At 70.7% G+C, this 55,331-nt stretch carries 56 protein-coding genes; 22 read left to right on the top strand and 34 right to left on the bottom strand.

Annotated elements, in window-relative coordinates:
* Window positions 1-46 precede the first annotated feature (46 nt).
* Both G6553_RS03395 and G6553_RS03390 read left to right on the top strand, forming a co-directional pair.
* Window positions 47-277: a hypothetical protein gene (locus tag G6553_RS03395; protein ID WP_166189190.1), complete on the top strand. Its 231-nt coding sequence runs from the start codon at window positions 47-49 to the stop codon at window positions 275-277.
* A 9-nt stretch (window positions 278-286) separates the two neighbouring features.
* Entirely contained in the window at window positions 287-463 is a 177-nt protein-coding gene (locus G6553_RS03390; protein WP_166189188.1) for a hypothetical protein, read from the top strand.
* A gap of 33 nt (window positions 464-496) precedes the next feature.
* Here G6553_RS03390 and G6553_RS03385 read toward each other — a convergent pair whose 3' ends face one another.
* On the bottom strand, window positions 497-1,351 hold the full coding sequence (locus tag G6553_RS03385) for a hypothetical protein (RefSeq protein ID WP_166189187.1): 855 nt from the start codon (window positions 1,349-1,351) through the stop codon (window positions 497-499).
* Between the two features lie 232 nt (window positions 1,352-1,583).
* On the opposite strand from G6553_RS03385, the gene G6553_RS03380 reads away from it, so the two are divergent.
* The 10 genes from G6553_RS03380 to G6553_RS03335 all read left to right on the top strand — a co-directional run bounded on the left by G6553_RS03380 (window position 1,584) and on the right by G6553_RS03335 (window position 8,839).
* Complete coding sequence (locus tag G6553_RS03380; RefSeq protein WP_166189185.1) at window positions 1,584-1,949, top strand: hypothetical protein; 366 nt, start codon at window positions 1,584-1,586, stop codon at window positions 1,947-1,949.
* Entirely contained in the window at window positions 1,939-3,462 is a 1,524-nt protein-coding gene (locus G6553_RS03375) for a hypothetical protein (protein WP_166189183.1), read from the top strand. The genes G6553_RS03380 and G6553_RS03375 overlap by 11 nt, the downstream gene beginning before the upstream one ends.
* Window positions 3,463-3,634: 172 nt before the next feature.
* Window positions 3,635-4,384 (top strand): hypothetical protein, encoded by a 750-nt coding sequence (locus tag G6553_RS03370; RefSeq protein WP_166189182.1) that lies wholly within the window; start codon window positions 3,635-3,637, stop codon window positions 4,382-4,384.
* A 156-nt stretch (window positions 4,385-4,540) separates the two neighbouring features.
* Window positions 4,541-5,083: a hypothetical protein gene (locus tag G6553_RS03365; protein WP_166189180.1), complete on the top strand. Its 543-nt coding sequence runs from the start codon at window positions 4,541-4,543 to the stop codon at window positions 5,081-5,083.
* Between the two features lie 171 nt (window positions 5,084-5,254).
* The gene (locus G6553_RS03360; protein WP_166189178.1) at window positions 5,255-5,887 is read left to right on the top strand and encodes a hypothetical protein; all 633 of its coding nucleotides are present in this window, start codon (window positions 5,255-5,257) and stop codon (window positions 5,885-5,887) included.
* Window positions 5,887-6,708 (top strand): hypothetical protein, encoded by an 822-nt coding sequence (locus tag G6553_RS03355; RefSeq protein ID WP_166189176.1) that lies wholly within the window; start codon window positions 5,887-5,889, stop codon window positions 6,706-6,708. The genes G6553_RS03360 and G6553_RS03355 overlap by 1 nt, the downstream gene beginning before the upstream one ends.
* Before the next feature lie 79 nt (window positions 6,709-6,787).
* Window positions 6,788-7,042, top strand: a complete 255-nt coding sequence (locus G6553_RS03350) for a hypothetical protein (RefSeq protein ID WP_166189174.1) — start codon at window positions 6,788-6,790, stop codon at window positions 7,040-7,042.
* On the top strand, window positions 7,042-7,359 hold the full coding sequence (locus tag G6553_RS03345; protein ID WP_166189172.1) for a hypothetical protein: 318 nt from the start codon (window positions 7,042-7,044) through the stop codon (window positions 7,357-7,359). The genes G6553_RS03350 and G6553_RS03345 overlap by 1 nt, the downstream gene beginning before the upstream one ends.
* Complete coding sequence (locus G6553_RS03340) at window positions 7,356-8,150, top strand: DUF3883 domain-containing protein (protein WP_166189171.1); 795 nt, start codon at window positions 7,356-7,358, stop codon at window positions 8,148-8,150. Before G6553_RS03345 ends, G6553_RS03340 begins: the two co-directional genes overlap by 4 nt.
* Before the next feature lie 5 nt (window positions 8,151-8,155).
* Window positions 8,156-8,839 carry a hypothetical protein gene (locus tag G6553_RS03335; RefSeq protein ID WP_166189169.1) on the top strand — a complete coding sequence of 228 codons (684 nt, stop codon included), beginning with the start codon at window positions 8,156-8,158 and terminating at the stop codon, window positions 8,837-8,839.
* On the opposite strand, the gene G6553_RS03330 is transcribed toward G6553_RS03335, so the two are convergent.
* The 6 genes from G6553_RS03330 to G6553_RS03305 all read right to left on the bottom strand — a co-directional run bounded on the left by G6553_RS03330 (window position 8,812) and on the right by G6553_RS03305 (window position 13,907).
* The gene (locus G6553_RS03330) at window positions 8,812-10,050 is read right to left on the bottom strand and encodes an RNA methyltransferase (protein WP_166189167.1); all 1,239 of its coding nucleotides are present in this window, start codon (window positions 10,048-10,050) and stop codon (window positions 8,812-8,814) included. The genes G6553_RS03335 and G6553_RS03330 overlap by 28 nt on opposite strands.
* 40 nt (window positions 10,051-10,090) lie before the next feature.
* Window positions 10,091-10,879, bottom strand: coding sequence for a GIY-YIG nuclease family protein (locus G6553_RS22000; RefSeq protein WP_207619305.1), 789 nt, complete (start codon window positions 10,877-10,879; stop codon window positions 10,091-10,093).
* 17 nt (window positions 10,880-10,896) lie between these two features.
* Window positions 10,897-11,538, bottom strand: coding sequence for a hypothetical protein (locus G6553_RS03320; RefSeq protein WP_242679942.1), 642 nt, complete (start codon window positions 11,536-11,538; stop codon window positions 10,897-10,899).
* A gap of 62 nt (window positions 11,539-11,600) precedes the next feature.
* Window positions 11,601-12,386 carry a hypothetical protein gene (locus G6553_RS03315; protein WP_166189162.1) on the bottom strand — a complete coding sequence of 262 codons (786 nt, stop codon included), beginning with the start codon at window positions 12,384-12,386 and terminating at the stop codon, window positions 11,601-11,603.
* Between the two features lie 73 nt (window positions 12,387-12,459).
* Entirely contained in the window at window positions 12,460-12,714 is a 255-nt protein-coding gene (locus G6553_RS03310) for a hypothetical protein (RefSeq protein ID WP_166189160.1), read from the bottom strand.
* 236 nt (window positions 12,715-12,950) lie between these two features.
* Window positions 12,951-13,907 (bottom strand): ATP-dependent DNA ligase, encoded by a 957-nt coding sequence (locus tag G6553_RS03305; RefSeq protein ID WP_166189159.1) that lies wholly within the window; start codon window positions 13,905-13,907, stop codon window positions 12,951-12,953.
* 373 nt (window positions 13,908-14,280) lie between these two features.
* Here G6553_RS03305 and G6553_RS03300 point away from each other — a divergent pair, with 373 nt between their 5' ends.
* Window positions 14,281-14,538 (top strand): hypothetical protein, encoded by a 258-nt coding sequence (locus tag G6553_RS03300; protein ID WP_166189157.1) that lies wholly within the window; start codon window positions 14,281-14,283, stop codon window positions 14,536-14,538.
* Window positions 14,539-14,782: 244 nt separating this feature from the next.
* Here G6553_RS03300 and dprA read toward each other — a convergent pair whose 3' ends face one another.
* The 5 genes from dprA to G6553_RS03275 form a co-directional block, all read right to left on the bottom strand.
* Window positions 14,783-15,832 (bottom strand): DNA-processing protein DprA, encoded by a 1,050-nt coding sequence (gene dprA, locus G6553_RS03295; RefSeq protein WP_166189155.1) that lies wholly within the window; start codon window positions 15,830-15,832, stop codon window positions 14,783-14,785.
* A complete protein-coding gene (locus G6553_RS03290) occupies window positions 15,829-15,993 on the bottom strand; it encodes a hypothetical protein (RefSeq protein WP_166189153.1) in 165 nt (54 codons plus the stop codon). Before G6553_RS03290 ends, dprA begins: the two co-directional genes overlap by 4 nt.
* Before the next feature lie 15 nt (window positions 15,994-16,008).
* On the bottom strand, window positions 16,009-17,037 hold the full coding sequence (locus G6553_RS03285) for a DUF4192 domain-containing protein (RefSeq protein ID WP_166189152.1): 1,029 nt from the start codon (window positions 17,035-17,037) through the stop codon (window positions 16,009-16,011).
* Between the two features lie 14 nt (window positions 17,038-17,051).
* Window positions 17,052-17,444 (bottom strand): single-stranded DNA-binding protein, encoded by a 393-nt coding sequence (locus G6553_RS03280; protein WP_068113961.1) that lies wholly within the window; start codon window positions 17,442-17,444, stop codon window positions 17,052-17,054.
* Between the two features lie 239 nt (window positions 17,445-17,683).
* Window positions 17,684-18,139 carry a hypothetical protein gene (locus G6553_RS03275; RefSeq protein ID WP_166189150.1) on the bottom strand — a complete coding sequence of 152 codons (456 nt, stop codon included), beginning with the start codon at window positions 18,137-18,139 and terminating at the stop codon, window positions 17,684-17,686.
* A 309-nt stretch (window positions 18,140-18,448) separates the two neighbouring features.
* Here G6553_RS03275 and G6553_RS03270 point away from each other — a divergent pair, with 309 nt between their 5' ends.
* The 6 genes from G6553_RS03270 (at window position 18,449) to G6553_RS03245 (ending at window position 22,640) form a co-directional block, all read left to right on the top strand.
* A complete protein-coding gene (locus tag G6553_RS03270; protein ID WP_166189148.1) occupies window positions 18,449-20,032 on the top strand; it encodes a ParB N-terminal domain-containing protein in 1,584 nt (527 codons plus the stop codon).
* 114 nt (window positions 20,033-20,146) lie between these two features.
* Window positions 20,147-21,151: a DUF932 domain-containing protein gene (locus G6553_RS03265; RefSeq protein ID WP_166189147.1), complete on the top strand. Its 1,005-nt coding sequence runs from the start codon at window positions 20,147-20,149 to the stop codon at window positions 21,149-21,151.
* A gap of 76 nt (window positions 21,152-21,227) precedes the next feature.
* Window positions 21,228-21,524 (top strand): hypothetical protein, encoded by a 297-nt coding sequence (locus G6553_RS03260; RefSeq protein ID WP_166189145.1) that lies wholly within the window; start codon window positions 21,228-21,230, stop codon window positions 21,522-21,524.
* A 227-nt stretch (window positions 21,525-21,751) separates the two neighbouring features.
* Window positions 21,752-22,054 (top strand): hypothetical protein, encoded by a 303-nt coding sequence (locus G6553_RS03255; RefSeq protein ID WP_166189143.1) that lies wholly within the window; start codon window positions 21,752-21,754, stop codon window positions 22,052-22,054.
* Window positions 22,051-22,293, top strand: coding sequence for a hypothetical protein (locus G6553_RS03250; RefSeq protein ID WP_010832688.1), 243 nt, complete (start codon window positions 22,051-22,053; stop codon window positions 22,291-22,293). Before G6553_RS03255 ends, G6553_RS03250 begins: the two co-directional genes overlap by 4 nt.
* Window positions 22,290-22,640, top strand: coding sequence for a hypothetical protein (locus G6553_RS03245; protein WP_166189141.1), 351 nt, complete (start codon window positions 22,290-22,292; stop codon window positions 22,638-22,640). The genes G6553_RS03250 and G6553_RS03245 overlap by 4 nt, the downstream gene beginning before the upstream one ends.
* Window positions 22,641-22,704: 64 nt before the next feature.
* On the opposite strand, the gene G6553_RS03240 is transcribed toward G6553_RS03245, so the two are convergent.
* On the bottom strand, window positions 22,705-23,232 hold the full coding sequence (locus G6553_RS03240) for a hypothetical protein (RefSeq protein WP_166189139.1): 528 nt from the start codon (window positions 23,230-23,232) through the stop codon (window positions 22,705-22,707).
* Window positions 23,210-23,593 carry a hypothetical protein gene (locus G6553_RS03235; protein ID WP_207619304.1) on the bottom strand — a complete coding sequence of 128 codons (384 nt, stop codon included), beginning with the start codon at window positions 23,591-23,593 and terminating at the stop codon, window positions 23,210-23,212. The genes G6553_RS03240 and G6553_RS03235 overlap by 23 nt, the downstream gene beginning before the upstream one ends.
* Window positions 23,594-23,904: 311 nt before the next feature.
* On the opposite strand from G6553_RS03235, the gene mobF reads away from it, so the two are divergent.
* Window positions 23,905-29,823, top strand: a complete 5,919-nt coding sequence (gene mobF, locus G6553_RS03230; RefSeq protein WP_166189136.1) for a MobF family relaxase — start codon at window positions 23,905-23,907, stop codon at window positions 29,821-29,823.
* A gap of 283 nt (window positions 29,824-30,106) precedes the next feature.
* On the opposite strand, the gene G6553_RS03225 is transcribed toward mobF, so the two are convergent.
* The 15 genes from G6553_RS03225 to G6553_RS03155 form a co-directional block, all read right to left on the bottom strand.
* The gene (locus G6553_RS03225) at window positions 30,107-30,916 is read right to left on the bottom strand and encodes a M48 family metalloprotease (RefSeq protein WP_166189134.1); all 810 of its coding nucleotides are present in this window, start codon (window positions 30,914-30,916) and stop codon (window positions 30,107-30,109) included.
* 152 nt (window positions 30,917-31,068) lie between these two features.
* Window positions 31,069-31,428, bottom strand: a complete 360-nt coding sequence (locus G6553_RS03220) for a hypothetical protein (protein WP_166189132.1) — start codon at window positions 31,426-31,428, stop codon at window positions 31,069-31,071.
* A complete protein-coding gene (locus G6553_RS03215) occupies window positions 31,425-32,126 on the bottom strand; it encodes a hypothetical protein (RefSeq protein ID WP_166189130.1) in 702 nt (233 codons plus the stop codon). The genes G6553_RS03220 and G6553_RS03215 overlap by 4 nt, the downstream gene beginning before the upstream one ends.
* Window positions 32,123-33,601 (bottom strand): TraM recognition domain-containing protein, encoded by a 1,479-nt coding sequence (locus G6553_RS03210; RefSeq protein WP_166189128.1) that lies wholly within the window; start codon window positions 33,599-33,601, stop codon window positions 32,123-32,125. Before G6553_RS03210 ends, G6553_RS03215 begins: the two co-directional genes overlap by 4 nt.
* Window positions 33,598-34,200 (bottom strand): hypothetical protein, encoded by a 603-nt coding sequence (locus G6553_RS03205; RefSeq protein ID WP_166189127.1) that lies wholly within the window; start codon window positions 34,198-34,200, stop codon window positions 33,598-33,600. Before G6553_RS03205 ends, G6553_RS03210 begins: the two co-directional genes overlap by 4 nt.
* A gap of 76 nt (window positions 34,201-34,276) precedes the next feature.
* Window positions 34,277-37,429 (bottom strand): peptidoglycan DD-metalloendopeptidase family protein, encoded by a 3,153-nt coding sequence (locus tag G6553_RS03200; protein WP_166189125.1) that lies wholly within the window; start codon window positions 37,427-37,429, stop codon window positions 34,277-34,279.
* Window positions 37,430-37,457: 28 nt separating this feature from the next.
* The gene (locus G6553_RS03195; RefSeq protein ID WP_166189123.1) at window positions 37,458-38,993 is read right to left on the bottom strand and encodes an ATP-binding protein; all 1,536 of its coding nucleotides are present in this window, start codon (window positions 38,991-38,993) and stop codon (window positions 37,458-37,460) included.
* On the bottom strand, window positions 38,993-40,498 hold the full coding sequence (locus G6553_RS03190; protein WP_166189121.1) for an SCO6880 family protein: 1,506 nt from the start codon (window positions 40,496-40,498) through the stop codon (window positions 38,993-38,995). The genes G6553_RS03195 and G6553_RS03190 overlap by 1 nt, the downstream gene beginning before the upstream one ends.
* A gap of 74 nt (window positions 40,499-40,572) precedes the next feature.
* The gene (locus G6553_RS21995; RefSeq protein WP_166189119.1) at window positions 40,573-42,543 is read right to left on the bottom strand and encodes a type IV secretion system protein; all 1,971 of its coding nucleotides are present in this window, start codon (window positions 42,541-42,543) and stop codon (window positions 40,573-40,575) included.
* On the bottom strand, window positions 42,540-43,316 hold the full coding sequence (locus G6553_RS03180) for a hypothetical protein (RefSeq protein ID WP_166189118.1): 777 nt from the start codon (window positions 43,314-43,316) through the stop codon (window positions 42,540-42,542). The genes G6553_RS21995 and G6553_RS03180 overlap by 4 nt, the downstream gene beginning before the upstream one ends.
* A complete protein-coding gene (locus tag G6553_RS03175) occupies window positions 43,316-44,182 on the bottom strand; it encodes a hypothetical protein (RefSeq protein ID WP_166189116.1) in 867 nt (288 codons plus the stop codon). Before G6553_RS03175 ends, G6553_RS03180 begins: the two co-directional genes overlap by 1 nt.
* Complete coding sequence (locus G6553_RS03170; RefSeq protein WP_041547548.1) at window positions 44,182-44,466, bottom strand: hypothetical protein; 285 nt, start codon at window positions 44,464-44,466, stop codon at window positions 44,182-44,184. Before G6553_RS03170 ends, G6553_RS03175 begins: the two co-directional genes overlap by 1 nt.
* Before the next feature lie 48 nt (window positions 44,467-44,514).
* Window positions 44,515-45,363: a hypothetical protein gene (locus G6553_RS03165; protein ID WP_166189115.1), complete on the bottom strand. Its 849-nt coding sequence runs from the start codon at window positions 45,361-45,363 to the stop codon at window positions 44,515-44,517.
* A complete protein-coding gene (locus tag G6553_RS03160) occupies window positions 45,360-45,581 on the bottom strand; it encodes a hypothetical protein (protein WP_166189113.1) in 222 nt (73 codons plus the stop codon). Before G6553_RS03160 ends, G6553_RS03165 begins: the two co-directional genes overlap by 4 nt.
* A gap of 61 nt (window positions 45,582-45,642) precedes the next feature.
* Window positions 45,643-46,596: a hypothetical protein gene (locus G6553_RS03155; RefSeq protein WP_166189111.1), complete on the bottom strand. Its 954-nt coding sequence runs from the start codon at window positions 46,594-46,596 to the stop codon at window positions 45,643-45,645.
* 369 nt (window positions 46,597-46,965) lie between these two features.
* Here G6553_RS03155 and G6553_RS03150 point away from each other — a divergent pair, with 369 nt between their 5' ends.
* Window positions 46,966-48,075 carry a three-Cys-motif partner protein TcmP gene (locus G6553_RS03150; RefSeq protein ID WP_166189110.1) on the top strand — a complete coding sequence of 370 codons (1,110 nt, stop codon included), beginning with the start codon at window positions 46,966-46,968 and terminating at the stop codon, window positions 48,073-48,075.
* Here G6553_RS03150 and G6553_RS03145 read toward each other — a convergent pair.
* Complete coding sequence (locus G6553_RS03145) at window positions 48,072-48,845, bottom strand: phage Gp37/Gp68 family protein (protein ID WP_207619303.1); 774 nt, start codon at window positions 48,843-48,845, stop codon at window positions 48,072-48,074. The genes G6553_RS03150 and G6553_RS03145 overlap by 4 nt on opposite strands.
* Before the next feature lie 286 nt (window positions 48,846-49,131).
* Between G6553_RS03145 and G6553_RS20620 the strand changes: the two genes are divergently transcribed.
* The gene (locus G6553_RS20620; protein WP_207619302.1) at window positions 49,132-49,971 is read left to right on the top strand and encodes a hypothetical protein; all 840 of its coding nucleotides are present in this window, start codon (window positions 49,132-49,134) and stop codon (window positions 49,969-49,971) included.
* 277 nt (window positions 49,972-50,248) lie between these two features.
* Here G6553_RS20620 and G6553_RS03135 read toward each other — a convergent pair whose 3' ends face one another.
* Genes G6553_RS03135 through G6553_RS03120 form a run of 4 tightly spaced genes read right to left on the bottom strand, consistent with a single transcriptional unit; the run spans window position 50,249 to window position 55,266 of the window.
* The gene (locus G6553_RS03135; RefSeq protein WP_166189108.1) at window positions 50,249-51,154 is read right to left on the bottom strand and encodes a hypothetical protein; all 906 of its coding nucleotides are present in this window, start codon (window positions 51,152-51,154) and stop codon (window positions 50,249-50,251) included.
* Window positions 51,148-51,711 carry a hypothetical protein gene (locus tag G6553_RS03130; RefSeq protein WP_166189106.1) on the bottom strand — a complete coding sequence of 188 codons (564 nt, stop codon included), beginning with the start codon at window positions 51,709-51,711 and terminating at the stop codon, window positions 51,148-51,150. The genes G6553_RS03135 and G6553_RS03130 overlap by 7 nt, the downstream gene beginning before the upstream one ends.
* Window positions 51,708-51,983: a hypothetical protein gene (locus tag G6553_RS03125; protein ID WP_166189104.1), complete on the bottom strand. Its 276-nt coding sequence runs from the start codon at window positions 51,981-51,983 to the stop codon at window positions 51,708-51,710. The genes G6553_RS03130 and G6553_RS03125 overlap by 4 nt, the downstream gene beginning before the upstream one ends.
* Window positions 51,984-52,005: 22 nt before the next feature.
* Entirely contained in the window at window positions 52,006-55,266 is a 3,261-nt protein-coding gene (locus G6553_RS03120; protein WP_166189103.1) for a LysM peptidoglycan-binding domain-containing protein, read from the bottom strand.
* Window positions 55,267-55,331: the final 65 nt, after the last annotated feature.

Genomic DNA, 55,331 nt, shown 5'->3' with positions numbered 1-55,331 from the left:
GAACTGGCACAGCCGGTGCCGGTCCACGGGATCCATGGGAGTTCACATGAGTGACGCCGCTCGCGAGGAAGCCGCGCTCGAGGAAGAGGCCCGTCAGCGCGCAGAGGAGATCAGGGCCACCGAGGAGGCTGCCGCCCAGGCCGTGGCCGCCGACACCGGCCCCACCCCCGACGCCGAGATCGCGCAGGTCCACCGATCCGGCCGCCAGCACGACCACACCGACACGGCCGTCTACCAGCGGCCCCAGCTCGGCCGCCGCCGCGGCCCGCGCCGCTAGGGGGTCGCGATGGCTACCGCACTCGCATCAGCGGACGCCAGCCGCATCGTCGGCCGAACGACGGTCCGCTGGGTCGACTGCTCCCACAAGCTGGGGTCGCTGCCGTGCATGAACCACAAGCCGCACGAGGGCAACGGCCGCGGCTGCGTGCACCACTCAACGTCCGGCTTCCAGGACGACGAGTAGCCCGCGGACCCTGTAGCGCCCAGAGAGAGCTCCTCAGCCGTGCACCAGGTGCAGCCGCGGTCGCGGCTGCTGCTCGACGGCTGTCTCCAGGCGCTCCAGCCGCTCGAGCGTCATTGGATGCCTATGACGCCGGAGCAGACCAGCCAGCACGGAGCCCAGGCCGAGGGAGACCACCAGCTGGTCGGCAGCGGCCTCCGACCAGGCCTCGATCCGCCGGCTGGCCGCCGGCACCAGGTAGGTCAGGGCGATCACCGCGCCGCCCAGGATCCCCGGAGCGGCCCGGCCCTCAGCGACCGACTGCACGATGCAGATCACACCGACGACACCCCGCAGCGTCCACGCCAGCCGCATGAACGGAAGCCAGGCGAAGGCTCGGCCCACGCCACGGAACGTCCCGACCACCAGCCGCCACGGCGTCGTCGCGGCGAGCACAGCGAGCTCCAGCCGTGGCCGGATCGCTCGCCGACGGCCGACAGCATGAGCCATCGCGGCGGCCGCCTCCGCAGTGGTCACTCCTCCGCGGTACATGGCCTCCACCAGCTCGGGAGTGACCACGACCGCGCGATCCGCGATCGCGACAGCCACCGGGGTGCTCGGACCCTGACGCCGGCGCACGAACAGGGCACCGACGTCGATGCCGCGGCCGCCCAGCTCGGCGAGCACCGGCGCCATCACCTGGAGCTCAGCTGCGGTCGCGAGACGGGACAGGGTCAGCGTCGCGATCGCCGGCACCTCGAACTGGCCGAGCGCCAGCGCAGCGAGCAGGCCGGCTGCAACCAGGAACGCCACCAGGCCGAGCGCCGGCGGGAGCAGGGCGCACACCACCACGGTGAGGACAAAGCTCACCAGCAGCGCCGGCGCCAGCGTCACCACCCTCAGCACGGTCATCGAGAACCTCATCATCACGACCCTCCTCCATCTGTCAGCACTAGTGCGAATCTCTTGACTTTGCTCGCGGTGATCGTCCGGCGACCGCCGTACGACATAGGCGAACGAGACCAGTTTGTGCCCAGCCGCCGACACGACCCCGAGTTATCCACAGCCCGCCGCGCAGCGGAGCGAGGACCGACCCGGACGTGGGTTCATGGGCCAGACCGACCTCCGACCGAAAGGAACACCCGTGGACACCCTCAACGCTGACGGCACTTGGGACCGCCTCGGCTCGATCGCCCTCCTGCTGCACCAGGCCGCCACCCAGGTGTGGAGCGACGCCGACCGGTCCGCCGCCGACTCGCCGCTGCACGACCTCGGTCTCGGCGTCTATCTCGCGCACTCCCAGGCCAGCGCCCTGCTGCCCGACGACTACGAGCTGCCCGACGTCGACGAGGACGCGGAGCTCGAGGAGCGCACGCCGCTGCAGCTGCTCACCGAGGCCGAGGAGTTGACCCGTCCCCTGCCGCTGCACCGGCCCGACCTGGTGCACGGGTCCCAGCTGGTCGTGGACCTGTGCGACCTCATCCGGGAAGCCCGCGGCCTTGGCTACTGACCTGCGGCTGGCGTACGCCGACATCGACGAGGAGCTCTTCGACGTCGACCAGATCCCGATGACCTCGCGTGACGTGCGCAGCGTCGGCGAGATGCTCTTCGACGTCGACTACCTCGCACGCCAGCTGCTGATGGACGTCGACGGAGACGCGGCCGGCACGCTGCTGCGCAGCTGGCCGACGATGGTCGCAGCCGCCGAGGACCTGTGGGCATCCCTGCCCGGTCGACGACCTGCCGTCGACGAGCGCGACCGGCCCATCACCAGCCTCTCCGCCCAGGCCGCCACCATCGAGGCCAGCCTCTCCGGCCGCACGGCCTGGCCAGGGCGAGGCCCGACCAGCCCCCGCATCGACCAGATGACCCAGACATTCCTCAACGCCGCCTCGCTGGTCCGCCGCTACGGCGCCGAGATCCGCCACGAGCAGCCCGACGCTCACCGCGACCTCGAGGCAGCACGCACCCGGATCATGCACGGGCTCTACCTCACTGCCCACGCCGTGAACGTCGCGCTCCACGAGCACGGCCGCGACCGCGTCAACGACGCCCGCAGCGCCGGCCGACGGATCCACCTGGCACAGCGCCACTCCCCCTACGCGATCGCGCCCACCGGTGTCTGGATCGACCGGATCTCCGCCTGCGAGAACACCGCCCGCAGCTACCTGACCGACCGGTTCGCCCAAGCCCTCGCCGGCGAAGCGATGCGCCCCGTCGACGACCCCGGCCGGCTGGCGCAAGCACTGGCCAACTGGGACATCCAGACCCACCGCGCGCTGGTCCGGGACCTCGAACCGTCCAACATCCTGCTGATCACGCGCACCCAGGGGCTGATCGCCGGCGCGAGCTTGGTCCTCGTCGACGCGGCCGCGACCGCCGGCGTGCTCGAGCGTTCCGATCGCCTGGTCCCGGCCATCGCCGACGCAGGGCGGTCCTGGAGCAACCTGGCCAGCCGCTGGGGCGACCTCGCTCCCCCAGGAGCCCGCCTCGAGGAGTCGCTGGCCCGCGCGGCCGCGGAGGTCCGCGCCGCGTACCGCCAGGTCACCCACGACAAGACCACCCTGGCCAGCCCCGAGGTCATCGCCGGCCGCCCAGGGCTGCTCCAAGCCGTGCCCGCAACGCTGCGTGCGATCGAGGCCGGGTCTGAGCTCGCGGTGGTCGTCGCCGAGAAGGCTGCCGCACCCGACCTCATCGGGCCGGCCCGAGCCCTGTCGCGCCGGGCGCACAACGATGTTGAGGCCGGCATGGCCACCCCGCCGGCCGAGGGCGACGTCGTCTGGGTCTCCCCCACCGACATCTTCGCCAAGCGCCTCGTGCCACTCCCCCCGCCTGTCGCGGAAACCCTGCGCGCGGCCAGCGACGCCACGATCGACGCCACCAGCTCGGCCTCAGCGGTGGCCACACTGCATCAGCGCGAGGCCATGGCGGCAACTCATGACGGGGACCCTGGGTTGCGCGGCAAGACCGTGCCCGAGGCCGGACGCCCACCAATCGCGACGTCCACCGGGCCGCGGCGGTGACCTGCACAACGCTTGTCAAATGCGGCCGGAGAGAACACTGCCACCCAGCATGCAGAGGGCCACATTGGCGTCAGAAGCTGCAGATGAAGGAAAAGCAACCCGCCAGGCCGAGACCACCAATCTCATCTTGAACACAGGAGCCGGCCGCACCGCGGCAACTACTCTCAGGAACATGGGGCGAATCAAGGGGCACTACGAGTGGGATGACGACGACCTCACCCCAGGCCATAAGAAGGAAGGTGGCCTCCATCAGAACCTCTTCGACGGCGATGGCAACCTCAAAGGAAGCGCCCGCTTCATCCCTGACGACGAAACCGAGTCCGACGAGCTCGTCATCACAGAGACCGTCTACGTTCCGATCGAACAGCGTCGGAAGTCTCGCGAGCAGGAGGAACTCGAGGAGGCAATCGCCGCCATCGTCTCCCACCTGATCGATCGGGGAATAGCGCGAGCGAAGCCCCTCCTCGCGCAGTGGTACCGGGAGACAGCCCGGCCGGCCTTCGACGCCCAACGAGCCAAGATCGTTGCGCGGCGCGCACGCGGAAAGGCGCGCAAGACCGGCGTGGTCGAGGTAGCCAACGTTGAGCCAGGGCAGGAAGTCATCGAGGCGCCGGCCGAGGACCGACCGGACATGTCGCGAGCCGAGGCGCAGGCTCGCTACTTAGCTGCCCTCGCAGCCCGTGCCTACAGCGATGAGCAGATGAGACTGGTGGCGAGCGCCAACATCGGCGACAGAGAAGGCGACGGCATTGCCGAGCTCGAGCAGTCGCTGGCGGAACTCCCGCCAGCTCAAGTAAGAAGCTTGCTCGAGGCCATGGCGACCGATCCGACCATGCTCCGCGAGGACACACTGGCGGAGTTGGCAAGCATCCTCGGGCGACGAGACCCATGGCCCGCCGAGAACGTCCGACGGCTTCATTGAAGGCAGCGCGCAGAACCTCCGGAATCGGTCTCTCGTGTCGGGCGCCTGTGCTTCCCTTGCAGCACCGCCAAAACGGGCGGGCCTGAACAGAGAAGGACCGGCAGGATGGGCTACGCCTATCGCTTGCAACCCGCCCACCGACGGAAGCTTCGTCGGATGCGGGAGCTCGTGGACGCTGCGGACGGATCACTCACGCCTGATGAACTTGCCGCCGCGGAGGAGTACCTCTCCCTCCATGCTTCCTGCGAGGCGTACCTGCAGGCCCAGATGACCCAGACGGCTCCGCCAGAGCGACCTCGCTGCGCACAGGGCTACGGCAAGCGGGGCAAGGTCACCGCACCCGTCCAGACGAAGGTTTGCCCGGTCTGCAAGAAGCAGAAGTCGGTGCTCTCCTTCGACGACGAGCTGGGCAAGTGCATCAAGTGCAAGTACAAGAAGACCAGCAGAGGCACCGGCAAGGGGAAGAGCGGCGGCGAGACGAAGAAGCCCGTGCCCACTCGAACCCGGAAGTGCCCAGTGTGCTTGCAGAGCGTGACCGTCACGCTGAAGGCGGGCGACTGGACAGTGGAAGCCCACACCAAGCAGACGCGCGCGGGCGTGACCGAGTGCAGCGGCGGCGGGCAGGTCACCTACCACGAACGGCGGGACGCCATGGATCGCCTCGTTCCCGGCAGCTTCGAGGGAGGCAAGAGGCGGTAGTCGTCCCAGGCCTCTCGGACGGCGCACACCGGTCCCCATCGCCGCTCCTCGCCGACGGGAGAGATCGGTGCAAATCCATTCGTTGCGTTAGTCAACGCACAGGTAGGATGGATCTACCGATGCCCAGGGACCACCGAGGTTCAGGGCCGGCCCCTACCGAAGGGACAGCACATGCCGCTGCCGACGTTCGCTCCGCCCGCGACACCCACGCCTAAGTCCGACACCCTCACCCGCACCCAGGCCGCCGCCCGGCTCGAGCTCAACCCTGCCGGCGTCGACAAGCTCGTCCGGGCTGGGATCCTGAGCACGCCGACCACAGCCACGGAGGTCGAGCACCTGACCGGCCGTGACCGGCTCCTGGTGACGTCGGGCGCCCTCACCGTGCTGCGCACCGATGCACGGGAAGAGGCCGACCGCACGAAGTACCCCGCCGACCCCCGCCGGTGGATGGGCTTCCACGTCGAGCACAGTGACGACGAGCTCGAGGCCGCCAGCCTCCGGTGGTGGCGCTCCGACCCCGCCAAGGTCGTCGACAACGAGCTGTTCGTCGTGACCGTGGCGACCTTCCCGGTCGCGGCCTACCGGATCCTTGAGCGAGCCGACAGCGTCACCAGGGCCGACGAGGACGTCCCGCGGCACCACTACGCAGGGCAGCTCCTCGCACGCGTTCACCCCGGTATGTCGGTGACCTACCCCCAGAACACCCCGGACCACCTGCGCCGGATGGCCAAGCAGATTATGGACGGCCGCATCGTCGTCTCCAGCGGCGGTCCGATCGGCTACCTCGAGCCGAAGGCGACTTAGTGAGCACCACGACAGCCCACAAGGCAACACCCGACCCTGGCTCAGGTCCCTGCCTGCTGTGCGGAGCGCTCGCCGGTCCGACCCTCGAGCACATCATCCCGCAGACCCTGTGGAAGCGGTTCGGCATCGACCCCAACCGCGAGGACCTCGCTCAGTTCTGGACGACCCTCTGCGATGCGCACAACCAGGCGACGAGCGCCCTGCACATGCGGCCCGACATGATGAGCCTGATCGAGACGGGCGCGCCCGTGACCCGCAAGACGCTGGACCACCTCGGCGACTGGGCGGTCTGGGTCACGCTGCTCTTCGCCCTCGAGCGCGGTTCCGGGGTGCTGGGCGCCGAGGCCAGCAGGGAGCTGCTCCTGCGACGCTTCAGCACAGGCCACGGCGGCACGCCCAAGGGCGTTCGGGTATACGCCGCGCGGGTGGCCGAATACGTCGGGCCCGCTGATCCGCCCAGGGTCCCCTACGCCCTCGCGCTCCACGGGGACTCCCGGGTCTACCTCGACGCCCTCCGTCGACCGAGCGGTTTCAGCATCCAGACCGGGCCGATCAACGCCTCCGAGTCCATCGGCATCGGCAAGGTCGTGCTGCTGGTCGTCGGCCGCACCTACCCGTCGGGACCGGATCACGACGACCGCCTGGACCGGGCCGCAGCTCAGGTCGGGTTGGAGCGCATCCGCCCGCTCGGCGCCGCACTCCCGGCGCTGAACCCGGCCCGGATCAGCATGACCGACGTGAGCAAGGTCTTCACCGTGATCCCGTTCGGCGCCGACATGTCCTTGATGCCTGAGCGGATCCGGGCCCTGCCTTCTCTGTAGCGCCGCCCAAGCACCATGGCCCGGGCTGCCTCGTTCTGTTCTCGCCCGGCCAAGGGGCCCGGCATGCCACGATTCACCCGTGGGACTCTTCAAGCGCAGCGAGGCCGTCCGGGCCAAGAAGATCGGGGCTCATGCCCGATACATCGACGAGGACGTCCAGCGCATCGACCTCAAGGTCACCAGCATCGACGGGGGGACGGCGACGATCGACCTGAGCCTCGACCAGACCCGTCAGCTGGTGATCGACCTGACCAACGCCTACGGGGCCTGCCGGCCGGCGCTCCTCGACCAGAAGCAGGTCGACCGGATCACCTCGTTCTTCGGGATGCGCTGATGGTCCGCTACGAGTACGACGAGGAAGCCAGCGCGGCCGAGCACATGGACGTGGTGTACGAGGTGGACGATAGCCAGGCACCGGTCTCGAGGTGGGTGGACGCCATGCGTCGCCTCAACACGATCAACGACCCGCTCGCCCGCAAGCTCATCGCATTACACCGCAACTGCGGATCCGGCTCGGGAGTCTGCGACGACATCGGCGACGATCCCGACCCGATGGATCGCCGCGCCGGCTGGGGCTGCGAGACGACCGAGATCATCGCCTCGCACTTCGACATCGAGTACCCGCGAGGAACGGCGAGCGATCCCCCGTGAGCTCGCACGACTCCAACGCCCGGCTCGTCGACCTCATCCGTGCCGGCCTGAGCCGCGCCGACCAACTCGGCCGCGCCCGGGTCCCGCTCAAGCTCTACCCGGCCGAGGAGCAGGAAGAGCTCCTCACACTCCTCCACGCCTACCTGTGGGACACCGCGGCGCCCTACGACGACGGCTGGCACCGCTCCCCCGGCAACATCATGACCCTGTGGGCCGAACTGCTCGAGATCGGCATCGAGACGCGCCACCGGCTGATCCCACTCCGCACGGACCTGGTCAAGGTCCTCACCCAGCGCGGCCTGGGCTACCGGACGCACCCACGGTCGGTTCCCGTCCTGGTGCGGGAGTACAGCGGCCCCATCGAAACACCGGTCCACCCCGGCGACCCCCGCGAGACCTCGAGCACGATCGCCGTCGGAGCTTGGGGAGCCGGTTTCGGCGACGCCGCTACGAACCGCACGGTCGAGCTGGCCGCTGAGGCCGCGGTCCAGTATCACTACGAAGCAGCAGGATGGGACGTGACCCGCGTCGCCCACCTCAAGTGCGGATGGGACCTGACCGCAATCCGCAACGACGGCCAGGAGCGTCACATCGAGGTCAAGGGCGTCTCGAGCTCCATGCCCTCGGTCCTCATGACGCGCAACGAACTGCGCACCGCCGAGACCGACACTGCGTGGCTCCTGGCAGTGGTGACCAACGCGCTCACCGACCCAACGCTGGCCGAGTACGACCGCAAGACCGTAGCGGCGGCCGCGGATCCGACCGTCTACCGCGTCAACCTCGCCCCGTGACGCCGATGGAAACGCGAGTCGTTGCCGTCGACGTCGGCTCGGTTCGGAACAACTTCGCCTGGGCCGCTCTCGACCTTCCCGGCCGACGACCGGTCGGCGAGGGTGGCGGCCATCCCGAGGGCGCGGCCCTCGCCGTGCTCGAGGCACTCGCCGGCGGCGTGCAAGTGGCGCTCGGGTTCGAGGCTCCCCTGATGGTTCCGGTCAGTCCGATCGGGCCCGTCGACGGATGGAGGACCCTGGGGCAGGCGCGCCAGGGCGAGACCGTCGACGGTCGCTCCAGGCCCTGGTCGGCCGGCGCCGGCAGCGGCGCTTTGGCCACGGGGCTGGTGCAGATGGCCTGGGTGCTCGAGCGGGTGGGCTCCGGGGTCCCCGGGCTGCGGTGCACCACCCGGCCCGACCCGTGGCTGGCCGGCGACGCAGAACTGTTCGTGTGGGAGGCATTCGTGTCCGGCGCCGGAAAGCCCGTACCGGCGGGGATCACCCAGCACGCAGCTGACGCGGCCGCGGCCGCCGACACCTTCGCCGACCGCCTCGAGGACGGCTCCCTGAGTGCCTCCGACGTCGTCTGCACGCCAGCTTCGTCGTTCAACCTGGCAGCCGCGGCCGCGGCGTACGCCGGTCTGGCGATCGCCAGCAACGAGCTCCGCGACCAGGTTCAGGTCTACCGCACCCGCCCGGCCCTCCTGTAGGTCACCCCGGGCGGCCGCGGCTGGTCCGGAATCTCCACCTCGAACAGCACGATCCGTTGCTCGGATCCGCACGCCCGCGCCAGGGCGCGCCGCTCAGTCTCGGTGGCGACGAACAACGTCAGGCCGCGGAGCCGCTCGAGGACCTCGGCCGAGATCCTGCTGACGACCGGGCTGATCACCCCCTGCGGCATGTCGTGGACGAACAGCGGCACGCCCATCGCCCACTCCGGGGCCGCGTCTCGCACACCGACGTAGCCTCGCGCCTCTCGGCGAACGAGCTCGACCGCCGGCGGCGTGAGTGCCTGCTGGCGGGCGAGCTTTGCCGCGATCGCCGCAAGGTGGCGCTCACGCTCCGCGTCCGCGAGTTCGTCGTACTCACGCCGGCGCTCCCCTGCATCCAGTTGGCCGCGTTCGGCGATGACGTGCGGCCGAGTGGTCCACACGATCGGCGCTGGGAGGGGAAGGAATGTCACGGATCTGCCCGGGACGACCTGGTGCGTTCTGACCATGCCGGCCAGGACGCCGGCGACTAAGACCCCGAGGCCCACGGCGGGCACGACCGGCCCCCACCAGCCGTGGCCAGGGCACGGGCCAGGAGCGCCGCCGTCGTTCTCACAGCGCCGACGCGGGCACCACCGCTCACGGAACACGCTGGTCCCGTCGACGACCTCGGCATCGGTGGCTGCGGCCTGCGATGGCTCGGTGGGCTGGGAGATCTGAATCGCGGGTACTGCTCCGATCCACGGCCGGTCATGATCGGTGACCCAGCACACCGGCACCCCGGAGGCCTCCATCCTCGCGGTGCGCTCGCGCAGCTCGTCGACGGTGATCTGTGCCAGCTGTGCCTCCCATGCCATCCGCCTCGTGCCGTCGGGGCTGGTGGCAAGCACGTCGGCCCGCCAGCCCTCGCCGGCGACCTCGAGTTCGGCGTACCAGCCAGCGTCGCGGATCGCCGAGGCCAGCTGCAGCTTGAGCAGTCGGTGGGCCATGGTCTCGCCGACCAGCGAGCACGTCGGCGCGGCCCGGTCGTGGGCGAAGAACCTCAGCCCCTTTGGCGAGAGCTTGGCGTGGAGCCCATGCCCGCACTCGCGACACGTCAGGGGCGCGCGTGGTCGCGCTCGGTGGATCGCCTCCCAGGGCGTACCTTCGCCGAGCGGGTCAACGGTTGCGTCGAGCACGCCTGCCGCGGCGTGCTGCGCCGTCAGTGGCACGAGGGAACTCTGCCGCACAGGACTGACAGAAGTGGGCGGATCAGTTGCGGTTGAGGCCGTGCCGGCGTGAGTCGAGGGCGTACTTGTAGTGGCTTTCGGCGGCGTCGATCTCGCGGGTGGGGGTTGCCGGGTCGAAGACCCGCAGCACCGACAGGCGGAAGCTGGCCGGGTCCAGGTTGCGGAGCTCCACGTTGCCGCCGTGGCCGTTGGTCGCGTAGGCGGCCCAGCGCTGGAGGATGTTCTCGGCGCCGTCGGCCTTGCCGACGTAGTGGCGGCCGTCGCGGGTGTCGGTGATGAGGTAGACCCCGATCACTGATGAGAGGGCGGTGCGCCATGCGGCGTAGCGGTGCTCTCGGATGACGGCCTGCAGCTGGGGGTAGTCCAGCGTGAGGGCGTCGAAGCCGGGGAACCTCACCGGCTCGGCGTCGGCGATCTCCATCACCGGATACGCGGCCGCGGTGGTCGCGTTGATCCTCCAGGTGCGCGGGGAGCGCCACTGGATCACCAACCGGTTCCGCAGGTCGCTCATCAGTTCCGACGGCTCGAGGTGGAAGGTGCGAAGCAGCCCGTCGTGCGCGGTCTCGCCGTGATTCACCAGGACCGACCACAGCCGTGCGCGGTCCCCACCCTCAGGCCGGAACACGATCCAGACGCGGGGAGGCGCGGCCGGGAAGGTGCGGGTGTTGGCCGACTGGATGCTCGTATAAGCCAAGATCTCGGCGTCGGAGGAGTCGCCGTGGATGCCCACTGTGCCGTCTTCGTGCTCACGCACGTAGGCGTGCCGAATGACCAGCGCCTCGGCCGGGTCGAGGCCAGCGCTGGTGATCACTGAGCCGAACGTGAGCGTCATCGAGGGCCTTCCGTTCTAGGTGCGGCGGCCGGCGCCGCGGCGATGCTGACCAGGATGTCGTGGCCGAGCGAGGGATCGACGGTGACGTGGAGGCCGAGATCGGTGATCCGGCCGTCTTGTGGATGCCAGTCGCGGTCTGCACGAGTGCGGCCCAAGAGCGGGTCGAGGGCGTCGATCGTGGGCTTCCAGAGCGTGAGCCAGTTGCGCTGCGGGCCGACGACGAACGCCAGCTGCAGATGCATGGCGCCGGTCGGGATCGTGGCAGCGTCGACCACCGCGGACCGGACCTGCTCCTTGAAGGCCGTGGTCCCGGCCGACGCGGTCGTGCGCACGGTGTAGATGGCGCTGGGTGCCGCACTCTCAGCCGCGGGAGCGACCAGTACCCGTGAGGTGTCCGCGTGCCGCTTGCTGCACCACACCGTCACCAGGTCCTCGTTGCGGAGTCGGGTGGCCAGTGGGAAGGCATAGTTGTCCAGGTCGGCCATGTCGATGAGGTCGCGCCCGGCTGGCAGCCCAATGTCGAGTCGGAGCGCCCAGGGGCCGACGACCATGGCGGGCGCCAGGAGTTCGGCGGTGTCCTCGAGGTATTCGCGCAACCGGACCTGGTCGGGGTCGGTCGCCTTGTTCCAGCTGGCCAACCGCGGCGCCTTTCGTAGGGTGAGGCCCTCGCCTTCCGGCCGCAAGTACCACCGGGCGACGGTCACGGCCGGTGCACCGCGCCGGTCTGGTCGACCCACCACACGTCGATCTGCGCCGCGGCCAGTGATCCGGCCGTCTCGGCGTGCAGGTCGCGGTAGCGCGGGAAGTCGGGCAGCGCGATGACGCTGCCCCAGGCCGGCTCCTTGCCACGCAGGCGCATCGCCGCGAGCACCGCCTGGGAGTACCAGTGGCCGGCCTGCGTGCTCGGGCTGGTGCGCTTGAGCTCGCCTGCCCGGGCCGGGTCGGCGTAGCCGCGGCTGGGGAACCCCTTGACCTCAACACCGACGGTCTGGCCGTTCCGGGCGGCGATCACGTCGATGCCGTGCTCCTTGGTCGCGGTGTTGGCCACCGACAGGATGCGCCACCCCTCGGCTGCGAGCGCGGTCACCAGGGATGCCTGGACGTTGGCCTCGGTATGCCACTCCCCCGCCAGCTCCGCTGGCTTCCCCTCGACGGGATCCTGCGCGGGTGCCGGAGCAGCTAACGGCGTGGCCGCGCCGCGGACCGCCGGCGGCTCGGTGCGCGGCTCGACATCGCCGGCGACCTCATACCCCAGGGCCGCCAGGTGTCGGCGGGCGGTGTTGGACATGAACTCCGATCGCGGGATGCCGGTGGCGAGCTCGAATGCCTGGATGACCGGGAACCAGGTGCCCTTCACCTTCACGGCGTGCTTGCGGATGGCGTCGGGCGCGACGTCGGCGAGGCGGCTCTCGACGTCCTGGCGGGCCAGCTCGTAGCGGTGGCCGTTCAGGGTGAACCAGATCGACGTGCGGCCCTGAGTCTCCATGGCCAGAAAGTACGGCAACCGGCCGACACGAGGAGACCGGTTTGCCGCACTTCTCTCCACCTTGGGCGCTACCTCACGGGCGGTAGCGCCCCTCGATGATCCGGATCGGGTCGCCCATGCCGGCGTCGGTGTCGATCAGCTCGCGGTCGCGGCACCACTCCGCGACCGTGAGGACCGAGCCGAGCGGCCAGACCAGGCGCTCGGCGAAGACCTCGACCGGCACCTCGTCATCGACGGTCGGGCACAGCTCGTCGTAGACCGCCATGAACCGCGCGACCGTGGTCGACGACATCGGGGTGACCCCGGCCGGCATCTTCATCTTGTCCATCTCAGTGCTCCTTTCGTAAGCACTCCGATGAGCGCTCACCATATGTATCGGCATTTCGGCGCCCCAAACCCCGATCGCGCCTGTGGGAGTACTTCGACTGCCCGGCGACCGGGATGTCTGCCCGTGTGGCGGGTCCGCGGTCGGCCGCCTTCTACACTTCGGCTCGAGCGCATTCGGGAGCAGGTGCGGCCGGAGTGGCGCATTCCTCTCTCCGCGTCGACCGCGAGGGTCGATCCTCAGCTGGAGAGGTCCAGGCGCAGCCGGCAGTAACGGGTCAGATGCCGCCATCGGCCGTGCTCAAACGCGGTGTCCGCCTCAACCTCGACGATCACCGTGGGGGTCACCCGGGTGATCGCAACCGGCTCGCGGCTGAAACGCCCCAGCTGACGGGTGCTGAGTTCAGCCGGCCACGGGTGGTCATCGGTGCCGACGAGGACCGCTGCAAGCTCGGCCGACTCCCTAGAGCTGAGCGGATGGGTCGCGCCGGCCACCCTCAGTGTGCCAGCGGCATCTCGGAGGCCGAGGATCAGCCGAACTGGTTGGTCGACGCGACCGATGACCGCGCCGACCGTGGCCTCGCGGGTGTTGCGGATCCGGAACTTCACCCACACCCGCTGACCAGGCAGGTAGCGCTGCCCGGCTCCCTTGGCGACCAGGCCCTCCACACCGACTTCGGCCGCGGCGTACTCCGTCAGCCAGCGCTGCGCCTCCGCCGGGTCCGCGGTCTGCGGCGTCAGCTGCATCGGCGGCTGCCACGATCCCGCCAACTGCTCGAGCACTGCCCTGCGATCGCGCAGCGGCTTGGTCCGCAGGTCGACGTCGCCTGCAGCCAAGACGTCGAAAGCCAGGAAGGAGGCAGGTGGGAGGTCCGCCCGCGGCCCGCGGCGGCCGCGGTATGCCAGCCGCGGGGCCAGTGCCCCGAAGTCGAGCCGGCCGTCCCGCCACACGACGAGTTCACCGTCGATCACCGTGCCCGGCTCCAGCTGCTCGAGGGCGGCTTGGACGATCTCGGGGAACCCTGCCGCTAGGTCGGCGCCCTTGCGTGACCACACCCGGCACCCGGCGCTCGTGCGCTCGAGGATGGCCCGGTAGCCATCCCACTTCGGTTCGTAGACAGTGCCGCCCAGCAGGCCGCCGACCGCTGGCAGCGTGGCTGCCGGCTTGGCCAGCATCGGCTCCCAGGTGGTCGGCACCCATTCAGCGTACGAAACCAACGCCACCCATCACTTCGAACATGTGTTCTACGCTATGGGCCATGGCGGGCGGCGGCTACGGGCGCGGGGTGGGCATCCCCTTGAAGGACCGCGTGCGCGTCGACCGAGGCGTCCACCAGGAGCCAGCGCCGACGGCGAGCGCAGCCGGGCCCGAGCACCCGGGGCGGCACTGCTGGGTCAGCGTTCCCGTCGACGCGTCACAACCACGCCCAGGCCTGCTCCTGGAGTGGCGGCGCGCCGGCCACCTGTGGGAAGGCCGAGTCGTCTACGTCGCGCAGTTGAGGCCCGGGCGCTGGGCCACGGTCGAGGAGTGGATCCCGGCCGAGCTGCTCACTACCGAGTGAGCGGCGCCGTGTCTGCCAACCCGCCGAAGAACGACGCATGGCGGCCGTACGGCGACGTGCGGTTCGTGCTGATCCGGAATCCGGGCCGGCTCAAGCCGTCCCGGGGGCTGGTCCTGGATTGGAAGCGTGAGGGCCGGCGATGGGAGGCCCTGGTGGTGTGGCATGACGACGCTGCACTTAAACCGGTCGTCAAGATGGACTGGTTGCGGACCGAGGACCTGATTCCGGTGCCGGTCGATCCGAACTGGACCGGCCCTGGCTGCTAGGGCTCAGCTGGCCCAGTTGAGCAGGTCGGGCGCAGCATCCAGCACGCGCTCGACACTTACGGTCCACATCCAGTCAACGCGGACGGCCGCCGCGGCCGGGGGCTCAGCGGTCAGGGTGATCATCGGTGTTCTCCTTGTTCGTTTGGCGTTCCTGGCGGCGACCTCGAGCACGCCTTCGTACTGTCAGCAGCGTAGGTGGGGTTTGGACGGAACCAGGGTTATCCACAGGCTGCTGCAGATCGCCTCAGCGACGGGGGGCGGCGACCGGGGCCACTGGGCCGGGGACGCCGCTCCGCATGGAGCTCACGGGGCCGGGAATGAACGACTCGTCGAGCTCCCCGGAGGCACCAACGCCGCAGGTGGCCGCAGCGTTGGCATGGGCGGTGACGTCGGTGATGACGTCCTGGGCGTTGGTCACCATGCTGGCCTGACCGAGCCGCACGAGCTGGTTGACGCCGGTAGACGCCGCGCTGCTGACGGGGCCGGGGACGCCCATGACGGGTCGGTGCAGGTTGGTGGTCCAGTGGGCGGTGTTGAGTGCGCCGCTGCGCAGTGCGGCCTCGACGACGACCGTTCCCTCAGATAAGCCGGCGACGACCCTGTTCCGGGCCAGGAAGCGGGTTCGGGTGGGTCCGGCTCCCGCGGGTGCCTCGGAGACGACAAGGCCGCGTTCGGCGATCGCCTCGAGCAGCTGGGCGTGTGCTGCCGGGTAGGGCCGGTCGACGCCGCCGGCCAGCACGGCAATGGTCGGGCCGCCGGCGATGAGAGCGCCGCGGTGCGCCGCCTGGTCGACGCCGTAGGCGAGGCCGCTGATGACGGTGTGGCCCATGGTGGCGAGGTCGCGGCTCAGCTCGGTTGCCTGGTCGGCGCCGTAGATGGTGGCGGCTCGCGATCCGACGACCGCGACGGAGTTGCCGGCGAGCTGACGCAGGTCGTGCGCTCCGCGGACCCACAGGCCGACGGGTTCGCCGCCGCGTTCGTGGAGGGCGCCGGCGTTGCGGAGTGCGCCGAGCTGGGTGGGCCATTCGGCGTCGCCGGGGACGATGAAGCGGATGCCGCGGGCGGCGGCCTGCTCAAGCACCTGGGCGGGGTCGACGCGGCCGAGCTCCTGGGCGAGCGCGAAGCCCCAGTGGGACTCGACGTCGCCCGCGGCCTCGAGGTAGCCGAGGACCTTGCCGGCGCCGAGCTCGCTGACCAGGCCGGTGACGCGGAGGTCTCCGGGCTCGATGGTCCTGCTGAGGGTGACGCGGGCGAGCCGGTCAACGTCGTCGACGTCGGTGCGGGTGGTGCTCATGCCTGGCCTCCCCACAGCAGGTCGAGGTCGGGTTCGTGGATGACGTCGAGGCGCTTATCGGGGGCATAGGCCGCGGGCTCGGGCACGACGAGGCGGCGCAGCTGGCGCTCGGTGGCGCTGGGCTGGGCGTCGTCGATCGGGTCGGTGTCGTCGTAGTTCATCGCGGTGTGCCCTTCTCAGCGGCCCGGGGCGGGGCGGTCGGCGGTTGGCTGGGTGCGCGGTAGGTCCCGCTGCTGTTCGGGAGGCTTGGGCACGAAGGACTCGTCGAGCTCGCCGGCGAGGTCGCGCATCTGGGTCTGGTATCGCTCCCACTCGCGGGGGTGGATGCCGTTCTGCAGGGCCGAGGCGACGATGGCGGCCATGGAGTACGGCCGGTCCGCGGGCACCTGGTCGAGGGCGCACCAGGCCTTGGCGCCGTCGCCGTGCAGCCAGCTGGCGAAGCCGAGCATGGAGGCCGGCGCTGCGCGGACCTCGTCGGGGGCGCGGCGGGTCAGGTCGTTCCAGAGGGCCATGTGGGAGGTGTGGTTCTCCCGGCTCATGTCCTCCCACAGCGCGTCGCGGGTGCTGATCGTTTCCAGGGCCACGAGTATCCGCGCACCGTCGATGTCGGAGAGCCGGATGCCGTCGGCGTGGAACTGCTCGAGCCGGTCCAGGGCCCAGTCCCGCTCCGCAGCGGGTGTGCTGGCCGCGGCCGCCGCTCGAGCCGCGGGGAGCAGCTGGGCGATGGGCTCGCGGTCGCCGACCATGGAGGCGGCCAGGGACTCGCGGCTGGCGGCTGGCTGGGCGGCGCCGGTGAGCACGGTCGCGGCCGCGATCCGCTCAGCGGTCGACGGGGTCTGCAGCCCGGTCTGGCCGGTGTTGAACTCGCGCCAGCGCTCGCCGTCGGACCACAGCCTGATGTGGGTGGTGATGCCGACATCCTGGAGACGGTTGGACAGGTGCTGGCTGGCCAGCTCGGCGCTGCGGCGGTCCTCGGTGATGCAGATGATGGCCAGGCGGGCACCGGGCCGGGCGTGGCGGCCGTACGGGCCGCTGAGTGCGTCCCAGACCTCCTCGCGATCGGCGGCGGTCCGGGGCAGGTCAACGCGGGTGATAGGCAGCCCGGGCCGGAAGGGCACCAGGACGATCGACTCCTCGGGCTTGAAGCCGAGGACGTGCGGCACCGCCGCGAGCAGCTCGTCCGGGGACTGAACGACGAGATCCATCGGGGCGAACCTCCTCAGCTGGCCTGGGCCGCGTGCGGGGCGCGGTCGATGCGCGCGGACACGTACTTGAGCGAGATGCCGACCTCGCCGAAGCGGTTGTCGACGACCACGACGTCCTTGGTGCGCTTCTCGCCGGTCTCCTTGTCCGGCCAGCTCTCGGTGCGCTCGAGGCCGTGGACGAAGATCGGGTCACCGGATCCGCAGCTGTCGTGTACGTGGGTGGCGGCCGAGCCGAAGATCTTGACGTTGTGGGCGGTGGGCTCGTCGCTGACCCACTCCCCCTGGTCGTTCTGGACCCGGCGGTTGACCAGGACGCGGCAGGTGACGAACGGCTTGTTGTTCTCCCGGGTGTGGTGCAGCTCCGGTGCCTCGGCCAGGTTGCCGGCGAAGGTGACGGTGGTGGACATGGCTTCCTCCTAGGTGACTGCGAGACGTTGATGGGTCCCGCAGTCACCTACGTGTCATCCAGGCCCGGCAGCGATCACATCGGCCGAAGTCGTTTCCACCGCTCGACGAGCCCGGCTGGCCGTGCAGCGGCCCAGGGCACGCAGAAGCGCCCCGACCGGCTCTCGGGTACCGGACCGGGGCGCTGGGAAGCACGCTAGGACCAGGTGCCGACCCAAAATGCCGGCGTCGTCCTCGCCGGCTACCGGGCAGGCCGGCGCCGCGGCGGTCGGTTGCTGAGCTTCTGCGGTGGCGGCGGCAGCTCGCGGCCCAAGCGCCGGCGGGCCTCCTCGGCCGCGACGATCACTGCCTCCTGGGCGAACACCGAACGGGCGAGCATCCGGCCGAGTTCCTGACGGTCGGCCACGAGCGCGTCTTCGACCGCCTCGATGGTCGAGGCGGGCAGGTCGTGCTTCCTGTTGAAGCTCTTGCGGGTCACGCTGACCAGGGCGGGATGCTCCTCGCCCGCGGCCGCGAGCTCGGCCCGCTGCTGCGGTGAGCGCCGGGCGTGGAGCTCGAGCGCGTGGGCGAGCCAGCCAACGAACGAGCCGGGTGAGTCGGCGTCGGTGTCCAGGTCTGCGAGGTAGGCCGATCGTGCGAGGTCCCACACGCCGGGTTTCCAGTAGATCCCGACCGGGATCGTGGTCTGGCTCGTCACCTGATCACTCCCCTGGTCTCCTCCGCCGGCGTCGAGCTGCAGCGGCTAACACCAACGCCGCTGCATTCCCGGTCGGGGCCCTGCGCAGCCGTTCCCACCCTCGCTCGATTCCTTCCGTTCCAGCCAGCTACGAGGTGCAGCTGCGCCGCGCCGCCGCAGCGGAGTCCGCGCCCGGTGAGGCCGGGTTTCCCCACCCTCGCCGAGTGCCCACCTTTCCACAGGTCCGCCCTGCGGCCCGGTAGGCGTCGGCCCCCGTTGGGAGACTTTGTCCTGTCAGTTCTTTCTATTCTACTCATGGAGGACAGCCGCATGACCGACACCATCCAGACCCCCGCCGCGACCGCCACCGACCAGGCCTCCGAGGCCGTCCAGGCTGAGGAGTTCCTGTACCTCGACCCCGCCGAGATCATCATCGGCACGAACGTCCGAACCGACCTGCGCGCCGACCACAAGGAGTTCCGAAAGTCGATCAAGGAGCGCGGTGTGCTGGAGGCCGTCACGGTCTACCGCAACGAGGACGGCCAGTACGTCCTGCTGCGTGGCCAGCGCCGGACCGTCACCGCCGCCGAGGTCGGCACCCCCACCGGCATGATCCCTGCCCGCGTCGTCCCCCAGCCCGCCGATGCCGACCGGATCGGTGACCAGATGGTCGAGAACATCCACCGCGCCGGGATGCGCGAGGCCGAGATCGTCGCAGGCGTCGAGCAGCTGGCCCTGCTCGGCGTGAGCGCCGCGCAGATCGCCAAGCGCACCAGCATCGACCGCCCGACCGTGAACGCCGCCCTGGTGGTCACCAAGGCCGACCAGAGCCGCAACCGGCTCGACTCCGGTGACCTGACGTTGGAGGAGGCCGCGATCTTCGCCGAGTTCGAGCACGACCCCGAGGCCGTCGAGCGCCTGGAGAACGCCAAGCGGTGGCGTCGCTCGCTCGCGCACGAAGCCCAGCGGCTGCGCGACGAGGCCGCCGAGCGCGAGGCCGACGCCGCCGAGGTCGAGCGGCTGCGCGCCGAGGGTCTGCCGGTGCTGAGCGCCGAGGAGGTCGCGGAGGCCGACGAGGTGCTGCGCATCGAGCGGCTGGTCACCGAAGAGGGCGAGTCGCTGCCCGAGGAGGAGTGGCCGAACGTGCCCGGTGCCCGCGTCCAGGTCGTCAAGGAGTGGGTCTACCCCGAGGACGAGTGCGACGACACCGCCGAGGACGAGGCCAGCGAGCAGGACGACGAGGAGGAGTGCGAGCCCGCCGAGCCCTACCAGCAGTACGTGCCGGTCTGGGTCGTCACCGACCTCGCCGCCTCCGGCCTGCGTCGTCGCGGCGGCGGGTCCAGCAGCACCGCCAGCGCGGACGAGGGCGGCGAGAGCGAAGAGGAGGCCGAGGCGCGCCGCGAGGAGCGCCGCCGCGTGATCGCCAACAACAAGGCCTGGGCGAGCGCGGAGACGGTGCGCCGCGAGTGGCTGGCCACGTTCGTGGCCCGCAAGACCGCCCCGAAGGGTGCCGAGGCCCTGATCTGCGAGGCCGTCGTGACCGGCCACCACTCGCTGAGCAAGGCCATGGACCACCGGCACCCGATGCTCTTCACGCTGCTCGGGATCGACGTCCCGACCGGCTACTACGGCGCGGGGTACGAGGAGTGCCACAAGATCGCGACCAAGGCGAGCACGCCGAAGGCCGCGACCATGACCACCCTCGCCGCGATCGTCGCCGCATGGGAGGCCACGACCGGCAAGCACTCATGGCGCAACCCGACCGCGTGGGACGCCCGCGTGCTCGGCGCGCTCGTGGAGTGGGGCTACCAGCCCAGCGAGGTCGAGCGGATCCTGCTCGGCGAGGAGCCGCAGCCGAGCACCGAGGACGACAGCGAGGACGACGCCGACGAGGCCAGCGACAGCGCCGCCTGATCGGCTCCCCTCCCCCATCTGAGGGCGGTTCCTCCTGTGGAGAACCGCCTCAGTGGAATAGAAACCATAGAATGAACTCAGTTCGTTTGATCCGCTACCCGGGAGGACCCCGACATGTCACACGAGATCGAGACCCACGGCACGCAGGCCGCAGCCGTCTTCGCCCGCAAGGACGCCTGGCACCGCCTGGGCACCACCGTCCGTGACCGCGCGTTCACCGCCGAGGAAGCCATGAGGCTCGGCCACCTGGGCGGCTGGGACGTCCGCAAGTTGCCGCTCACCACCGCCGAGGTCAGCGAGGGCGGCGTCACCCCGATCGAGGTCCCCGGCTTCGCCACGGTGCGCACCAACCCGTGCACCGGAGCGCCCGAGGCGCTCGGCGTCGTCGGCGGCGGCTACACCCCGCTGCAGAACGAGGACCACGCCGAGTTCCTGAACCTGCTGGCCGATGAGTCGGGCGCGATCTTCGACACCGCCGGGTCACTGCGCGGCGGACGGCAGGTGTTCATCACCATGCAGCTGCCGGACTCGCTCACGGTCGGCGGCACCGACCGCGTCGACCTCAACATCGCCGCGCTCAACAGCCACGACGGCTCCAGCGCGTTCCGCATCCTCGTCACCCCGGTCCGCGTCGTGTGCGCGAACACCCAGAGCGCGGCCCTGCGCAACCACGAGTCGTCGTTCTCGATCCGGCACACCCGCAACGCCAAGGCTGCCGTGCAGGCCGCCCGCGACGCGCTCGGGCTGACGTTCACCTACGTCGACGCGCTCCAGGTTGAGGCCGAGCGGCTGATCCAGCAGACCATGACCGACGCCGCGTTCGACGCCCTGATCGACGCCACGTTCGGCAAGGCCGAGGCGAACGCAACCAAGCGAGTCCGCGAGACCGAACGCCGCCGCCGCTCCCGGCTGCACTGGCTGTTCGCCGACGCCGAGACGCAGGCCGGCATCCGCGACACCGCGTGGGCCGGCTACCAGGCCGTGGCGGAGTACGTCGACCACTACGCCCCGGTCCGCACCAAGGGCGACGAGCACACCGCCCGCGCCACGCGGGTGCTCACGAGCGATGACCCCGACCGGATCAAGCGCCGAGCCTGGACCGCGCTCGCCCCGGCCTGACCGTCTCGCCAGTTCCTCCGGTGGCGGGCTGAGACCCCGAGTCCGGCCCGCCACCGGCCCAACCGAAGGAGGAGCCATGACCGACACGACCACCCACGCAAGCGCAGCACCGACGACGCCCGACAGCACGCCGGTGGAGTGGCACGCCGTGGACGCCGACGACCGCTGGCCGGGTCGCTGGACCGCGCACACCGCCAGCGTCCACGCGCACGGGCGCATCTACCTGATCCGGATCACGCCCGGTGACCACGCGACCTACCTCGCGCCGGGGTTCTACGCCGACATCGACGGCGGCTACGGGCAGCGCTGGGGGATGCGCACCGCCACGCTCGACGAGGCCAAGCGCCGCGCAGTCGAGGACGTCCTGCGATGAGCCAGCCGACCGCCGCCGACATCGAGGCCAGCGCCGCCAAGGACCGACACACCCTCAGCGAGACGGCCTGCGACCTGATCGTCATCGAGCACCGGCTGCGCGACGTACGCCGGTGGACCCCCGAGCCCCGCCCGCGCCCAACTGGACGCGGCCCTGTCCAGCGTCGCCACGGCGCTGGACGCCCTGCACGCCGAGCACACCCACCGCACCACCGAACAGGAGCAGTCATGACGAACCACGACGCAGCTTCAACCATGACGGTGATCAGCGAGCGTGACCAGCGCCGCATCCGAGCCGCCATGTCCGCGATGCCCTACGCCGCCACCGAGCGGGTGCCCAAGCCGTGGGTTGCCATGGGCGATGTCGTCGACGCCGACGCCGTCGTGGCCTTCATGGAGGGCCTAGCGGAAGTCCTAGGCGAGGTCGCGGCCGAGAGCGACAAGCACCGGCGCCGCCTGTTCTCCCTCGAGGCCGACGTGGAGGCGTTCCGCCGCCTCCTCGGCACCGCGCCCGCCGAGGCGACCCCGTGAGCGCGCACATCGAGTGGCTAGCCGCTCGGGAGACCAGCGTCCAGGTGTTCACCCCCGGCGAGGACTGGGTGGGTGCCGGTGAGCATCGTCAGCCGGTCCTCACCCTCGCCGGTGACGACGTGGTGGCGATCCAGGGCACGCCCGCCGAGTTGCGGGCGCTGGCCGCCCGGATCACCGCCGTGGCGACCGCCGCATCCGGGCGGCTCGACCTCGCCGCCCGGGAGGACCAACCCGCATGAGCGACGACCCCGCCCTGCGTGCTCTGGCGGCACGCGCCACCCCCGGCCCCTGGACACCGGACGGTGACAAGATCCGCGCCACCGCCGCCGACGCCCTGCTGCCCGACACCATCGTGGTGGCCTACTACACCGGGCACGACCACCGGCTCGGCCTCAAGACCACCGGCCATGCCGCCGATGTCGAGTTCATCGCCGCCGCCCGTGACGCGCTCCCCGACCGCCTCGACCGACTCGACCGCATCCGCGATCTTCACGCCAAGTGGGGCGAGCAGTCGCCGGTTGATGCTGACGGCTACGTCGACCTTTGGGAGACGCTCGGTCGACTCCTCGACGGCGAGCTCGCCTGACCGGCAGCCAGAAGGCCGCCCGAGGCGCTCTCCGCTGCGGGCGGCCTTCTGCGTCGGCACGCTCTCACCAGAGCGTCAGTTGCTCGCCCAGCAGTTCCTGGAGCCGCGCGAGGTCGTCGGCCACCAGCTGCGGGTCCTCACGCGCCAGGTCGCGCAGTTCCCGCGCACGCCGACGCGGTCCGCGCGGGTCGGCCAGCGGGCTGTAGGGCAGCCGTCGCTGCACCGACCACTCCCGGCGATTCTGCGCCGCGCTCGACACCACGACGTGGTCCGGCGAGATCCGCTGACACAGCGGGTTGTGACAGCGGTGCCCGAGCAGCCGCGCCTCCGCGAGCGCCTCCACGCCGTGCATCACCGCGAACGCGAATCGGTGCGCGATGATCACCCGCCCCGGCGCGTACCAGAACCGGCCATGGCCACCACCGTCCGTGCGCTCGCGCTCAGACCGACCGGACACCGCGCCGGTCCACCACAGGCACTCACTGCCCGGAACCGTGGCGACCTTCGCCCGGTACCGTACGAGCACCCCCGGATCGCTGATCGCGGCCGCGACCGCCGTGAGGCCGGCGCTATCCAGCCGACGAACCGGCACCCGCTCCCCCACTCCCAGCGGTCGCAAGCACCGCGCCGTCGCCGCCCTGGTCGCCGTCGTCGGCCTGGGGCTCGCTAGCGAGCCGCCGCAGCCGCGTCGCCTCGCGCACGGTGACGGTCTCGCCGCACCACTCGACGGCCTCGCCCAGCGACAGGCCCTCAGCCTCGGTCAACTCTCGCAGCGCCTCACCGGCGCGCTTCTCGGTCTCGGCCACCGCCGCGTCGCGCTCACCGATCGCGACCATGACCTGCTCGGCCAGGTCGATCACCCGGCGCTCTCGCTCTTCGCGCTCCTTGCGCCGCTTCTCGGCCATCTCCCGCGCCGTACGCCGCGCCTGCTGCTTGATCGTCTGCTGACTCATCCGGTCCTCACTCGTGTCGACATGGACTCTGACAGTCACCTACGACATTTCCCGGACCCCGAGCGATCACCGAACCCCAAAAACCTTCAAACCGCTCCCCCAGCCGATCCAGCGCAGCCCGTCCAGCCACCTGATCCGGACCCGACGCCCCAGCCGTCACCGACGCCCCTCAGCGTCCCCCCGGTTTTCCGCGAACTCCCAAGTGCCACACACCTCTTGCATTCTCGGTCTGCCGAATAGAAAGAACACAGCAAAGATCTGGCCGGAAGTGATCGCACAGGGCGCCCGCGCGCACGTAGGTGACCGTGACGATGAGCCTCCACAAGCTGACGGCGGGGTCGGGTTACGACTACCTGACCCGCCAGGTCGCAGCGATGGACGCCACCGACAAGGGCCACACCGGGCTGGCGAGCTACTACACCGAGAAGGGCGAGACTCCCGGCGCGTGGGTCGGCTCCGGCATGGAAGGACTCGAGGGGCTCGACGCCGGCGACATCGTCACCGCTGACCACATGCAGAGCCTGTTCGGCTCCGGACACCACCCGCTGGCCACCCAGCGGACCAAGGAGCTGGACCTGCGCATCGGCCGCGACGGCGTCGACCGGCCGACCGACGCGGACTACAAGACGGCCCGCCAGCTCGGCACGCCGTACAAGGTCTACGACAACGACATCAGCCCGTTCCGGATCGAGGTCGCCAAGCGCATCGCGGCCCTCAACGAGGCCGCCGGCCTGCCGGGTGACTGGCCGGTCCCCGCGGCCGACCGGGCCAAGGTCCGCACCGAGGTCGGCACCGAGTTCTTCCGTGCTGAGCACGGCCGCGAGCCCGCCGACGCACGCGAACTGGCCGCCGCGATCGCCAAGCACTCCCGACCGAAGACCAACGCGGTGGCCGGCTACGACCTTACCTTCTCGCCGGTCAAGAGCGTCTCGGTGCTGTGGGCGATCGCCGACCCGAAGACCGCCGCGGTGATCGAGCGCGCTCACCAGGCGGCGATCAAGGACGCGCTGGGCTTCATCGAGTCCAAGGCGCTGTTCACCCGCCGGGGCACCAACGGCGTCCGCCAGGTTGACGTCCGCGGCCTGGTCGCCACCGCGTTCACCCACCGCGACTCCCGCGCGGGAGACCCTGACTTGCATACGCACGTCGCCGTGGCGAACAAGGTCCAGACGCTCGACGGCATGTGGCTGGCCATCGATGGCCGGCCGCTGCACAAGGCGGTGGTCTCGGCCTCGGAGACCTACAACACCGCGCTCGAGCGGCACCTGGTCGACGCCCTCGGCCTGCGGTTCGAGGAGCGGCCGAACGAGGACGCCCGCAAGCGGCCGGTGCGCGAGATCGTCGGCGTCGACCCCGAGCTGAACCGCCGGTTCTCTAAGCGCCGCGCCAGCGTCGAGGACCGCCGCAAGGTCCTCGCGGCCGCGTTCCAGGCGACCCACGGCCGCCCGCCCACGCCGGTGGAGACCATCCAGCTGTCCCAGCAGGCGACGCTGGAGACCCGCGAGGCCAAGCACGAGCCGCGCTCGCTGGCCGGGCAGCGCGATGCCTGGCACCGCGAGGCGGTCGAGGTGCTGGGCACCCCGCAGCGGGTCAAGCAGATGGTCCACGGGGCCCTCAACCCGAAGGGCGCCGCCCGCTCGCTGGCCGACTCAGCCTGGTTCGCCAAGACCACCGACCGCATCGTGACGACGATGGAGGGCAGCCGGTCCACCTGGCAGTACTGGCACGTCTACGCCGAGGCCCAGCGTCAGGTCCGGGCCGCCAACGTGCCCACCAAACAGGTCTCCCAGGTCGTCGACCTGCTCGTCAGCGAGGTCCTCGACGACCACTCGGTGAGCATGGCCCGCCCCTGGCTCTCCATCAGCGAGCCGGCCGAGCTGCGCCGCGCCGACGGCTCCTCGGTCTACACCCAGGCCGGCGCCGACCTGTTCACCTCAAGCAAGGTGCTGGCCGCCGAGCAGCGCCTGGTCGACGCCGCCGGCCGCCACGACGGGTACGCCGTCGAGGCTGCGTCGGTCGACCTGGCACTGCTGGAGTCGACCGCCAACGGCATCACTCTCAACGCCGGACAGGCCACCCTGGTCCGGGAGATGGCCACCTCCGGCGCCCGGCTCCAGCTGGCGATCGCGCCCGCCGGATCCGGCAAGACCACCGCGATGCGAGCCCTGGCCAGCGCCTGGGCTGACGGCGGCGGCACCATCATCGGACTGGCCCCCTCCGCCGCGGCCGCGGACGCACTGCGCTCCCAGATCGACACCCAGACCGACACCCTGGCCAAGCTGACCCACTCCCTCGAGCAGGCCCGCGAGACCGGAGCCGCGATGCCGGACTGGGTCGCGGGCATCGACGCCTCCACCCTCGTGGTCATCGACGAGGCCGGGATGGCCGACACCCTCTCGCTGGACGCGGCGGTCTCCTACATCCTCGAGCGCGGCGGCAGCGTCCGCCTGATCGGCGACGACCAGCAGCTCTCCGCGATCGGCGCCGGCGGCGTGCTGCGCGACATCCGCGCCACCCACGGCGCGCTGCAACTGACCGAGCTCGTCCGGTTCAAGGACCCCGCCGAGGGCGCCGCCTCGCTCGCGCTGCGCGAGGGCAAGGCCGAGGCGCTGGGCTTCTACCTCGACCGCGACCGGGTCCACGTCGGCGACCTGGCCACCATGACCGAGGACGTCTTCGCCGCCTGGCAGGCCGACCGGGCCGCCGGGCTGGACTCGATCATGCTCGCCCCCACCCGCGACCTGGTCAGCGAGTTGAACCAGCAGGCCCGCGCCCACCGGCTCGAGGGAATCGACCCGGCCGACGTCGCCGCCAGTGGCCCGGTCCGCCGGCTCGCGGACGGCAACGAGGCCTCGATCGGCGAGCTGATCATCACCCGCGAGAACGACCGTCGCCTGCGTACCTCGGCCACCGACTGGGTGAAGAACGGCGACCGCTGGACCGTGCTGGAGATCCACGACGGCGGCGACCTGACCGTTCGGCACACCCAGCACGGCCGCACCGTGCGCCTGCCCGCCGACTACGTCGCCCGCTCCACCGAGCTCGGCTACGCGTGCACCGTGCACACCGCCCAGGGCGTCACCGCCGACACGATGCACGGCCTGGCCACCGGAGCCGAGTCGCGCCAGCAACTTTACACGATGATGACCCGTGGCGCGCACGCCAACCACGTCTACCTCGAGGTCGTGGGCGATGGGGATCCGCACTCGGTGATCCACCCGACGCTGGTCCGGCCGCTCACGCCGACCGACATTCTCGAGTCGATGCTGGCGCGCGACGACACGCATCGGTCCGCGACCAGCCTGATCCGCGAGCAGGCCGACCCGGCCACCCGGCTGGGCGAGGCCGCCCAGCGCTACCTCGACAGCCTCTACGTCGCCGCCGAGGATCTCCTACGCCACGAGCACGTCGGCCAGGACGCCAACGGTGCCCCGATCAACGTGGTCAACGCCCTGGACAACGCCGTCGAGACCCTCGTCCCCGGGCTCTCCGACGTGGCTGCCTGGCCGACCCTGCGGGCCCACCTTCTGCTGCTTGGCGCAGCCGGCGAGAACCCGGTCGACGCGCTCCGGGCCGCGGCCGGCGACCGTGAGCTGGAGAGCGCGCACGACCGGGCCGCGGTCCTCGACTGGCGCCTGGACGCCTCCGGCCTGCGCAACGCCGGCGCCGGGCCGCTGCCGTGGATGCCCGCGGTCCCGGCCCGCCTGGCCGAGGACCCGCACTGGGGTGCCTACCTCTCCCAGCGCGCGCACCTGGTCGAGCAGCTCGCCGAGCAGGTCCACACCCGGGCCGCCGAGCAGTCCTCGCTGCCGGTTTGGGCGCAGAACGGTCTGCGGCCCGAGGCCGCCACGGTGGCCGATGTCGAGGTCTGGCGGGCAGCCATGCAGGTCCCGGTCGACGACCGGCGACCGACCGGCGCTCCGCAGCTGCAGAAGGCCTCCGCGACCTGGCAGCGGCGCCTCAACCGGGCCGTCACCGGAGACCACACGCCGGCGCTCAAGGAATGGCGCCAGCTGCTCTACTCGCTCGCCCCGCAGGTCCGCGACGACGAGTTCACCCCGCTGCTCGCCGAGCGTCTGGCCGCGATGTCACGCGCCGGCGTCACCGCGCACGAGCTGCTGCGCACCGCCACTGCCCCCGACCACCCGGCCGGCCCGCTGCCCGATGAACACGCCGCGGCGGCCGTGTGGTGGCGCATGGCCCGTCAGCTCACGCCGGCCGTTGCCGCCCAGATCGGCGACGGTTCCCACGGCGAAGCGGTCACCACCGAGTGGACTCCGCGGCTCGCGGACCTGTTCGGTCCCGAGCGCGCCGCGAGCATCCAGGCCAGCACCTGGTGGCCCGCGCTCGTGGCGAACGTGGACCACGGCGTGCAGCGCGGCTGGCAGGTCGAGGCCCTGCTGGGTGCAGGGCGGGCGATGCCGAGCGACGGCTGGGAGGGCGTCGATGAGTGCCAGGCGCTGGTCTGGCGGACCTCGATCGCGTTGGAGACCGTCCCCGACGAGCACGCGCACGAGTACCACTTCGACGAGCCGCCCGCGGACCTGTGGGACGGAATCGAGCCTGACCCGGCGACGCTCGTCGACCACGCCACCGACCTCGACTGGGCCGACTGGCCGCTCGCCGAGGACCCCGGCCCGTACGACGAGCACCTGGTCGACGCGGTCGACGAGCATGTGGTCGACGTCGACGCTGGTGACCCGATCGACGTCGACGAGGACCAGTTCGTCGAGCCCGACCTCACCCTGGCCGCCTACATCCGCGACCTCGGCGGCAGCCGACTGGAGCCCACCGACGCCGACGTGCGGCTCATGTACCAGCGCGCCGATGAGTGGCACTCCTCCCCCGTCTCGCGTGAGCGCATGCTCGAGATCAACGACATGGCGCAGGCGTTCTTCGAGGACCGGTTCACCGACTCCTGGGGCCGCGACTACCTCACCGGACGGTTCGGTGTCGACCTCGCCGGCGACGAGCGGTTCCGCCCCGGGCAGGCGCCGGCCGGCTGGACCAACCTGGTCGACCACCTCCGCGGCCGCGGTGTCAGCGACACCGAGATGGTGGCCACCGGGGTCGCGACCGAGGCCAGCACCGGTCGCCTCATCGACCGATTCCGCGACCGGGTGATGTTCCCGGTGATCCACCAGGGCGAAGTGCTCGGCTTCGTCGGCCGCCGCCGGCCCGACTTCACCGACGCCGACAAGGGCGGCCCGAAGTACCTCAACACCGCCGACACCCCGCTGTTCCACAAGGGCGCGCAGCTGTTCGGTGTCGTCGATGAGCTGCTCGCCGAGGGCGCTGTCCCCGTGATCGTGGAGGGTCCGATAGACGCCGTGGCGGTCACGCTGGCCAGCGCCGGTCTCTACCTCGGCGTGGCGCCGCTCGGCACGTCGCTGACCGATGAGCAGGCCGCCCAGCTGGCTGCCGTCGGCCGCGACCCGATCGTGGCCACCGACGCCGACATGGCCGGCCAGGTCGCGGCGGAACGCGACTTCTGGATGCTCACCCCGCACGGCCTCGACCCCGGCTTCGCGCTGTTCCCCGACGGCCTCGACCCCGCCGACCTGCTGGCCCAGCGCGGGCCCGCAGCGCTCACCGCCGCGGTGGCCAGCGGCCAGCCGGCCTTCCGCTCGCTGGGTGACCAGCTGCTCACCGAGCGGCTGGACAACCTCACCCCGGAGCAGGCACGGGTGGCCACCATGCGGGTCATCTCGGCACGTCCCAGCCGCGCCTGGGAGCCGGGCGTCAACCAGGTCCGTGCCCGCCTGCAGCTCTCCCAGCTGCAGGCGCGACGCGACCTGCGCGACGCGGTCAAGACCTGGGATGCCGATCCGCGGAAGGCGGCGCTGGCCGAGTTGCACAAGAGCAGCGATGTTCGCGCACGGCTCGCGGCCGCGGCCGAGAAAACCCCCGCCGAGCGGTGGGCCCCGCTGGCTCGCGAGCTCGACCCGCGACTGCTCGAGCAGGGCGACTGGCCGGCCACCGCGGCGATGCTGCAGCAGGCACACGAGCAGGGTCACGACGTCCGCGCCGCCACGCGCGGCCTGGTCGCTGAGAAGCCGCTGGGTGACAGCCCGGCCCGGGACCTGCGCTACCGGATCGTGTCCCGCCTCGAGATCCCGATCGACACCGGCGAAGGCACCCCGGCGCCGACCCGGTCGCAGGGAGCGGCCCGCGACCGGCAGGACGTGAACCGTCCACGGCCGCCGCGCCGCGGAACTCCGCGCCGATGAAATCGGGCTGAGTCCCGAGCCGGTCGCTAGCCTTGGCGGCCCAGTCCCCGGCCGATCAAGGTGCCATGCCCGATACGAAGCAGCCCCCGCCTCGGCGTTGTCGCCGGCTTGTGGCAGCGCACCAGCGCGGGACCGACCTGGACCGAGCTGGGCGAGAGCTGGGCGAGAGTTGGGCTAGCCGCCAGCGCTGCTGGCCAGGATCATCCGCCTGATGGCGCGCGAGGGAGTGCTGACCTAACGCGGAGCCGCGGTCCCTGGCCGCGGCCGAGAGAAGCGTCGAAAGCTAGTCAGTCTGCTGGTCGACCAGGTGTCGACGCATCGCTGAGAGCCGGGCCTGGGGGTCCGGGTGGGTCGCGAACCAGCGGCGCTCGAGCTGCGCCCACGCTCGGCCGAGACCACCGGGGGGCAGGGGCTTCGCGACGTTCTCCTCGTAGAACCTCATCAGCTCGGCGGCCGCCCCGAGGTCGCGAATCAGGCCTACTGCGAACAGGTCGGCGGCGATCTCCTCGCGCCGGTCGAAGGCGACGCGGAGACCGAGGAACGCCACGGCGGCGCTCATCGTTGCGAGGAGCGCCGGCCCGGCCAGCTGGGGCGCGGCCAGGAGAGCCGTAACGGTGATCCCGGCGCCGGCCAGCATCAGCGCCAGATAGCCGACCAGCCAGCTGTAGCGAGCCCCGGTCGAGGAGCGCTCGCGTCGGATGACGTGGGCGAGCTCGTGAGCGGCCAGGCTTTGCAGCGCGACGCGGCTGAGGCCGGTGAGCGCGGCCTGTGCGAACACCACGGTGGCGGGGTGCCCGGCCCGGAAACGGGTCCCGGCCAGACCACCATCGCCCACGGGGCGGGCGTCGTCTCCGGCGGGCGCACCGAGGTAGGCGACGACGTCGGTCGCCGGGGGCGGGACGTTCGCCAGAGCGGCGACAGCCGCAATCGCGGCGGCGGCCTGGCTCTGCAGTACGTCGTCGACCGGTCCAGCGTGGCTCCGCGTGCGCCAGCTAGTCGACCAGGCCGAGAGCACCTTCGCGAGCGCCGCGCTCACCAAGAAGGCGCCGCCGAGGTAGGCGATCGCCACGATGAGGAGGAACGCTGAGGCCACGGGATCGGACGCGATCTATGCCAGGGAGTCGGCCGCGACGAAAGCGCTCAAAATCGCTCCCTGACAACCGGACGGGGCAAGAGCGCCCGCCAGGCGGGGTTCAGCGTCTCTCAGCGGCGTTGTGAGGCCCGTTGGAGCCCGTCGCGGCCACTTCATCGCGATGGAGTAGGCGTGAGCTCCACGTCTGGGGTCGACGACGTCGTCGCCGGGATTGCGCGGTCCTCGGCTGCTCGGCCGCGGGCGGCTGTCGCAGGCTCCTCGAGGTCCTCGGTCGCCTCGACCAGCTGACGCTGCTCCTCTGTGCTCGGTACGCCGTAGCGACGCTCGGCCATCGCCTCGACCTGCGCTACCGCGTTCCACACGTACTCGCCGGAGCCGTGGGAGTAGCAGGCGTTGACGTGTTCGCGCGCGTGGCCGAGCTCCTTCTTGCTTGAGCGCGGATGCTCGCCGAGAGCCTTGAGGGCGCGCTGGGCTCGGCGGATGGCCTCGGAGCGTTCGTTGATCTGCATCATTCGCGGGGTCCCTTCTCCGTTCGGGTGCGCGGCTGAGCGCCGCCCATCTCGTCGTCGTGGATCTCGCCCGTGTCGAGGTCGACGAGGCCGAGTCGCGGCGGACCAGCCGGCGGTTGTTCGTGTTCCCGCCGGTTGACAGGCAGAGCGTCGATGTCGTGGGCGAACGTGTTCTCGCGGCGCTGGCGGCTGGTGTCGGCCAGGTGCTCGTTGTGGCGCGGCTTGGCCGGCCAGCTCTTGTGCTCGTCGTCGCAGTGGGCCCGCAGCCGGTTGCGCATGCGGTCGGTGAACGCCGGCAGGGAGTAGCGGTGCCACTCCTCGAGCGCGTCGCTGGTCATCGCCAGGCCGGCCCGCCGGCGCTGGTCGGCCAGGACGGCGATCTCGTGGACCAGGTGCGGGTGCAGGGGCCAGCAGCTGGGGATGAGCCCGGAGACGTCCCAGGTGTACTCGCGGTTGAGCCAGATCACGACGTCCTCGAGCCACTCCCACAGGTCGTGACGCAGCTCGGGGTCCAGGCAGGTCGCCGGCTCCCAGGGCCGCGACAGCAGCGCGTGGTGGCCGAGGGCCTTCTTCTCCTCCTCGGTGCCGTTGATGGCGATGTGGAGCTCGCGGTAGGCGAGCCGGACGTGGTCCCCGGGGACGGGGAACGGGAAGACCATCAGCGTGGGTGCCGCCCGGCGGGTCTGTTGCTCGGTGGTCACAGTTCACTCCTTGCGTGGTCGGTCTCGTCGTCGACGAAGCCGAGACGGCGTGCCTCGACGAGCGCGGCGGTGGCTCGAGCTTCGGGGGTGATGACCATGCGCCGGTCGTTGGTGAGGCGCTCGCGCAGCGCCCGCTGGTCGGCCAGCAGTCGTTCGCCGGCCTTGCCTTCGACGCAGCGGTGCAGCTTGGCGATGATCGGCTTGCCGTTCTCGGCGATCACCAAGGCTTGGCGTTCGGGCAGTTGCCGGACTTCCTCGGGCCGCATGATCGGGATGTCGTCGCCGGAGAAGTTGCGCCCACCGCCACTGGCTCCGCCGGTGGAGTGGGTGACCCGCCCGATGCGGACGGTTCCGAGGAGGTCGGAGATCTCCTGGTTGAAGGCGACGTCCTTGGAGCCGCCGAACATCACCAGGGCGTTGGTGAGGCCGAGCAGTGCTCGGGCCTCGTGCTCGCCGAAGATGCTGGTCAACTGGGGGCGGGTCTGGGCAGCCCAGATGAACGACAGCCCCTGGGCGCGTTCGTTGGCCATCCGGGTGCGCAGCGTGGGCAGCGGTGCGGTCGAGGGCAGCTCGTCGAGCACCGAGACCAAGGGTGGGCACAGCCGGCCGCCCCACGGGGAACTGTTGGCCAGCAGCAGCCCGGTGTCCAAGACGTGCTCGGCCACGGCGGTCATCAGCGGGCTGGCCGAGGCGTAGGGGTCCTCCCTGCCGAGCAGGTAGATGGTGCCGCGTCGCCGGATGACGCCGGCCAGGTCGGTGGCGGGACGTCCGTGGCTGGGTATGCAGCGGCGGCGGATGTCGGCTTGGAAGAACAGAGACACCGCCTGCTGCACCGTGGTGACGGTGTTGCCGGCGGTGCGGTCGTCGCCGTTGAGCGCACCGTGCAGGAGACCGTGCCAGAACGGCTCGGCGTGCGGGTGCCGACGCAGGATCTCCATCGGCTGCGTAGCGGCGGTTGGGTTGGCCACCCACTGCAGGACGTCCTCGAGGGTCTTTCCGGTCAGGGCCGCGGCGTGGAAGTAACCCTGCAGCACCTTCGCCGACTCCGCGGCGTAGAACCGCGCAGCATCGTCGCCGGTGCCGCCGGTGATAGCGCCCTTGACGGTGCCGGCGGTGAACGCCTTGGCGCGCCGCTCGGCCACCTTGGGGTCCACGCAACCGGCGATCGGATCCCAGATCAGCTCGTCGATGACGCCCTCGGCCAGGCCGAAGGGGTCGAGCACCACGCACGGCCGGTCGTCCCGAGAGCGTTCGGTGAGGCTGAGCAGGAGGTCCTCGACCTTCGTCAAGGTCACCAGGGCGGCACCCGGAGCGCCGAGCAGCGCAGGGGTGAGCAGGTCGAGGGTCTTGCCGGATCCCTGCGGTCCGATCACGCCGGCGGTGCGGTCCCACGGCACCCACAGCTCGCCGCCTCGCGGCTCATGCGCGTCACCGATGTGCCAGCCCACGTCCCAGGGGTCGAACCTCAGCTTCATCGCTCTTCCTTCGTTCGGCGGCCGTCCAGGAGCCACGGGCTGAGGCCGTGGCTCAGCTGCGGGCCGGGTTGTTCGGTGAGGTCGCCGGCGGCGCGCTGGACCGGTGCCGGCGTGGCCGCGACGTGCTTGCCGTAGAGGTCCGGGCGGACGATGCCGGCGACCTTGCGGAGCCGGGTGACGCCCAGCAGCTTCTCGGCCTCGGCTGTGGTCGCCATGCCGCGCATGCGGCCCGGGCCCCAGCGCTGGTAGGCCCACGCGCCGAGCCAGATGGTCGCGGTCAGCAGCGCGACTTCGGTCAGGGCGAGGCTGACCCAGACCAGGCCGCGGCCGGCCAGATCGTCGGGGGTCGGGCTGGGCAGCCCGGCGTCGGCGTGGCCGCCGAGCACGCCGGGAAGGCTGGTCCAGAAGGCGGTGCCGATGGGTGAGGGGAACGCGCCGGCGTTGGCGTCGGGCCAGGTCCATCCGGCGCCGGCGAGCAGGTTGGCGACTGATCGGCCGAGCTGGATGCCGATGACGATGACGAACAGGGTCGCCAGGACCACGGCTACCGGGATCTCCCAGGTCCACGGGTAGGGGTCTCGTCGTCGCTCACGCTGCATCGGTCTGGCCACCTCCAGGCGGTCGTGGGTCGTTGGGCTTGCTGGTCACCTATGTGCGCTCAGGGCTCCGGTGCGATCACACGGCGCGACTCGGGCGTGATGCGTGCTCTGCGAGCCAGGTCGAGGGGTCGACGTTGTCGGGGCCGTAGATGGAGCCGTTCTTGAGGTGGACCTCGAAGTGGAGGTGGCAGCCGGAGACGTTGCCCTCCTTGCCGACCTGGCCGATCGGCTCGCCGGCGGCCACGGTCTGGCCGCGGCTGACGTTGACGGTCTGCATGTGGGCGTACCAGGTGGTCAGGCCTCCGGGGCCGGTGGTGACCTTGACCAGCTGCGGCCCAGCCCAGGAACGCTGTGTGGTGTCGATCTCGATGGTGCCGGCGTGGGCGGCGTAGACGGTGGTTCCGCAGGGTGCGGAGAAGTCGGTGCCGGTGTGCCACCTGGACCAGAAGGGACCGGTCTCGTGCCAGTTGTGGTTGTCGGTGCCGATGTACTGCGCGGGCACCGGGTAGACCACCTCGTCGCAGGAGGCGCCCTCGAGGCCGACCGGCTGGACCAAGGCGCCGGGCTTGACGTTGATGTGCACGTGGTCGAGGTGGTTCTCGGTAGTGCTCCCCCGGTCCTCCATCGGCCGCCAGCCCTCGCCTGCGCGGGCGACCGACCAGATCCGCTGGTACCAGATGATGTAGTCGATGCCGAGCTTCTGGGCATTGGCCTTGGCGTAGGCGGCGAGACGGTCGCCCTGCGCACGGCCCGCCGCGTTGAGCGGCACCATGAAGTCGGCCGCGAGCCCGGCCGGGTGGCCGTTGGGGTCGGTGGCGCTCTCGCGGTAGCCGCCGACGGTCTTGATGTCGAACATGGGACCGAGGATGTTGACCAGCTGGGTCAGCTGCGGCTTGACCGGGCCGAGGTTGTACTTGGCCTCCGCGGTGCCGGAGTCGACTGCGCACCCGGCGCTGCTGCCGGCGGTGGTGGCGGTCACCAGCGGGTGGTCAGCGATCTTGCTGGCCTGGGTGCTGGTGTCGACCGCGGCGCTAGCCCAGGTGAGGTTGGCGCCGTAGACGTGGTCGATCGCCGCGTCCTGCTTGGGCTTCTTGCAGGGGTCGGCAGAGCCGCCGAAGGCGTTGCTCAGCTCAGGGGTCAGTGCGCAGTGCGAGGAGTTGTTGCCGTCCTTGCCGTCGTTGAAGTCGCCCAGGATCACCGCAGGGGTGCCGGTGCCGGCGAGCTCGGTCATCGTGGCCAGCTGGCGGCGCAGCGCCTCCTGGCGGTGCCCGGCGGCGTTTCCTTGAGTGTTGGCCGGGTTGTGGATGCTCCAGACCCAGATCACCTGCCCGGTGGTCGTCGAGGTCAGCTGCACCAGGGGCATGCCGACGTCCTTGCCGCCGAAGTACGGGATGTCGACGAGGCGCCCGTCGGTCTGCTCCCACTCGTTGCGGTCCCAGATCACCCGGTTCTGTGCCTTCCCGCTGGCCGGGTAGATCCCCCACTTGGCCGCGTACTGGTTCTCCAGCGCTTGGGCCTGCGGGCCATGCACCTCCTGGAGGCCGGTGATCGTGACGCCGGCGTTCTCAATCGTGCGCATGGCGCCGGGCAGTCGCTTGTCCCAGGTGTCGTACCCGGGCCGCTCCCCCGGCTTGTCGGTGTGGCCGGCGCCGAGCAGGTTGAGGGTGCCGACGGTGATGGGGTTGACGGTCTCGCCCTGGCAGTTGGCGACGTTCGTGGTGGAGCCGTCGTCGGGCAGGTCCGGCAGGTCGCCGCCGAGCAGATCGGTGATGTCGCCTGCGACGTCCTCCCACTGGGCGTAGGCGTCGGGGTAGCCCGAGCGCTGGACGGCCTGCGCGGCCTGGGTGAGCGGCATGTTCTGCCAGCCGGGGATGTCGAGGAGGCCGGGGTTGCCGGTGTGCTGGGCCTGGCCGAAGAACGCGCGGGCCGCGAGGACGGGGTTGGTGATCTCGGCCCGGCTTCCCCAGCCGGCCGAGGGGCGTTGCTGGAACAGGCCGCCGGAGTCGCGGTCACCTCCGGTGAGGTTGACCAGCTTGGACTCCTGGATCGCGGCGGCGATCGCGATCTGCAGCCCGTAGCGGGGAATCTCGAGGTCGCGGGCGACCTGGGCGATGGTGATCGCGTTGCGGGCCTGCTCGGCGGTCATGGTCGGGTAGTTGGACGCGAACCGCAGGCGCATCAGCTGGGCGAGCACGTCGCCGGCCGGCGGCTCGGCGGACGTCCGGGCGGTGGTCGCCGCGGGCACGATCGCGTCGGTCGTGGTGGTGGTGGTGGTCTCGGGCGCGCTCTCCGGGCCGGCGCCGTTCATCGCGATGCGAGCCGAGAGCCAGTGGTGGTCCGACACCATCGTGCCGTCCCAGCCCTGCACGACCCGGGCGCCCTGGTGGTGCGGGAAGAAGATGAAGTCGACTCCGTGGTTGTGCCATCCGTAGCCGGCGGCCTTCATCTTCGCGGCCGCCGTCCAGGGGATGTCGGTGTAGGAGGCCTGGGTGTTCATGTCGCCGCCGATCAGCACCGGACCGTGGGCGGCCAGCGAGTTGCGCAACTGCAGAAGGATGTCCATTCCGGCGCCGTACTGCTGAGGCCGGGTCAGCGGCGGGTTGCCGTGCTGCTTCGGCCAACGGTGCGGGTTGGTCATGTGGTGGGTGGAGACCACCGAGACCACGGAGCCGTCGGCGCGGCGCAGCATCACCCATGTCGCGAAGCGGTCCCACGTGACCGGCCGCCCGTCGTAGAAGGTCTTGTCGTCGTCGACGAGCTGGACCCGGCCGCCGTTGACCTTCGTCCAGGTCGAGCTCTTCCAGAGCACGACGTTGCCCATGGCCTGCTCGGCGCCGGTGCCGGTGCCGGCCGGGGCTGCCACCCGGAAGGCTGAGTAGCCCGGCGTGGCGGCTTCGATCTGCTCCAGGCTCCAGCCGCTGGCCTCGTTGAGGGTGACGAACTCGGGGTTCTGGGACAGGACCTTGGGCATGGAGGCCCGGAACCCGTCGAGGCCGGAGCGGCGCGGGATGTTGGCCTGCGCCATGGTGATCTTGTCGTTGACCGGGCCGCCCACCGGGCCGTCGATGGCTCCGAGGTCACCGAGCTCGGTAGGCACGGTGCCTTGGCTGCTCTGGGTGCGGCACTCGGCGGCCGCGGTGGTCGTCATCACCACCATCAGCGTCACGAGGAACGGCAGCCCCATGAAGATGATCAGGACGGGCAGTCCCGCGAGCAGCAGCTTCTTCATGACAGGTCAGTCCCGAGGTCGCGCGCGCTCAGGCGGCGGACTCGATGGCCTCGTTGGTGTAGTAGAGCTTCTTCTCCAGCGGGTGGAGCACCGTCTGGACCTTGTAGGTGGCGTCGCCGATGCACCACAGGGCGCGGCCCTTGTCCTGCATGGCCCACCCGGAGACGAGGTCCTGGGCGATCGGGCCGAGCCCGAGCATGGAGTCGAGCTCGCGGGCGACACGGGGCTTCTGGGCACCGAGGATCTTGATGTCGGCCAGCTCGAGGAGGTCCTTGGCGATCATCGCGGCCTGGGAGTCGGCGTCGCCGACCGAGAGCAGGTCGGAGGGCTTGTGGAGGTTGCAGAACTGGATGTCGCCGCCCTTGCCGGCCATGCCGCGTGAGAGCCGCAGGTCGGCGTCGAAGCTCGCCACTGCGGCGGTTCCGAGGCGCATCTGCTTCCAGACCTCGTCGCGCACCACGATGCGCAGGTCGCCTGGCTCGGCGATTTCCCGCAGACCACGCCCCCAGGAGTTCATGCACAGCAGCGCGATGCCCACGGCCTCATCGCCCAGGCCGTCGAGCCGGGAGAGGCTGAACGACTGGATCGGGGCCCGCCAGTCGACCTCGATGTTGGTGAAGTCGTCGAAGAGGCCGGCGAGGGTGCCGGTGACCAGCTCGCCGAGCGCGTTGCGCAGCAGCCGGGTCTCGTCGAGGAACTGGCGGGTGTTCGCGTATTCGCAGGCCCGGACGAGCTCCTCGGTGGGGTTACGGAGCAGGTCCCACAGCCGCGGGATGGTCGTCTCCTGCAGGACGCTGTTGCCGGCGGCGTAGCCGGTGAGGATCGCCAGCGCGTTGCGCACGACGTCGCTCTCGTCGGGGCCGAACGGCACCCGGCGCTCGTCGTCGATCTTCATGCTGCCGACCAGGCCTCGGACCAGGACGAGCCACCGCTTGAAGATGATCGTGGCGCGGCGCTGCGCCTCCTCGGCCGAGAGCTTCTCCCACCCGTCGCCGAGCGGCCCCATGGACAGCGGGTTGACCCGGGCCCAGAAGCCGGGGGCGATGACGAAGGGGTCGACACCGAGCGCGCGGCACAGCGACTCGTACTCGTCCTTGACGTCGCCAGTGACCAGGGTGCGGTAGCCGAACGGCATCATCCGGGTGCAGAACGCCTTGGTGGTGCCGGACTTGCCACTTCCCGGCTTGGCGAACTGGAAGATGTTGGGGTTGGTCGCGGGCACGTCGTCGCGCAGCACCCAACCGAACGGGTCGCAGTAGAAGCTGCCGCCGGAGAGCTGGTCGACGCCCATCTGGGCGCCCGTCGGGGGCAGGGCGGGAGCGGAGACGAAGGGCCAGAACACAGGGGCCTGGTCGCTGGTCATCCGCCAGGCCATCGCCGGAGCGGTGGCGGCGGCCCAGCCTCGGCCGCGGCGGGTGGCACCGCGGCGCGGCGCGTAGCGGAAGAGCCGGGGCTCCTTGGCCTCCGGGGCGAGCGTGGGGATCGTGGGCAGGTCGTGCCCGAAGTCGGAGAGCAGGGCAGCCATGTCGCGGCCGCCACGGCGGTTCCGGCGGGTGGTGGTCATCAGGCGTCTCCGCTCCGGGTCAGGCTCGTGCCGAGGGGGATGGTGGACGCGGCGAACCCGACGTCCTGGGCGAGGTCGAGGCGCAGCGGTGCGAACCCGGCGCGTCGGACCGAGGCGTCCAGGCGGCGCCCGAACTCGGTGCTCCGCATCGACTTGGGGACGGTGACCGTGCACACGCCGTAGGGCCGGGTCAGCGAGTTGCCGCGGGCCAGCTTGGCGTCCAGGCCGCGGGCCTTGTGGGCTTCGTCGCGCTGCTTGGCGCGGGTCCTGCGGCCGAGCTTCTCGTTCATCCCCTCGGCCAGGTCGGCGGCCCACTCGGCGTTGCCGGACTGCCGGTCGGCCTTGGTCTGGGAAACGATCGGGTACGCGACGACGAACGATCGCCGCTCACCGAACTCGCTGGGGGTGAGGATCGGTGCCAGGGCACCCATCGCGACGCCGCGGGTCGGCAGCTTGATGGTGGCGCTGACCGAGTTCCAGGCGTCGTGGCTGTAGTGCCGCACCGTGGCGTCGGCACCCGAGGGGCCGGCCATCGCCCACGGGACGTCGGCGTTGACACTCGGGTCCTTCTCCCGGAGCGAGAGGGCCTCGACGATGCCGGCGCGGTCGCCGGGGGCGAATCCGGTCCGGCAGGCCAGCGCGAGCTCGGGGCTGGTGAGCCAGCGCACCGTCGTCATCCCCATCGGGCCGCGCAGCTGGGCCTCGATCTCGGCCATGAGCAGGTAGAGCTCGCGGCAGCGGCCCTCGAAGCCGCCCCCGGACTCTTTGGCCGACCTCGCGATCCGGGTCTCCGGGATCACGATCGTCACGAACTGCTCGGTGCGCACCGATGCCTGGGTCAGGCCGTGGGCCAGGTCGCTATTGACGACCTCCGACAGCTCCGGGGCGTTGGGGCGGCGGTGGCGGTTGACCCACAGGTCGCGCTCGGCGCCGTCCTCGGGGACGGTGCGCACCATGAAGAGGATCTCGTCGACCTTCTCTGTGCGACCGGCGACGTCGAGCAGCCCGGCCAGCGCCTCGCCGTAGCGGGCGCGCTCTTCGGTGTCCTTCATGCCGATGCCGGGGTGCACGATCGAGGCCGTGACCGCCCAGGTCTTCATGGCGTGGTCCTCGATGATCGCTACGCGCTGCAGCTGCGAGCCGTGCGGCGGGCCGTCGTGGATCTGGACGCCCTGGAGGACCCCGGGCAGGTCCGGGGTGTCGAGGTCGTCGCCGCGGCCCTGGGTGGCCTTGGCGCGGAACGAGGTCCAGCCGAACAGGCCGCCGACGGCGTACATCGTCGAGGCGAACACCCAGCCGGTGGCCGAGCGGCCGCGCACCGGGATCACGGTGATGGCCAGCAGGAACACCCAGACCAGGGCGAACAGAAACGCGGAGAACCACGCTCCGCGGCTGATTGCCCAGAACGCCGGCAGGCTGGCCAGCGCCAGGAACATCAGCTGGCCTCCGGAGAGGCCGAAGAACCAGCCGATGCGGTCGCGCTGGTAGTCGGCGTAGGTGGTCATCGTCGGCTTCCCTTCTGGTCAGTGAGATCGGTGGGTGTCGATCGGCGCTCGAGGTGGGGCGGTCGGCGCATCGGTTACACCGCCACCGGTGGGATGCCGCCAGCTGCCGCGCCGGCGCCGCCGGCACCTCCTGCTGCTCCCCCGCCGCCGGCGGCCGGGGTCTTGGGAGCGGCGTCAGCTCCTCCGCCGCCCTGGCCGCCTGAACCGCCGCCGGGTCCGCCGCCGGTGGGCAGCGTCGGCGGGGTGGGCGGCGCAGGAGGCGTGGGCGGGGTCGGCATCGACGAGTCCTCGTCGCTCTGGTCGCCGTTCTGCGACCCGGGGTGGGTCCCGCCCTGGCCGCCGGACTGGCCACCGGACTGCCGTCCACCCAGGCCGCTGAAGTCGGGGCCGTAGGTGCTCTGGCCGACACCGGCCTGGTTGGTCTCGTCCGACATCAGCGAGGTCGCCTTCGCGCCGGCGGAGTTGATCCAGCCCATGCCGGTCGACAGGGCCTGGCCGACCGGGCCGAAGCTGCCCAGGGCGCCCTGGGTCGACTTGCTGAACCGGTCGCCGGTCGAGGCTTCGGCGCTCTGCTCGCCCGAGGTGCGGCCGTTGGCGTCGGTGCTCGACGCAGCCGACGGGCCGCCACCTGCGCCGCCGCCGCTGAGCAGGCCCTGGAGGCCGCCCTGGATGGCCATGCCCTGGCGGAACGACGCGCCGCTGGGGGTGCCGGGGTCGACGAAGGCCAGGAGCTTGAACAGGGACAGCGGGGCGACGACGCTGATCAGGATCGTCATCACGGCCGGCAGCGCGGTGCCGAACGCCTTGGCGGTGTCCTCGGCCAGGTGGGCGGCGACTCCGTTGGCGAACTGCACGCCGATGCCCAGCACCATCACCATCAGCACCGGGGTGAACGCCGCGGCGTGGAACCAGCGCAGCGACTTCCAAAACCAGGAGCGGGTGAACTCCGAGACCAGGCCGGCGGCCGCGAGCGGCCCGGTGGCGGTGAGCACCAGCAGGGACGCCGCGCGTGCCAGGTAGACCAGGACGTGCCCGATGGCGGCCAGCCACAGGAAGATCCCGAGGAAGGCAAGAGCGGTGGCCACGCCGGCGTCGGTGATGTCGTCGATGCCGAGTCCGCCCAGCGGGTCCCAGTCGGGCCAGGTCTGCACCTTGAGCAGCGACTTCATCAGCGCCTTGGTCAGCGCCCCGCAGGCCGCGATGATCATGACGCAGTACCCGAACCAGCAGGCGCACACCAAGACGAACTGGCCGGACCCGATGAAGGCCCGGGCGAGGCTCTTGCCCTCGCGCTTGAAGGCCGCGGCGCCGAGCTGGATCATCGCCAAGATGACCACCAGGGCCAGCGCCAGCCACAGGGTGAAGGCGTAGACGTCCTTGCCCGGGCCGTCGGCGCTCAGGTCCGGAGTCAAGAACAGCTCACTGAACGTGAGCACGATGCGCAGCACGAACAGGCCGGAGTTCCAGATCGCGAGCATGGCCGCGGTCCAGGCGTCGGCCGCGGCCTTGGCGATGACGTCGCCGATGGCCTCGAACGGGTTGGGGATGTCGCCCAGCCCGGGGATGCGGCCGCCGAAGAGGTCACCGACGTTCGGCAGACCGGGGATCCCGGGCAGCCCAGGGACGCCCGGAAGCCCGGGCAGTCCGCCGATGTTGCCGCAGATCGCGTCGAGGATCCCGCAGCCGTCGGGGAGCAGATCTCCCGCGCCGTCGAGCAGGTCGCCGGCACCGTCCTTCACATCGCCGGCGGCGTCCTTGCCGCAATCGATCGGGTCCTTGGCGCAGTCGACGGCGTCGCCGCCGAGGTCGCACAGGGCGTCGGGCCCCGGGCAGCCCATCTTGAGGTTGCGGGCCGGCAAGGTGCCGCTGGTCGCCACCGGGGCGACTAGAGCGAGGTGCGCCGTGCTGGCGGCCGGCTCGCTGGCCGCTGCGGCGGGAGGCTGGAGGGTCGAGGCAGCTCCGAGGAGCGTGGTGAGCGCCAGGAGCGCCAGGGCGGCGATGCCGAGTCGGCTCGCCCGGCGCACGGCGGTGATGACGGTGTTCACTGGGGAGCTCCGTTGATCCGGATCCAGCCGGCCTTCTCGAACTCGGGGGTGCCGGGCGCCACCGCCTGCGGCTGGCCCTCCGAGACCAGGTGCTCGATGTCCGCTTCGCTGCCCTGGACCAGTCGCCAGTCACCGTCGAGCCACCGCATCAGCTGGGTGCCGGCGTAGAGGCTGTCCTTGACCTGGCCGTCGGCGGTGGTGAGGGTGACGTAGCTGAGCAGGTTCACCGCGTAGTAGCCGGTGTCGAGCTGCTCGAGGGTGTAGGCGACCGGGGTGACGGCGTACGACGCGGGGGCGGGCACGTCGCCCTCCTTCGCGACGCCGGCCTGCTGGCGGCGCAGCGCGACCGCGGCGCGGGAGCGCTCCTCGAAGACGGCCTTGTCCTCGGGGTTGGCGTAGAGGCGGGCGACGGTGACGGCCTGGTCGTAGTCGAACCCGAGCTGTGCCTTGGCCAGCTCGACCTGCAGCGCCACGGCGCCCAGGTCGGTGGCCGGGAATCCGGTCGGGTAGCCGTCGACCTGGTCGTCGCCGGTCGGGATCACGACGCCGTCGGCCGGTGCGGTGTCCGGTGCGACCTGCTCGACCGATGCGTTCTCGACCGTCTGGCTCGAGTTGTCCCCGCCGGTGGTGTCGGGGCCGCCGGAGTCGTCGTCGGCCCGGGTGCGAGCACCGAGCCAGACGACGGTGGCCACCATGCAGGCGATCGCCACCAGGATGCCGATGCGCACCAGGGTTGCCCGCAAGTCGTCGTTGCCGGTCCTCAGGTTCTTCATCAGTGGTCCCCTTCGATGTGGTCAGGGTCAGTGGTGTCGTCGGTCGACCAGGTGCGCCAGCCGGCCTCGTGGGCGAGCTGCGTGCCGGGCCAGGTCGCGGGGGCGGGTGCGGGCGGGGCGCCGGGGGCGACCATCCAGCGGCCGCCAACCCACTGCATGCGCTCGCAGTGGGCGAAGGCGATCTGGCCTTCCTGCTTGTAGGAGGCGGTGACCCTCATCAGCACGCAGACGGTGGTCCAGTCGGGCCCGTCGGTGCCCTTCACGAGCGCGGCGGCGGGCTCGAGGGAGACCGAGGAGCTGGGGTCCTTGACCTCGCCCATTCCGGTGCTGGTCAAGAAGGCCTGGACGCTGGCGGTGATCCACCACTCCTCGGCGCGGACCCCGCCGGGCAGGGCCCAGGCGTTGTAGACCTCCGCGGCCGTGGTCAGGCTCATCGACTGCAGCACCGCGAGGTCGATCTGCGCGAGCTGCCCGATCGCGCCCTCGGGGGTGTGCGGGAACCCGGTCATCACGAACGCCGGTCCGTTCACACCGGTGCCAGCCGGGATCTTGATGAGGGGCGCCTTGGCGCTGGTGGTCTCGGCCGGGAAGGCGGCGTTCTCGGGAACGGCCAGCATCGGCTCGGCCGCTACCTGGTCGCGGTGCACGGCACCCTGGGCCACCGTCGAGCGGTCGGTCTCGCCGGTGGCGACGTCGGTGTTGGCGCTGGCTTCCTCGCCGATCCCGGCGACGGCCAGGTAGACCGCGTAGCCGAGGCCACCGAGCAGGAGCGCAGCCACGACGACGGCGGCGACCAGGATTCCGAGCAGGCGGCGCCGGCCCCACTCCGTGGCGCCTTCGGCCTTCTTCGTGGCTGCGCGCCGCATCAGATGCAGCCCTTGCCGAGGATCCCGTTGAGCATGCCGGGCAGGACCAGGTAGGCGATCGCGCAGGCGAACACGACCACCACCGAGATCACCCCGACCTTGGAGGCGTGCGGCAGGGAGAACACGCGGCCGGCGATGATCGCGCCGATGGCGATCACGATGCCGAGGCCGAACAGGACGATGACGCCCCACAGCACGTAGCTGGTGATCTCGTTGGTGGGTCCGACGGCACCCGGCGGCGCCTTTGGGCAGACCTGGGCGGCCATCGGGAGGAGAGCGGTCATGACGTCCATGGGTAGACTTCCTTTCTGGGTTTGCTGACCCGGCGCGGGTCAGGCGCTTTCGCTGGTGTCGGTGGGTAGGTGGGCGGGCTCGAGCAGCTGACGGGCTGCCGAGATGAGGGGGGCCGGGACGGGCCGGGAGTCCAGGCCGTTGACCTCGAGCTCGCGGTCCTCGGGGATCTCCACGCACCGGTCCGCGACCAGGGCGCGGCGTACGGCGGGGCCGCCGGCGTGCTCGAGGCCCCGGGGCCACTTCTTGCGGCGCGGCCCACGCACGGCGAGGGCGATCTGCTCGGGCTGCCAATGGTTGGCCAGCAGCTCGAGGGCGACCGAGGCGCGGCGCATCCCGGGGACGGTGGCGGTGGTGACCAGGACGACCTGGTCGGCGGTGCGGACGGCCTCGGCGAGCCAGCAGTCGGTGGCCAGCAGCTGGCCGGCTTCCCAGCCGACATCGAGGATGGTCAGCTGGGTCTCGTTCTCGGCGTCGATCGGCAGCGGGATCTCGTCGACGCCGGCGAGGACCTCGCTGGCCCGCTCGAGCAGGACGTGGTCGCGCTTGCCCTGACGCCAGTCGGTCGGGTGCAGGCCGAGCTCGGCGGTGCTTGCGGCGGCGAGACCAGAGGCGGTGACCGAGCAGCACTCGATCACCCGGACCGGGCCGGCGGCGGCCAGGCCGGCTGCCAGGGCGATGGTGCTGGCTCCGACCGACCCGGCGCATCCGATCACCGCGATGGTGTGCTCCCCCGCGGCTGGCGACCAGTCGTCCGCGGCGGCGGTGCCGCGGCCGCGGGGTCCCTTGCTGGCGCCGGCGCCGGTGCGGAACTCGCCGGCGTTCACGGCGTCCCAGGCTCGCTTGAGCTCGTCGACGCCGACCGGGCGGCTTGAGGTCTGGGTGCTCACTTGGCCTCCCCGATGCCGCCGCGGCGGAACTCGAGCGCGGCACGGACCTCAGCCGGGGTCAGGCTTGCCAGCTGCGCCTTGGCGGCCTGGACTTCGTGCAGCTGGGCGACGCAGCCGGTGAGCTGCTCGATCGCCTCGGTCTCGCGGCCGGCGATCGCGAACAGCTCGGCGATCTTCTTCGGCGTCCGGCGCTCGCGGTCGTCCTGGGTGTTTGTCATGGGCTTCACCACCTCCAGTCGCCTATGTGTCGTGGGGCGGTGGGAGCGATCACGGTTGCGCTCATTCGTCATGGCCGAACTTCCTCGGGGCGGCCGCGGCGAGGGCGCGCATGCTGCGCGAGCCGTGGCGACGGACGGTTGCCTCGGACACCCCGACCCGCGGCGCGACCCGGCTGGACACCTCGTTGCTCAGCAGACCGCCGTAGCCGCGGGCGAGGTTGCGGGTCTCGACCCGGTCGGCCTCGTCGACCAGGCACAGCAGCAGGTACCGGTCGGCCGGGCTGATCACCTGGTTCTCGCAGGCCCACGCCAGCAGCTCCAGCAGCTCCTCGGTAGCCGAAGGCTCCTCCTGCTCCGGACCGGCGTCGGCGAGGATCTCGGGACGGTGGAACAGGGCGCCGGCAACCCGTTCGGTCGGCATAGCGGCGGCGCTCCACGCTCCTGCGTCGCCGTCGGCCAAGTCGCCGGATGAGAAGGACTCCACGAGGGTGGTGTTCGCCCACGTGCGGTCGGCCCGGGAGACGTAGAAGAAGTCCCCGACCTCGCGGAGGACGCCGACGCGGGTGTTGATCAGGATGTTCGCGGCGACCTTGTGCAGCCGGCGCCACTTGAAAGTCCGGACCTCGATCCACAGCTGGGAGGCCACGAGCTCGTCGATCCGCTCGACGGCCGACCAGGAGCCTGCCGCGACGGGCTGGCTGTCGCGGAAGACCTCGCGGGGAGGGAGGGTGCTCAGCCAGCCGGCGAGCCGGCACGCGCCGGGCAGCAGGCACTTGGCGAGCGCGGCCGCGGCGGCGATGTCGTCGCCGCCATCGGGAGCCGCCAGCATGGCCAGCGCCAGGAGGACCGCGTCAGAGGCTGCGCTGTCCACCGAGGGCAGCCAGGCCCGGAGGTCGTCGAACTCCTCGACGACTCCAAGCCGCGGATCCGCGGCCACCCAAGCTGGCCACTTCTGGCGGGCCTGGTCGAGCAGTTCGCTGTTGTCGTCGAGGCCGAGATGGTCACCCACACTCATCGACTCGCTCCTTTCGTCCGTGGCTGTGCACGGCAGAAAGGTCGCGAGCGGGCGTCCCCGCATCCGTCCCCTCAACCCCCCGATTTGGAGGGGGGACACAGAGGGGGGACGCGCGTTTCCGCAGGTCAGAGGGCGTCCCCCCGAAAGTTGCAGAAACTTCTTGACCAGGGTGACGCGGGGCCTATTTGTGCGCGGTTGTGGAGCTGCAAGCCAGAGCGAGGCGATCGACCTGCCGCGCCAAGAACACTGAACTAGTAGAGATTGGGTTAGCCGATGGCACGCAGCGACGCTCACTCTTCGGCGGCCGGTTCTCGTGCTCCCGACCTGCCAGATGATCTACCTTCTGAGTCAGTTGAGGAGGTGTCGGCGGTGCCGAGACGAGGAGACAGCCTGGAGACCAGGTGGACTCGCTGGCCACACACCAAGGCCAAGCACGACCTGCTGGTTCGCTACCTGGGGGCGTGGTTCCCGATCATGGGCCGGTCGGTGCGCAAGGCGATCGTGCTCGATGCGTTCGCCGGCCCCGGCAGGTACGACCACGGTGAGGAGGGGTCGCCGATCCTGGTGCTCAATGCGCTGCTCGAGCACAAGGACTTCGCCAACTGGTCCAATTGCGAGTTCGTGCTGCTGTTCAACGAGCTCGACCCCGAGCGGTTCGAGTCGCTGGAGGATGTGCTCGGCGAGCTGCGTACGGCCAACGACCCGTGGCCGGCCAACGTCCGCCTGCTCGACCCGCAGAACCAGTCCTTCGACGAGCTCGGCCGCCAGATGCTCGACAGCCTCAAGGGCAACAACATGGCGCCGACGTTCGCGTTCATCGACCCGTTCGGGTACAAGGGGCTGCCGCTGGACCTAGTCGCCGAACTCGTCAGCTTCCCGATGTGCGAGCTGTTCATCTACTTCGACTTCAACTCGGTCAACCGGTTCGCCACGGCGAACGTCGTCGACAAGCACTTCGACCGGCTCTTCGGCACCAACGAGTACCGCAACGCTCCGCCGGCCGGCGACCCGGCACGGCAGCAGTTCCTCCACGACCTCTACGAGCGGCAGCTCAAGCAGGCCGCCAACTTCGCCCACGTCCGCAGCTTCGCGATGGTCAACGACACCGGGCACATCGGGAACTACATGTTCTTCTGCACCCGCAACCGGCGGGCCTTCGACCTGATGAAGGGCGCGATGTGGAAGATCGACCCGTCAGGGGAGTACCGGTTCGAGGACAGCCTCGCCGGCCAGGACGTGCTCTTCGAGGACGAGAACGCCACCGGCCCGCTGCGCGACCACCTGCTCGAGAACTACGCCGGCAAGACCGTCCCGATCCAACAGCTCGTCGACCACGTCATCGACGAGACGCCCTTCCACAGCGGCCAGGTTCGGCGCCAGACCCTCGCGCCCATGCAGCGAGAGGGGCTCATCAGCGCGACGGGGCAGCAGCGGAAGTGCACCTACCCCGAGGGCGTCTCGGTGGTGTTCCCCGCCTAGACGCTGGCCAGCTGCGGCATCGCGTCCCAGGTACGGCCCTCGAGCTCGCGGCCGTTGGCCTTCGGCGTGCGGCCACCCCACTGCTTGAAGAAGAACGCAACACCGGCCTCCATGCACTGGTCGCGGATGTCGAGCACCCAGTCGGGATCCATCGGCCGTGCCCGCGGACCGGACTCCCCACCCACGATGCACCAGTCGATCCCCTCGAGGTCTATCGCCGGCAGCGCGGTTATCAGCGGCTCACACGACAGGAACTTCACAGCGGCCGGCGTCGCACGGAGGTGGTCGATCCGGTCGACGGCGTCGAACGACTCGACCGAGACCCCCATCCACACGTTGTCCGGCCAGGTGAGCTTGTCGGCGACCTTGGCCAGCCGTGAGGCGCGCTTGGTGAGCACCTGGTAGGTGTGCTGCGGCGTCTCCGCCATCACGTCGAAGACGTCGCGGACGAAGCTGATCGGCACCTTCGCGTGGAACAGGTCGCTCATCGAGTTCACGAACACGACCTTCGGCGACCGCCACTTCCGCGGCTGTTCGAGCGAGCCCGGATGGACCGTGACTCCGAAACCGGGCCCGGAGGTGCGCGGGTCGCCGTCGTTCTGGTACTTGGCGACGCCCATCGCCTTGAGGCGCTTGGCAAGGGCCAGTGCGTAACAGTTGTCGCAGCCCGCGGCGACGCGGTCGCAGCCGGTGACTGGGTTCCAGGTGACTTCGGTCCACTCGATCGAACTATTAGTCGCCACGGTTCGCTCCTCAGAAAGGCGGCTCATCGTCACAGTAGTGGGACCCACCGACCATGTCGGGGAGGCCGAGCACTCGGGCCCGGCTCCGCGAAGGCGCTCGGCGACGCCGCGCACTCTGTATGGCCCCCCAGCAGATGCCCGGCTCTTGCGACGTCGTGCGCGCGAGGGGTCACCCGAGGGTGCGCGCTACGTCAGCGGCCTGCCTCCTCTTCCGTGCCAGCCGCGACAGCAGCAGGCGTACGACTAATCGAGCTTCGCAAGTCAGACGGTTTTTCCGTACGGTTCGCGGCCCTGCTGGCCTACCGTCGAGACCATGACCGAGAACGCCACCGATCAATTGCCCGACGACCACCTCGAGGTCCGCGACCTGTCGTACGACTTCACGCGGACGCGCCAGATGTACGACCTGTTCAAGCAGTCTCTTTTCGATCCCGGCTTTGACTCTCCCGGCGACGCGCCGGCGCCGGATCGCCTCGAGCTCTACATGAAGATCCGCGCGCGCGGCGCCGGCTACGTGGCGGACTTCGTCTACACGTCGCGAGACCTCCCGGTCCGGGTCTACGGGATCCTGGTCAACCGCGGCCGCGGCCTGGAGGTTGCGGAACTCGAGCTCTTCAAACTGACCTGGAGATACGAGGATGGTGGCGACGAGGACCGCGCTGCAACCGACCATGATCCCGGCACTGAGCCGGGCCAGCTCGTCACGAGCGATCTCCTTCGCCGCATCCCTCTCGGCAAGATCGTCGCTCGCGCTCAGGCGACTCTCGCCCAGGACGACTGGCGTAGTGAGGGCGTCACCCAGCTCGGCCTCGACGGCCGGCGAGACATCGCGGTAGAGGACCTCCTGCCCGAGGAACTCAGCGCATTGGAGACTGCGACGAGCTCTTCCGCAGGCAAGCGCCGCGGCCGACCGGGCCTACCGGACACGCTGCTCGAGGACGTAGCGCGCGCGTACCTCCAGGAAGCCGCCGACGGGCCTGGGCTAACGGGTCGGCTCGCCACGAAGTTCGGGCGCCCCGAGCCGACCGTGCGGGACTGGATCGGCACCGCACGACGGCGCGGCTTCCTGTCGCCGGGACAGCCAGGTCGGCGCGGCGCTGGCCCGGGTCCCCGCCTCGTCGACCGCCAGGAAGGCGGCACCCAAGTCACATGACTGGGCCCGCTGTCACCCCAACCCGTGATCCCTAAGGTCTAGGTTCGCGCGTTGTCTTATTCATCTGCGCAGGCGAGCCACCCCATGCTCTACTTCTCGCGAGCCCCAGGTGACCCGAGACGCCTGGGGCTCTTTCACGTCCAGCAGCGGCAGCACGAGCATTCTCACTTCAGCGGGGCCCGGTGCCTGCGGCCGCGCATGGGCAGCGAACGACACAGGTCCCCGTCCTGCTGTGAGGACGGAGACCTGTGTCGGTGATCGGTCGGCTAGTACAGGATCACTGGGTCAGCACCTGGGCCTCCCCGATGCGGATCGGGAGCGGCTCGGTGGCCAGGTCGAACTCGATGGTTCCGGACTGCCCGCCACCGGTCCACTCGACCACCCAGTGACTGGCCGCGGTGACCTGGTACGCACCCTCGGGCTGGTTGGTCGACATCTTCGCGTAGCGGTGCCCGCAGGTCGGGGAGTCCTGCTTGCCGTAGTGATCGGCGTACGGCGTCCCCTTGCCGGTGCAGGTCACCTTGGTTCCGTCGCCCATGTTCCACACGATGCTGGAGACGCTGGCGGTGGCGCTGACCGAGACCGGCCCTTCGCTGGCGGACGCGGTGATCGGTCCGAACGTGTCATCGGTCGGGCTGTCGACCCACATCCACACCGGCAGGCCAACGAGACCAACCCGGTTGGCGCCCGACTCGGGGACGATGCCAATCGTGATCGGGTCCAGGTCCATCGATGCAATGGCCCGTTGAGCCAGCACCTCTGGATCGATGGTCACTGTGCCGTTCTCGATCCACATCAGTTCCCACGAGGACCCGGGCGGGGGAAAATAGCAGACGTGCCAGGCGCCGTCCTCCTCGGTCTGCCCGGGCGGCGGCTCGGTCTCGTCTGCGGGGAACGCCTCTCCGACGTAGCACCCGTGAGCGCTGCTCCAAGTCGATCCTTCTGGGCCAGTGCAGGGAATCTCGTTGCCTTGGTACGAGCACGTTGACGAGCCTCCATCACCAGGATCGTTGTCCTCGTCGCCATCATCGCCGGGGTCCTCACACACGAGCACTACCTCACCGGTGTCCGGATTGGTCTCATAGTGGCAGTTTTGGTCGCCATCAGCGGCGGCCGGCGACGAGCCCCCAATCGTGACCAGCCATGCGGCGGCCACGATCGCGGCGAGCGCCCGGGCTAGCACGACTTGTCCCAAAGCACGTTTGAGCTGTTGACGAGCCAGCGGCCCTTCTGCTTGATCAACTCGTACTCGATCGGCACCGGGTTTCGCAGGGGGTTGCCCTCGGGGTCCTTAGGTTCGGGAACCGGCTTGCCGTCCTTCGTGCGCTCGACTCCGCTGCGGTCCTCGCAGTCGGTGATAAGCACTTGCGAGCCGCGGTCGCGCGGCTCGTCGAGCAAGTGAACGTACTCCCCCGTGACCTTGCTGCCGGAGCGCTCGATTCCAGAGACGTTCTGCTGAAGGTTCAGGAACTCCTGTCCAGTTGCGACCTTGTTGAGGCGCTTGAAGTCGATGGTCGCGGCACGGAGTGCGTCGTCACGAACTTCGAGGTAGGTGGTCAGTTGCGCGGCAGCCTTCTCCTCAGGAGTCATCGGGGTCGGCGAAGCGCTGGTCGGCGTTTCGGTCGGGGTGGCGGTTGGAGTGTCCTCGGCCTCGGGGTCGGTGCCGTCGTCCGAGCAGCCCGTGAGGGTCAGGGCGAGGGCAAGGGCCACTCCCCCGAGTGCGGAGTGGTGCTTCCTCATGCGGTGTCTCCTCCTGTGTTGGGCGGCGCCATGACTGATCGCTGGCTGACGTCGGTGGCAATGTGCTCGAGGTGTTCTTCGGCGGCGTCGACGAGCTCGGCCAGCGAGCCGTTGTCGGCGGGTTCGATCCCGAACCTCTTGTCGGCGTTGTAGAGCGTGCGGATGGTGTCGCGCACGAACACGGCCCGCGCGACGCGGCGGGCGTCGAGGTCGGGGCGGTCGCCGCCGGCCGCGACGTAGCGGCCGGTGAGCTCCTGGTCGAACGTGGTCATGCGCTGGTGCTCCCTTCCCGAGTCAGCTCGCGAGCCAGCCGTGGTTACTGATGATGGTCTTGGTGCGTTCCGACAGTTCCAGCGGGGCGTCGCCGTCGTCGGACCGGTTGCAGATCTCCTCGCGGAGGATTCGGTCGGCCTCGAGCTGGTCGCCCTCGGCCTTCATGACGTGCGCCAGGCACAGGCGGGTGCTCTCGCCGTCAGGGTCGGCCCGGTTGGCGACGTAGGCGGCGGAGCGGGCCTTGACCAGGTCGCCTGCGGCGAGAGCCTCGGTGACGACGATGAGGGCGACGTCGGCGATCCAGCCAGAAGCCATGAGGTCGACGCGGTCGGGCTCGTTGACGAGCCAAGACCATCCCTCTTCACGCAGCTGGCTGAACGGCTTCGCCTCGCCGACCAGCTCGAGCGCGGTGCAGAGGTCGGCGACGCCTTCCGCGCCGCCCCGGGCCTGCCCGCGCTTGCGCAGTCGGAGGAAGAGGTGGAGGTCGACCAGGAGGCCGTCATCGACCTGGTAGACGTTGACGCCGCGGAGCTTGGTGGCAGGGGCCTTGTCGGCGTGGGGCAGGTGGGGCTCTCCAGTGGTCGGGTTGGTGCCCAGCCATTCGCGGACGGTGTTGGTGTAGTCGCGCACCTTGCCGGGGGTGATCCCGAATGCTTCGCCGATCTCCTCGCGGGTGGCTCCGTGTTTGCGGTGCAGGGCCAGGTACGCGAGGAGCTCGGTGAAGTAGGGCTTGCGCTTGGCCAGGGCCTTGCCGTGGGTGCGCGCGGTGACCGGACCGAGCAGGCTGAGCCGTGGACGGTCGCAGTCGGTCGAGAACCAGTCGGCGATGTCCTGGTCGAGAGTGGGGTCGCTCTGCTCGACCTCGGCTCGGACGTGCTCGGGCACCTTCGGCGCCAGCGTCTCGAGGTCCTCCTGCACGATCGCGCTCTGACGGATGTAGTCCTCGTCGTCGCCCTCCAGGAGGGAGGACAGCGGCTCGTCGACGGTGTCCGCGGGGGTGTTGCGCGGCAGGGTGTACTCGCGGCGCAGTGCCCCGGACTGGTCGGTGTAGGCCTCCCAGCCGTCGGTGACGGTCTCGTCGACCGGCACGGGGACGTCCTCGGCGACCTCGCTCTGTGCGTAGACCAGGGCGCAGCCGCGGGCTTCGTCGCTGGTGAGGCCGACGGCGATGAGGTTGAGGCCGGCGTGCTCGAGGACGACGCGGCCGGTGTTCGTCATGTGCAGGACGGCGCCCGGTGTGTGGGGGCGTTCGCCGGCGACGACGATGGAGGTGGCGGACTGCCCGACGTGGTTGGTGACCAGCTGCAGCAGCTGCTCAAGGTCCTCGGGGTCTCCGGCCGCCGCGTCGAGCAACAGCATCCGGGCGGGCCAGGTGTCGTCGTCGACGCTGCCGGTGCGCGCCGTGGACACGTCGGTGTCGTGTCGCTTCGCCCGGTCGACCGTGGTGACGGCGGCCGCGAGGGCTTCCGCGGTCGCGGGTGACCCGGCTGCTCCGGTCGGGTAGTAGCTGATCCGCTCGTCCATGGCGACGGCTTCCTCAGCCACGCCGATGCAGTCGACCTGGACGCGGCGCGACCACGGGTTGACGGCGAGCTGCGCGGCGAGGTGGCGGGCGAAGTCCCGGCCGTAGGTCGGGTCGCCGCTAATGGTGAGTGTGGACAGCTCCTCGCAGTTGAGCAGCCACGTCTCCCCTGTGTCGCTCATGCCGATGGTGGCCAGGAGCGGGTAGGGCGGCTCGACGTTGCCGGTGTCGGGGCCGAGCTCGTCGACGGCGGTGTCCGTGCTGACGTGCCAGTGGGTCTGGTCCGGGCTGCCCACCCAGGGCGCCGGGACTGCGGCCGGTGCGCTCAGGTGCAGGGTCAACTTGCCGTGCCCGAGCTCCACGGCAGCGAGCGGCGGCATCGTGGTGCCCTGCGCGCCGACGGCGGCCGCGAGGCGGCGCAGCGCCTCGTCCGCGAACTCCACGGTCGCCGCGGCCGCGGCACCGGTGGCGTTCAGGGTCATCTCGACCGGCGCGAGCTCCGGAGGCGGCGCGGCGATCGCGCGGCCGGGCGTCCGGTTCCGGTAGCCGGCGCGGCGGCGGGACCGCAGGGCCGTGAGCAGCGCCCCGGACAGCAGGACGCCCCCGCCGGTCAGACCGGCGAGGACCCACGGCGCGTCGAGGATCGAGTCGTCAGCGTCGTCGACCTGGTCGACGTCGGCGGCCGGCGCCGCCGGCTCCTCGGCTTGGGGCGGCGCGTCGGGCACGGCCGTCTCGGGTACCTCGGGCACCTCAGGCTCGTGGGCGACCGGCGGCTCCTCCTCGGCCGGCGGGTCGACGGGCCGCTGGTCCTCGGGGCTGGCGGGCGTCTCGGGCTCGACGTCGCGCGGCTGCTGGTGCCGGGTGTCGTCGTGACTACCCCCCTGCTCGGCGCCGGGGATGTTGAGCTTCCAGCCGACGTCGATGACGTCGGGGTCGGTCAGCTGGGCCCCGCCGGGCTGGGTGATGCCGGTGGAGGCCTGGTAGATCTCGGGCCAGCGGTCGGCGTCGCCGAGCTGCTCTTGGGCGATCTCGCTGAGGGTGTCGGTGGGCTGCACCGTGTAGTCGTGCGCCGGTGCCCCGCCGTTGAGCGCGGGCAGCTTTAGTACCCAACCGGGCTCGAGGAAGCTCGGCTGCGCGCCGAGGAGGTCGCGGTTGAGTTCGACGAGCTCCTTGTAGCGGGCACCGTCGCCGAAGTGGTCCTCGGCGATCGACCACAGGCTCTCCCCCGGCTTCACAGCGTGGTCGACGGTCCTGCGCTGGCGCTCCTGCTTCGTCTCGACCTTGACGTCCTGCTGGGCGGGTGCCTGGTCGGCGGCACCGGCGTTGACATGTCCCACCGTCACCGGCGCCGCGGCGGCCGTGGTGATCGTGGCTGGCTGGGCGGCGATGGGCGCGGCGATGAACAGCAGAGCGGCGAGGCCGATGAGGCCGCGTGCTGCGGCCTGCGGCCGGCCCAGGCCCGGCAGCTGGGGCGCCTGGACCTTGCGGAGCCGTGCGATGGCCTCCACGACCAGGCTCAGCGCCATGAAGGCCCACGCGACCCAGCCGATCACCTTGAACAGGCCGAGGACGAGGGTGCCGTCGTCGGGCGCCATGAGCGCGTTCTTGATGCCGTCCAGGGTCGGGACGTGGTCCGGGATTGGGCTGGCACCGATCGCGAGGAATAGTGCGGGCAGCCCGAGGACGATGCCGAGTACGGCGACCGAGGCTGCGAGGCCGGTGAGCCGCTGGCCCAGGGTGGGATGGGTGGGCGTGGTCATCTCTCGATGCCTCCTTCGGCGCGGATGAGCCGCGCGGACGCCTCCCCGGTGACCTGCATCGTGTC

The sequence above is a fragment of the Nocardioides sp. IC4_145 genome (assembly GCF_011250565.1).
Lineage (GTDB): Bacteria > Actinomycetota > Actinomycetes > Propionibacteriales > Nocardioidaceae > Nocardioides.
Note: the sequence above shows the minus strand (reverse complement) of the source record. Positions and strands in the feature narration are given on the sequence as shown.

Excerpts from the sequence above, each read along its gene's own strand:
- G6553_RS03395 (WP_166189190.1), top strand. The coding sequence starts at position 47 with ATGAGTGACGCCGCTCGCGAGGAAGCCGCGCTCGAGGAAGAGGCCCGT.
- G6553_RS03390 (WP_166189188.1), top strand. The coding sequence starts at position 287 with ATGGCTACCGCACTCGCATCAGCGGACGCCAGCCGCATCGTCGGCCGA.
- G6553_RS03385 (WP_166189187.1), bottom strand. The coding sequence starts at position 1,351 with ATGACCGTGCTGAGGGTGGTGACGCTGGCGCCGGCGCTGCTGGTGAGC.
- G6553_RS03370 (WP_166189182.1), top strand. The coding sequence starts at position 3,635 with ATGGGGCGAATCAAGGGGCACTACGAGTGGGATGACGACGACCTCACC.
- G6553_RS03365 (WP_166189180.1), top strand. The coding sequence starts at position 4,541 with ATGCGGGAGCTCGTGGACGCTGCGGACGGATCACTCACGCCTGATGAA.
- G6553_RS03360 (WP_166189178.1), top strand. The coding sequence starts at position 5,255 with ATGCCGCTGCCGACGTTCGCTCCGCCCGCGACACCCACGCCTAAGTCC.
- G6553_RS03345 (WP_166189172.1), top strand. The coding sequence starts at position 7,042 with ATGGTCCGCTACGAGTACGACGAGGAAGCCAGCGCGGCCGAGCACATG.
- G6553_RS03335 (WP_166189169.1), top strand. The coding sequence starts at position 8,156 with ATGGAAACGCGAGTCGTTGCCGTCGACGTCGGCTCGGTTCGGAACAAC.
- G6553_RS03315 (WP_166189162.1), bottom strand. The coding sequence starts at position 12,386 with ATGGAGACTCAGGGCCGCACGTCGATCTGGTTCACCCTGAACGGCCAC.
- G6553_RS03310 (WP_166189160.1), bottom strand. The coding sequence starts at position 12,714 with ATGGACAAGATGAAGATGCCGGCCGGGGTCACCCCGATGTCGTCGACC.
- dprA (WP_166189155.1), bottom strand. The coding sequence starts at position 15,832 with ATGAGCACCACCCGCACCGACGTCGACGACGTTGACCGGCTCGCCCGC.
- G6553_RS03290 (WP_166189153.1), bottom strand. The coding sequence starts at position 15,993 with ATGAACTACGACGACACCGACCCGATCGACGACGCCCAGCCCAGCGCC.
- G6553_RS03285 (WP_166189152.1), bottom strand. The coding sequence starts at position 17,037 with ATGGATCTCGTCGTTCAGTCCCCGGACGAGCTGCTCGCGGCGGTGCCG.
- G6553_RS03280 (WP_068113961.1), bottom strand. The coding sequence starts at position 17,444 with ATGTCCACCACCGTCACCTTCGCCGGCAACCTGGCCGAGGCACCGGAG.
- G6553_RS03270 (WP_166189148.1), top strand. The coding sequence starts at position 18,449 with ATGACCGACACCATCCAGACCCCCGCCGCGACCGCCACCGACCAGGCC.
- G6553_RS03265 (WP_166189147.1), top strand. The coding sequence starts at position 20,147 with ATGTCACACGAGATCGAGACCCACGGCACGCAGGCCGCAGCCGTCTTC.
- G6553_RS03260 (WP_166189145.1), top strand. The coding sequence starts at position 21,228 with ATGACCGACACGACCACCCACGCAAGCGCAGCACCGACGACGCCCGAC.
- G6553_RS03255 (WP_166189143.1), top strand. The coding sequence starts at position 21,752 with ATGACGAACCACGACGCAGCTTCAACCATGACGGTGATCAGCGAGCGT.
- G6553_RS03245 (WP_166189141.1), top strand. The coding sequence starts at position 22,290 with ATGAGCGACGACCCCGCCCTGCGTGCTCTGGCGGCACGCGCCACCCCC.
- G6553_RS03235 (WP_207619304.1), bottom strand. The coding sequence starts at position 23,593 with ATGAGTCAGCAGACGATCAAGCAGCAGGCGCGGCGTACGGCGCGGGAG.
- mobF (WP_166189136.1), top strand. The coding sequence starts at position 23,905 with ATGAGCCTCCACAAGCTGACGGCGGGGTCGGGTTACGACTACCTGACC.
- G6553_RS03220 (WP_166189132.1), bottom strand. The coding sequence starts at position 31,428 with ATGATGCAGATCAACGAACGCTCCGAGGCCATCCGCCGAGCCCAGCGC.
- G6553_RS03210 (WP_166189128.1), bottom strand. The coding sequence starts at position 33,601 with ATGAAGCTGAGGTTCGACCCCTGGGACGTGGGCTGGCACATCGGTGAC.
- G6553_RS03205 (WP_166189127.1), bottom strand. The coding sequence starts at position 34,200 with ATGCAGCGTGAGCGACGACGAGACCCCTACCCGTGGACCTGGGAGATC.
- G6553_RS03200 (WP_166189125.1), bottom strand. The coding sequence starts at position 37,429 with ATGAAGAAGCTGCTGCTCGCGGGACTGCCCGTCCTGATCATCTTCATG.
- G6553_RS03195 (WP_166189123.1), bottom strand. The coding sequence starts at position 38,993 with ATGACCACCACCCGCCGGAACCGCCGTGGCGGCCGCGACATGGCTGCC.
- G6553_RS03190 (WP_166189121.1), bottom strand. The coding sequence starts at position 40,498 with ATGACCACCTACGCCGACTACCAGCGCGACCGCATCGGCTGGTTCTTC.
- G6553_RS03180 (WP_166189118.1), bottom strand. The coding sequence starts at position 43,316 with ATGAAGAACCTGAGGACCGGCAACGACGACTTGCGGGCAACCCTGGTG.
- G6553_RS03175 (WP_166189116.1), bottom strand. The coding sequence starts at position 44,182 with ATGCGGCGCGCAGCCACGAAGAAGGCCGAAGGCGCCACGGAGTGGGGC.
- G6553_RS03170 (WP_041547548.1), bottom strand. The coding sequence starts at position 44,466 with ATGACCGCTCTCCTCCCGATGGCCGCCCAGGTCTGCCCAAAGGCGCCG.
- G6553_RS03160 (WP_166189113.1), bottom strand. The coding sequence starts at position 45,581 with ATGACAAACACCCAGGACGACCGCGAGCGCCGGACGCCGAAGAAGATC.
- G6553_RS03155 (WP_166189111.1), bottom strand. The coding sequence starts at position 46,596 with ATGAGTGTGGGTGACCATCTCGGCCTCGACGACAACAGCGAACTGCTC.
- G6553_RS03145 (WP_207619303.1), bottom strand. The coding sequence starts at position 48,845 with ATGAGCCGCCTTTCTGAGGAGCGAACCGTGGCGACTAATAGTTCGATC.
- G6553_RS20620 (WP_207619302.1), top strand. The coding sequence starts at position 49,132 with ATGACCGAGAACGCCACCGATCAATTGCCCGACGACCACCTCGAGGTC.
- G6553_RS03130 (WP_166189106.1), bottom strand. The coding sequence starts at position 51,711 with ATGAGGAAGCACCACTCCGCACTCGGGGGAGTGGCCCTTGCCCTCGCC.
- G6553_RS03125 (WP_166189104.1), bottom strand. The coding sequence starts at position 51,983 with ATGACCACGTTCGACCAGGAGCTCACCGGCCGCTACGTCGCGGCCGGC.
- G6553_RS03120 (WP_166189103.1), bottom strand. The coding sequence starts at position 55,266 with ATGACCACGCCCACCCATCCCACCCTGGGCCAGCGGCTCACCGGCCTC.